The organism is Brevundimonas sp. Soil_N_31, from assembly GCF_057655995.1.
This window is the reverse complement of record NZ_JBDGLE010000001.1, coordinates 487440-544755: the sequence shown is the minus strand read 5'-3', so window position 1 is coordinate 544755 and position 57316 is coordinate 487440. Positions and strand designations below refer to the sequence as shown.

The 57316-nt window shown below is 67.1% G+C and carries 48 protein-coding genes (2 of these 48 only partly in view); 24 read left to right on the top strand and 24 right to left on the bottom strand.

The window, feature by feature from the left end; genetic code table 11:
• On the bottom strand, positions 1-572 hold the 5' portion of the coding sequence (locus AC3A3G_RS02620) for a response regulator transcription factor (protein WP_368924080.1). Its footprint begins 139 nt before the window's first position; the window shows 572 of its 711 coding nt (coding positions 1-572); the start codon lies at positions 570-572; its stop codon lies off the left edge, out of view.
• A gap of 83 nt (positions 573-655) precedes the next feature.
• Complete coding sequence (locus AC3A3G_RS02615; protein WP_487487492.1) at positions 656-1564, bottom strand: LysR family transcriptional regulator; 909 nt, start codon at positions 1562-1564, stop codon at positions 656-658.
• 104 nt (positions 1565-1668) lie between these two features.
• Between AC3A3G_RS02615 and AC3A3G_RS02610 the strand changes: the two genes are divergently transcribed.
• Entirely contained in the window at positions 1669-3171 is a 1503-nt protein-coding gene (locus tag AC3A3G_RS02610) for a CoA-acylating methylmalonate-semialdehyde dehydrogenase (RefSeq protein WP_128116484.1), read from the top strand.
• A 175-nt stretch (positions 3172-3346) separates the two neighbouring features.
• Here the strand turns inward: AC3A3G_RS02610 and AC3A3G_RS02605 are convergent, their stop codons facing one another.
• Positions 3347-4759 (bottom strand): short-chain fatty acyl-CoA regulator family protein, encoded by a 1413-nt coding sequence (locus AC3A3G_RS02605; RefSeq protein WP_487487467.1) that lies wholly within the window; start codon positions 4757-4759, stop codon positions 3347-3349.
• 145 nt (positions 4760-4904) lie between these two features.
• Between AC3A3G_RS02605 and AC3A3G_RS02600 the strand changes: the two genes are divergently transcribed.
• Genes AC3A3G_RS02600 through mce form a run of 5 tightly spaced genes read left to right on the top strand, consistent with a single transcriptional unit; the run spans position 4905 to position 12381 of the window.
• Positions 4905-6440 carry an acyl-CoA carboxylase subunit beta gene (locus AC3A3G_RS02600; RefSeq protein ID WP_487487466.1) on the top strand — a complete coding sequence of 512 codons (1536 nt, stop codon included), beginning with the start codon at positions 4905-4907 and terminating at the stop codon, positions 6438-6440.
• A 9-nt stretch (positions 6441-6449) separates the two neighbouring features.
• Positions 6450-8426 (top strand): acetyl-CoA carboxylase biotin carboxylase subunit, encoded by a 1977-nt coding sequence (locus tag AC3A3G_RS02595; protein ID WP_487487465.1) that lies wholly within the window; start codon positions 6450-6452, stop codon positions 8424-8426.
• The gene (locus tag AC3A3G_RS02590) at positions 8427-9806 is read left to right on the top strand and encodes a methylmalonyl-CoA mutase family protein (RefSeq protein ID WP_487487464.1); all 1380 of its coding nucleotides are present in this window, start codon (positions 8427-8429) and stop codon (positions 9804-9806) included.
• Positions 9803-11962, top strand: coding sequence for a methylmalonyl-CoA mutase (gene scpA / locus AC3A3G_RS02585; RefSeq protein ID WP_487487463.1), 2160 nt, complete (start codon positions 9803-9805; stop codon positions 11960-11962). The genes AC3A3G_RS02590 and scpA overlap by 4 nt, the downstream gene beginning before the upstream one ends.
• Positions 11959-12381 carry a methylmalonyl-CoA epimerase gene (gene mce / locus AC3A3G_RS02580; RefSeq protein ID WP_487487462.1) on the top strand — a complete coding sequence of 141 codons (423 nt, stop codon included), beginning with the start codon at positions 11959-11961 and terminating at the stop codon, positions 12379-12381. Before scpA ends, mce begins: the two co-directional genes overlap by 4 nt.
• A 174-nt stretch (positions 12382-12555) precedes the next feature.
• On the opposite strand, the gene AC3A3G_RS02575 is transcribed toward mce, so the two are convergent.
• Together AC3A3G_RS02575 and AC3A3G_RS02570 are read right to left on the bottom strand one after the other, a co-directional pair.
• Positions 12556-15306, bottom strand: a complete 2751-nt coding sequence (locus tag AC3A3G_RS02575) for a TonB-dependent receptor (RefSeq protein WP_487487461.1) — start codon at positions 15304-15306, stop codon at positions 12556-12558.
• Positions 15307-15542: 236 nt separating this feature from the next.
• A complete protein-coding gene (locus tag AC3A3G_RS02570; RefSeq protein WP_487487460.1) occupies positions 15543-17669 on the bottom strand; it encodes a TonB-dependent receptor domain-containing protein in 2127 nt (708 codons plus the stop codon).
• A 142-nt stretch (positions 17670-17811) separates the two neighbouring features.
• On the opposite strand from AC3A3G_RS02570, the gene AC3A3G_RS02565 reads away from it, so the two are divergent.
• From AC3A3G_RS02565 to tdh, 3 genes are all read left to right on the top strand, one after another.
• A complete protein-coding gene (locus AC3A3G_RS02565; RefSeq protein WP_487487459.1) occupies positions 17812-18690 on the top strand; it encodes a DUF4232 domain-containing protein in 879 nt (292 codons plus the stop codon).
• A gap of 39 nt (positions 18691-18729) precedes the next feature.
• Complete coding sequence (locus tag AC3A3G_RS02560) at positions 18730-19935, top strand: glycine C-acetyltransferase (RefSeq protein ID WP_487487458.1); 1206 nt, start codon at positions 18730-18732, stop codon at positions 19933-19935.
• Between the two features lie 70 nt (positions 19936-20005).
• Positions 20006-21052: an L-threonine 3-dehydrogenase gene (gene tdh / locus AC3A3G_RS02555; RefSeq protein WP_125899681.1), complete on the top strand. Its 1047-nt coding sequence runs from the start codon at positions 20006-20008 to the stop codon at positions 21050-21052.
• A 7-nt stretch (positions 21053-21059) separates the two neighbouring features.
• Here tdh and AC3A3G_RS02550 read toward each other — a convergent pair whose 3' ends face one another.
• Entirely contained in the window at positions 21060-21407 is a 348-nt protein-coding gene (locus tag AC3A3G_RS02550; protein WP_487487457.1) for a hypothetical protein, read from the bottom strand.
• A 75-nt stretch (positions 21408-21482) separates the two neighbouring features.
• On the opposite strand from AC3A3G_RS02550, the gene rlmJ reads away from it, so the two are divergent.
• Positions 21483-22304: a 23S rRNA (adenine(2030)-N(6))-methyltransferase RlmJ gene (gene rlmJ, locus AC3A3G_RS02545; RefSeq protein ID WP_368924056.1), complete on the top strand. Its 822-nt coding sequence runs from the start codon at positions 21483-21485 to the stop codon at positions 22302-22304.
• Here rlmJ and AC3A3G_RS02540 read toward each other — a convergent pair.
• Entirely contained in the window at positions 22301-22609 is a 309-nt protein-coding gene (locus AC3A3G_RS02540) for an antibiotic biosynthesis monooxygenase family protein (protein WP_368924054.1), read from the bottom strand. The two genes, rlmJ and AC3A3G_RS02540, sit on opposite strands and share 4 nt — an antisense overlap.
• Before the next feature lie 91 nt (positions 22610-22700).
• On the opposite strand from AC3A3G_RS02540, the gene AC3A3G_RS02535 reads away from it, so the two are divergent.
• A complete protein-coding gene (locus tag AC3A3G_RS02535) occupies positions 22701-23420 on the top strand; it encodes a type 1 glutamine amidotransferase (protein WP_412877880.1) in 720 nt (239 codons plus the stop codon).
• A gap of 76 nt (positions 23421-23496) precedes the next feature.
• Complete coding sequence (locus AC3A3G_RS02530) at positions 23497-26010, top strand: hybrid sensor histidine kinase/response regulator (protein WP_487487456.1); 2514 nt, start codon at positions 23497-23499, stop codon at positions 26008-26010.
• A gap of 13 nt (positions 26011-26023) precedes the next feature.
• On the opposite strand, the gene hemF is transcribed toward AC3A3G_RS02530, so the two are convergent.
• On the bottom strand, positions 26024-26878 hold the full coding sequence (hemF, locus tag AC3A3G_RS02525; protein WP_200165806.1) for an oxygen-dependent coproporphyrinogen oxidase: 855 nt from the start codon (positions 26876-26878) through the stop codon (positions 26024-26026).
• Positions 26879-27126: 248 nt separating this feature from the next.
• On the opposite strand from hemF, the gene AC3A3G_RS02520 reads away from it, so the two are divergent.
• A complete protein-coding gene (locus AC3A3G_RS02520) occupies positions 27127-28404 on the top strand; it encodes a dipeptidase (RefSeq protein ID WP_125899687.1) in 1278 nt (425 codons plus the stop codon).
• A 22-nt stretch (positions 28405-28426) separates the two neighbouring features.
• Here AC3A3G_RS02520 and AC3A3G_RS02515 read toward each other — a convergent pair whose 3' ends face one another.
• Entirely contained in the window at positions 28427-29044 is a 618-nt protein-coding gene (locus AC3A3G_RS02515) for a DUF2726 domain-containing protein (RefSeq protein WP_487487455.1), read from the bottom strand.
• Positions 29045-29115: 71 nt separating this feature from the next.
• Positions 29116-29571 carry a tRNA (cytidine(34)-2'-O)-methyltransferase gene (locus AC3A3G_RS02510; RefSeq protein ID WP_368924046.1) on the bottom strand — a complete coding sequence of 152 codons (456 nt, stop codon included), beginning with the start codon at positions 29569-29571 and terminating at the stop codon, positions 29116-29118.
• A gap of 196 nt (positions 29572-29767) precedes the next feature.
• Between AC3A3G_RS02510 and petA the strand changes: the two genes are divergently transcribed.
• The 6 genes from petA (at position 29768) to AC3A3G_RS02480 (ending at position 36532) form a co-directional block, all read left to right on the top strand.
• Complete coding sequence (petA, locus tag AC3A3G_RS02505) at positions 29768-30322, top strand: ubiquinol-cytochrome c reductase iron-sulfur subunit (protein ID WP_125899690.1); 555 nt, start codon at positions 29768-29770, stop codon at positions 30320-30322.
• A 17-nt stretch (positions 30323-30339) separates the two neighbouring features.
• A complete protein-coding gene (locus AC3A3G_RS02500) occupies positions 30340-31638 on the top strand; it encodes a cytochrome b (RefSeq protein WP_087140205.1) in 1299 nt (432 codons plus the stop codon).
• Positions 31639-31643: 5 nt separating this feature from the next.
• Positions 31644-32519 carry a cytochrome c1 gene (locus AC3A3G_RS02495; RefSeq protein WP_125899691.1) on the top strand — a complete coding sequence of 292 codons (876 nt, stop codon included), beginning with the start codon at positions 31644-31646 and terminating at the stop codon, positions 32517-32519.
• A gap of 142 nt (positions 32520-32661) precedes the next feature.
• Positions 32662-34323, top strand: a complete 1662-nt coding sequence (locus tag AC3A3G_RS02490; protein ID WP_200165554.1) for a M28 family metallopeptidase — start codon at positions 32662-32664, stop codon at positions 34321-34323.
• A gap of 105 nt (positions 34324-34428) precedes the next feature.
• A complete protein-coding gene (locus AC3A3G_RS02485; protein WP_200165552.1) occupies positions 34429-36027 on the top strand; it encodes a M28 family peptidase in 1599 nt (532 codons plus the stop codon).
• Between the two features lie 37 nt (positions 36028-36064).
• A complete protein-coding gene (locus AC3A3G_RS02480) occupies positions 36065-36532 on the top strand; it encodes a hypothetical protein (RefSeq protein WP_200165550.1) in 468 nt (155 codons plus the stop codon).
• A 4-nt stretch (positions 36533-36536) separates the two neighbouring features.
• Here AC3A3G_RS02480 and AC3A3G_RS02475 read toward each other — a convergent pair whose 3' ends face one another.
• The 6 genes from AC3A3G_RS02475 to AC3A3G_RS02450 form a co-directional block, all read right to left on the bottom strand.
• Positions 36537-37823 (bottom strand): O-acetylhomoserine aminocarboxypropyltransferase/cysteine synthase family protein, encoded by a 1287-nt coding sequence (locus AC3A3G_RS02475; protein ID WP_368924035.1) that lies wholly within the window; start codon positions 37821-37823, stop codon positions 36537-36539.
• A gap of 130 nt (positions 37824-37953) precedes the next feature.
• Positions 37954-39051, bottom strand: a complete 1098-nt coding sequence (gene ychF / locus AC3A3G_RS02470; protein ID WP_200165546.1) for a redox-regulated ATPase YchF — start codon at positions 39049-39051, stop codon at positions 37954-37956.
• A gap of 314 nt (positions 39052-39365) precedes the next feature.
• The gene (locus tag AC3A3G_RS02465; protein WP_368924032.1) at positions 39366-39860 is read right to left on the bottom strand and encodes a copper chaperone PCu(A)C; all 495 of its coding nucleotides are present in this window, start codon (positions 39858-39860) and stop codon (positions 39366-39368) included.
• A 14-nt stretch (positions 39861-39874) separates the two neighbouring features.
• Positions 39875-41257 carry a PepSY-associated TM helix domain-containing protein gene (locus tag AC3A3G_RS02460; protein ID WP_487487454.1) on the bottom strand — a complete coding sequence of 461 codons (1383 nt, stop codon included), beginning with the start codon at positions 41255-41257 and terminating at the stop codon, positions 39875-39877.
• Positions 41257-43326, bottom strand: coding sequence for a TonB-dependent receptor family protein (locus AC3A3G_RS02455; RefSeq protein WP_487487453.1), 2070 nt, complete (start codon positions 43324-43326; stop codon positions 41257-41259). The genes AC3A3G_RS02460 and AC3A3G_RS02455 overlap by 1 nt, the downstream gene beginning before the upstream one ends.
• 75 nt (positions 43327-43401) lie before the next feature.
• Complete coding sequence (locus AC3A3G_RS02450) at positions 43402-43788, bottom strand: DUF2946 family protein (RefSeq protein WP_138141105.1); 387 nt, start codon at positions 43786-43788, stop codon at positions 43402-43404.
• Positions 43789-43916: 128 nt separating this feature from the next.
• On the opposite strand from AC3A3G_RS02450, the gene AC3A3G_RS02445 reads away from it, so the two are divergent.
• Together AC3A3G_RS02445 and AC3A3G_RS02440 are read left to right on the top strand one after the other, a co-directional pair.
• Positions 43917-45329 carry a DUF4139 domain-containing protein gene (locus tag AC3A3G_RS02445; protein WP_487487452.1) on the top strand — a complete coding sequence of 471 codons (1413 nt, stop codon included), beginning with the start codon at positions 43917-43919 and terminating at the stop codon, positions 45327-45329.
• A 4-nt stretch (positions 45330-45333) separates the two neighbouring features.
• On the top strand, positions 45334-46941 hold the full coding sequence (locus tag AC3A3G_RS02440; RefSeq protein ID WP_487487451.1) for a DUF4139 domain-containing protein: 1608 nt from the start codon (positions 45334-45336) through the stop codon (positions 46939-46941).
• Between the two features lie 45 nt (positions 46942-46986).
• Here the strand turns inward: AC3A3G_RS02440 and pth are convergent, their stop codons facing one another.
• The 4 genes from pth to AC3A3G_RS02420 form a co-directional block, all read right to left on the bottom strand.
• Entirely contained in the window at positions 46987-47592 is a 606-nt protein-coding gene (pth, locus tag AC3A3G_RS02435) for an aminoacyl-tRNA hydrolase (RefSeq protein WP_412877866.1), read from the bottom strand.
• A gap of 127 nt (positions 47593-47719) precedes the next feature.
• The gene (locus AC3A3G_RS02430; protein WP_412877865.1) at positions 47720-48337 is read right to left on the bottom strand and encodes a 50S ribosomal protein L25/general stress protein Ctc; all 618 of its coding nucleotides are present in this window, start codon (positions 48335-48337) and stop codon (positions 47720-47722) included.
• Between the two features lie 150 nt (positions 48338-48487).
• Positions 48488-49552: a hypothetical protein gene (locus tag AC3A3G_RS02425; protein WP_487487450.1), complete on the bottom strand. Its 1065-nt coding sequence runs from the start codon at positions 49550-49552 to the stop codon at positions 48488-48490.
• Positions 49553-49662: 110 nt separating this feature from the next.
• Entirely contained in the window at positions 49663-50598 is a 936-nt protein-coding gene (locus AC3A3G_RS02420; protein ID WP_487487449.1) for a ribose-phosphate pyrophosphokinase, read from the bottom strand.
• A gap of 211 nt (positions 50599-50809) precedes the next feature.
• Here AC3A3G_RS02420 and AC3A3G_RS02415 point away from each other — a divergent pair, with 211 nt between their 5' ends.
• Together AC3A3G_RS02415 and recN are read left to right on the top strand one after the other, a co-directional pair.
• Complete coding sequence (locus AC3A3G_RS02415; protein ID WP_125899706.1) at positions 50810-51673, top strand: outer membrane protein assembly factor BamD; 864 nt, start codon at positions 50810-50812, stop codon at positions 51671-51673.
• Between the two features lie 94 nt (positions 51674-51767).
• Positions 51768-53465 carry a DNA repair protein RecN gene (gene recN, locus AC3A3G_RS02410; RefSeq protein WP_487487448.1) on the top strand — a complete coding sequence of 566 codons (1698 nt, stop codon included), beginning with the start codon at positions 51768-51770 and terminating at the stop codon, positions 53463-53465.
• A 182-nt stretch (positions 53466-53647) separates the two neighbouring features.
• On the opposite strand, the gene AC3A3G_RS02405 is transcribed toward recN, so the two are convergent.
• The 4 genes from AC3A3G_RS02405 to AC3A3G_RS02390 all read right to left on the bottom strand — a co-directional run bounded on the left by AC3A3G_RS02405 (position 53648) and on the right by AC3A3G_RS02390 (position 57010).
• Positions 53648-54568, bottom strand: coding sequence for a cobalamin biosynthesis protein CbiG (locus AC3A3G_RS02405; RefSeq protein WP_487487447.1), 921 nt, complete (start codon positions 54566-54568; stop codon positions 53648-53650).
• A gap of 75 nt (positions 54569-54643) precedes the next feature.
• Positions 54644-55186, bottom strand: a complete 543-nt coding sequence (locus AC3A3G_RS02400; RefSeq protein ID WP_200168834.1) for a hypothetical protein — start codon at positions 55184-55186, stop codon at positions 54644-54646.
• Between the two features lie 3 nt (positions 55187-55189).
• The gene (gene xth / locus AC3A3G_RS02395) at positions 55190-55975 is read right to left on the bottom strand and encodes an exodeoxyribonuclease III (protein ID WP_200168833.1); all 786 of its coding nucleotides are present in this window, start codon (positions 55973-55975) and stop codon (positions 55190-55192) included.
• 108 nt (positions 55976-56083) lie between these two features.
• Positions 56084-57010, bottom strand: a complete 927-nt coding sequence (locus AC3A3G_RS02390) for a hypothetical protein (RefSeq protein WP_487487446.1) — start codon at positions 57008-57010, stop codon at positions 56084-56086.
• A gap of 114 nt (positions 57011-57124) precedes the next feature.
• Here AC3A3G_RS02390 and AC3A3G_RS02385 point away from each other — a divergent pair, with 114 nt between their 5' ends.
• Positions 57125-57316, top strand: the beginning of a protein-coding gene (locus tag AC3A3G_RS02385; protein WP_487487445.1) for an MBL fold metallo-hydrolase. 882 nt of this gene lie beyond the right edge of the window; the window shows 192 of its 1074 coding nt (coding positions 1-192); its start codon is at positions 57125-57127; the stop codon falls past the right edge of the window.

Here is a 57316-nt window from a genome sequence, read left to right as displayed (position 1 = left end):
CGGCTGTTCAGGTCCGGCTCATTGCCCCACACCGTTTCGAGGATGTAGGTCCGCGACAGCGCCCGGTGCAGGTTGCGGAACAGCAGCAGGGCCAGGGCGTATTCCTTGGCCGTCAGGGCCACCGACTGGCCGTCACGGGTCACGGCCCCGGCCGACTCGTGGAAGGACACTCCGTCATAGATCTCGACGCCCGGCGTCGTCGGCTGGGCGTAGGCGCGACGGATCAGGGCGTTGATCCGCGCCGCCAGCACCGGCTTGGACAGGGGCTTGGGCAGGTAGTCGTCGGCCCCGGCGTCCAGGCCTGCGACCACGTCTTCATCCTCGGCGCGGCTGGTGACCAGCAGCATGGGCGGGGCGGGCTTCAGATTGGTGCGCGCCCAGGCCAGCACTTCCAGACCCGAACGGTCCGGCAGGTTCCAGTCGACGATCAGCATGTCGAAGGTGTCTTTGCGCAGGGCGGAGATCAGCGCCTGGCCGCGCGAAAACAGCGTGGCGCGATACCCAGCGTCCTGGACGACCTCGGAGACGAACTCCAACTGGACGGGATCGTCATCTAATATCGCGATCTTCATACGGGTTACGCAGCTCCGGGGAGAACGCTGGAGTCATAGCCCCGGATGCTTGGCTTTAGAGCAATGTAAAATGTAAAATATGGTCACCCCTCGGCGCGTCCTGGCGAGGATGCGGGCAGGGGGGCGAGGCGGCGGGCCTGATCCTGGCACAGGGTTTTGATCCAGCGCCGGACCGTCTTCAGCCGCGCCGTGCCGTGGACCTCGCGGTGGGTGCTGAGCCAGAAACGGCGTTCTATCAGCACTTCGTTCGCTAGAACCCGCGTCAGCCCTTCGGCCAGAAAGCAGGGCAGGACGCCGATGCCGCCGCCCGCCGCCACCATGTCCCGTTGGGCGCGGATGGAAGACGAGGCCAGCCGCGGGCGCAGGTGCGGGCGGATTTCGTCCAGATAATGTAACTCGGACGCATAGATCAGGTCGTCGACGTATCCGACCATATCGACGCGGTTCAGGTCGTCGATGGTGTCGGGCGCGCCGTGACGTTTCAGGTATTCTGGCGCGGCGTAGAGCGCCAGCTGATAGGTGGTCAGCGGCTCGACGATCAGACGCGGCCCAGCGGCGGGGCTGAGGGTGATGGCCATGTCCACCTCGCGGCGGCTGGGCGATAGGAAGCCGGAACTGGCCGCCAGTTCGACGTTCAGTCCCGGGTGCGCCGCCAGCAGGCCGGGCAGGGCGGGGGCCAGCACCGCGCCGCCGAAGCCTTCCGAGGCGCTGATCCGCACGGCGCCCGCGATCAGGTCGGGCTGGGTGACGCGTCCGGCGGCCTCCATCGCGCTTTCGGCGTCCAGCGCCCGCTCCAGCAGCTGGGCGCCGGTGGCCGTCAGGTGCAGTCCGGCGGCCGAGCGCACCAGCAGGGTGGACTTCAGCGCCGTCTCCAGCCGCGCCACGCGCCGCCCGACGGTGGCCGCGTCCACGCCCAGCCGTTGCGCCGCCGTGGCCAGCGACCCGGCGCGGGCGGCGGCCAGAAACACCCTCAGATCATCCCAGTCGAACATATGCAAATATGCACATCATCACCTGCAAGATTGCAATGGGCCTGACCGGCCCGCTCTGCTAGGGCAGGCTCACGAAGAACCATAATCATCGGGAGAGACGTTCAATGCGCGATATTCGCCACTTCATCGACGGTGCGGCTTTTGATGGGGCGTCGGGCCGCTTCGGCGACGTCTTCAACCCCAACACCGGTGAGGTTCAGGCCCGCGTCCAGCTGGCGACGCCGTCGGAACTGGATCGCGCGGTCCAGTCGGCGCAGGCCGCCTTCGAAGGCTGGTCCTCGACCAACCCGCAGCGCCGCGCCCGCGTCATGTTCGAGTTCAAGCGCCTGGTCGAGGCGAACATGAACGAACTGGCCGAACTGCTGTCCAGCGAGCACGGCAAGGTCATCGCCGACTCCAAGGGCGACATCCAGCGCGGTCTGGAAGTGATCGAGTTCGCCTGCGGCATCCCGCACGCCTCGAAGGGCGAATACACCTATGGCGCCGGTCCGGGCATCGACGTCTATTCCATGCGCCAGCCGCTGGGCGTGGTCGCGGGCATCACCCCGTTCAACTTCCCCGGCATGATCCCGATGTGGATGTTCGGCGTGGCCATCGCCGCGGGCAACACCTTCATCCTGAAGCCGTCCGAGCGTGATCCGTCCCTGCCGGTGCGTCTGGGTGAGCTGATGATGGAGGCGGGCGCGCCCAAGGGCGTGCTGAACGTCGTCCACGGCGACAAGGTCGCGGTCGACTCCATCCTTGAACACCCGCTGGTCCACGCCGTCAGCTTCGTCGGCTCGTCGGACATCGCCCACTATGTGTTCCAGAAGGGCGCCGCCCACGGCAAGCGCGTCCAGGCCATGGGCGGCGCCAAGAACCACGGCATCGTCCTGCCCGACGCCGACATGGATCAGGTCATCAAGGATCTGACCGGCGCGGCCTACGGCTCGGCCGGCGAGCGCTGCATGGCCCTGCCGGTCGTGGTGCCGGTCGGTCAGCGCACCGCCGATGAACTGCGCGAGCGTCTGGTCTCGGAAATCCCGAACCTGCGCGTCGGCGTCTCGACCGACGCCGAGGCCCACTACGGCCCGGTCGTCACCCAGACCCACAAGGACAAGGTTCTGGGCTGGATCAACAAGGGCGTGGAAGAAGGCGCCGAACTGGTCGTCGACGGCCGCGAGTTCAGCCTGCAGGGCCACGAGAAGGGCTTCTTCATCGGCCCGTCGCTGTTCGACCACGTCAAGCCCGAGATGGAATCCTACAAGGAAGAGATCTTCGGCCCGGTGCTGCAGATCATGCGCGCCGCCAGCTTCGAGGAGGCGCTGAGCCTGCCGAGCAAGCACCAGTACGGCAACGGCGTCGCCATCTTCACCCAGAACGGCCGCGCGGCCCGCGACTTCGCCGCCCGCGTCAACGTCGGCATGGTCGGCATCAACGTGCCGATCCCGGTGCCGGTAGCCTATCACTCGTTCGGCGGCTGGAAGCGCTCGGCCTTCGGCGACATCAACCAGCACGGCATGGAAGGCGTCCGCTTCTGGACCAAGACGAAGACCGTGACGGCGCGTTGGCCGGACAGCGACCTGGAGCATGCGGACTCGAGCTTCGTCATCCCGACGATGGGCTAACCTTGACCCTCTCCCGATGGGAGAGGGCTTGAACCTCCAAGAGCCGAAGGCGATTGGAACAGGCGAAAGGGTGAGGGTTCCGCAGTCAGCCGTTTTGCGACGGCTTACGCCGACTGAGGCCGGGAACCCTCATCCGCCCCTTCGGGGCGCCTTCTTCCATCGGGAGAAGGAATAATTATGAGAGCGTATAGGGGATCACGCCCCGCTCGTTCTCCGGCACGGCCAGCGTGCGGTCGATCGGCGGAAACGCCCGTTGCGTGCAGTCCGTCCGCTCGCAGATGCGGCAGTTGACGCCCATCCGCGTCGGCGGGCCGTTCAGGTCCAGCCCGTCGGCATAGACCAACTGCTCCGCGTGCTCGATCTCGCACCCCAGCCCCAGCGCATAGCGCCGATCCGGCTCCAGGAATGACCCGCCCGGCTTGGACACGCTCTTGGCGATGCAGACGTAGCGGGCGCCGTCGGGCATTTCCGACAGATTGACCAGGATGCGGTCCGGGGCGCTGAACGCCTCATGCACGTTCCACAGCGGGCAGGCGCCGCCGAAGCGGGCGAACTGGAAGCGCGTCGCGCTGTGCCGTTTGGTGATGTTGCCCGCCATGTCCACCCGCGCGAAGTAGAAGGGCACGCCGCGCCAGCCGGGGCGCTGTAGCGTGCTCAACCGGTGGCAGGCCTGCTCGAAGCTGACGTGAAAGCGGTTGCGCAGGCGGTCCACGTCATGCCGCAACTCCCGAGCCGCCTCCAGAAAGGCGCGATAGGGCAGCAGCAGCGCCCCCGCCGCATAGTTGGCCAGACCGATCCGGCACACGTCGCGCGCGGCGGGAATGTCGAAGGCGGCGCGGTCCAGTTCGTGCTCGATCAGGTCCTCGAACCGTAAGCGAACCAGCTGATGCGCCATCTGGAAGGCGCGGGTGGCGCCCGGCAGGCTGGCGTTGACATAGAGGATGCGCGCGCCCGGATCGAAGCGCCGCATCGCGCCGCGCCCCTGACCGGTGGCGACGCGCACGCCGCACAGGTCGTTGAGGGCGGCTTCAAGCTCGCGCTCAGGATGGACGCCGTCGCCCAGGTTCAGCCGCGCGGCCAGATCCTCCGCCGCCCGGTCGAGGGCGTCGATGTAATTGTCGCGATAGTGGAAGAAGTCGCGCACGGCCTCATAGGGCAGGGCGGGGGCGGCGTCGGCGGCGTGTTCGTCGCGGCCCAGGGTCTCGTTCAGCGTCTTCAGCCGCTCGTCCAGACGGCGATAGTCCTGATGCAGGGCCAGGAACTGCCGCGCCAGCCGGGGCGCGTTCATGGCCGCCTGTTTGAGCTCGCCCGCCGTCGGCGCCTCGGCGTGGCCCGCGACATCGGTGGTCGCCTCGCGCAGGTCGGCGATCAGGCGGGCGTCGCCGTCCAGATCGAACAGGCTGGCGTCCACGTCGAAGGCGCGCGTCAGGGCGATCAGCACCCGCGCCGTGGCCGGGCGCTGGTTCGTCTCGATCTGCGACAGATAGGACGGCGACAGCGCCAGCCGCCCGGCGCACTGCTCCAGCGTCCAGCCGCGCGCCTCGCGCAGCTTACGCACCTTGGTCCCGAGGTAGAGTTTTTCAGCCATGGTTGTTGGGCATTGCAACTTTGCAAAAACGCCTGTCCGCCTTGGCAGGCTTACGCACTTGGACGACTTTTGCAAAGTTGCGATTGCCTTTCTGTGGTGAAGCGGCTTGTTGGACCCTGAACGAAGTCAGGGAGTCGCTCCAACCATGAGCCAGGCCATCCTCGAGGAACTCGAGCGCCGTCGCGCCGCCGCCAAGCTGGGCGGGGGCGAGAAGCGTATCGCCAGCCAGCACGCCAAGGGGAAGCTGACCGCCCGCGAACGCATCGGCGTCCTGCTGGACGAAGGCTCCTTCGAAGAGACCGACATGTTCGTGGAGCATCGCAGCCACGACTTCGGCATGGCCGAGCAGCGCATCCCCGGCGACGGCGTCGTCACCGGGCGCGGTACGATCAACGGCCGTCTGGTCTATGTCTTCTCGAAGGACTTCACGGTGTTCGGCGGCTCGCTGTCGGGCGCCCACGCGGCCAAGATCGTCAAGATCCAGAAGATGGCCCTGACGGCGGGCGCGCCGATCATCGGCCTGTTCGACGCGGGCGGCGCGCGTATCCAGGAAGGGGTGGAGAGCCTGGCCGGCTACGCCGACATCTTCCTGCAGAACACCCTGGCCTCGGGCGTCATCCCGCAGGTCAGCGTCATCATGGGGCCGTGCGCGGGCGGCGACGTCTATTCGCCCGCCATCACCGACTTCATCTTCATGGTGAAGGACACGTCCTACATGTACGTGACCGGCCCGGACGTGGTGAAGACCGTCACCAACGAGGTCGTCAGCCACGAGGATCTGGGCGGCGCCCGCGTCCATGCGGGCAAGTCGGGCGTCGCCGACGGCGCCTTTGAGAACGATCTGGAGGCCCTGTCGGAGGTTCGCCGCCTGATCGGCTTCCTGCCGCTGTCGAACCGCGAGACGCCGCCGGTCCGCGAAACCTATGATGAACCGGATCGCGATGAGGCGTCGCTGGACACTCTGGTCCCGGCCAATCCGAACCAGCCCTATGACATGAAGGAGCTGATCCTGAAGACGGTCGACGAGGCTGACTTCTTCGAGATCGGCGCCGACTTCGCCAAGAACATCATCTGCGGCTTCGGCCGTCTGGACGGCCAGCCGGTCGGCATCGTCGGCAATCAGCCTCAGACTCTGGCGGGCGTGCTGGACATCGACAGCAGCCGCAAGGCCGCGCGCTTCGTGCGCTTCTGCGACGCCTTCCACATCCCGCTGGTGACGTTCGTGGACGTGCCGGGCTTCATGCCAGGCACGAAGCAGGAGTACGGCGCCTTGATCAAGCACGGCGCCAAGCTGCTGTTCGCCTATGCCGAGGCCACCGTGCCCAAGCTGACGGTCATCACGCGCAAGGCCTATGGCGGCGCCTATGACGTCATGAGCTCCAAGCACCTGCGCGGCGACGTCAACTATGCCTGGCCCACCGCCGAGATCGCAGTCATGGGCGCAAAGGGCGCGGTCGAGATCATCTTCCGCAAGGAGGCTGGCGACCCCGAGGCCCTGGCCGCGCGCGAGGCCGAGTACAAGGAGCGCTTCGCTAACCCGTTCGTGGCGGCGGGCCTCGGCTACATCGACGACGTCATCATGCCCCACGGCACCCGCCGTCGCCTGACCAAGGCGCTGAAGACGCTGAAGAACAAGACCCAGGAAAATCCCTGGAAGAAGCACGACAATATCCCGCTGTAAGGCCCAGAAATGTTCGATAAAATTCTGATCGCCAACCGCGGCGAAATTGCTGTTCGCGTCATCAAGACCTGCCGCCGCATGGGCATCAAGACGGTGGTCGTCTACTCCGACGCCGACGCCGGTTCGCTGGCGTGCGAGATGGCGGATGAGACGGTGCACATCGGCCCGTCGCCCGCCGCCCAGTCCTATCTGATCCAGGACAAGATCGTGGACGCCGTGAAGCAGACGGGGGCGCAGGCCGTGCACCCCGGCTTCGGCTTCCTGTCGGAAAACGCCGGGTTTGCGCGGCGTCTGAAGGCCGAGGGCATCGCCTTCATCGGGCCGAACCCCGAGGCGATCGACGCCATGGGCGACAAGATCACGTCCAAGAAGTTCGCGGCCGAGGCGGGCGTCTCGACCGTGCCGGGCCACATGGGTCTGATCGAAACGCCGGACGAGGCGGTGACGATCGCGCGCGAGATCGGCTATCCGGTGATGATCAAGGCCAGCGCCGGGGGTGGCGGCAAGGGCATCCGCGTCGCCCATTCGGACGACGACATGGCCGAGGGCTTCGCCGCCGTGAAGGCCGAGGCGCTGAACGCCTTCGGCGACGACCGCGTCTTCCTCGAGAAGTTCATCGTCGACCCGCGCCACATCGAGATTCAGGTGCTGGGCGACAAGCATGGCAACGTCATCCACCTGTTCGAGCGCGAATGCTCGATCCAGCGCCGCAACCAGAAGGTCATCGAAGAGGCGCCGTCGCCCCTGCTGGACGAGGCCACCCGCGCCGCCATGGGGGCGCAGGCCGTCGCCCTGGCCAAGGCGGTGAACTATGACTCGGCAGGCACGGTCGAGTTCGTCGCCGGTCAGGACAAGAGCTTTTTCTTCCTGGAGATGAACACCCGTCTGCAGGTCGAGCATCCGGTGACGGAGCTGATCACCGGCGTCGATCTGGTCGAGCAGATGATCCGCTCGGCCTGGGGCGAGCAGCTGGCGATCAAGCAGGACGACCTGTCGATCAACGGCTGGGCCATCGAGAGCCGCATCTACGCCGAAGACCCCTATCGCGGCTTCCTGCCGTCGATCGGCCGTCTGGTGCGCTATGAGCAGCCGGAGGAAGGCGATCAGGGGGACTACACCGTCCGCAACGATTCCGGCGTCCGCGAGGGCGACGAGATCAGCATGTTCTACGACCCCATGATCGCCAAACTGTGCGCCTGGGGCGAGACGCGCGAGGACGCCGTGCGAGGCATGGCCCGCGCGCTGGAGGACACGCATCTGGCGGGGCTGGGCCACAATGTGCCCTTCCTGGCGGCGGTCATGGATCAGGAACGCTTCCAGTCCGGCCAGCTTTCGACCAGCTACATCAAGGATGAATTCCCCGACGGCTTCCACGGCCTGACGCCGTCGGCCGAGCAGGTGAAGATCCTGGTCGCCTCGGCCGTTGCCATGAACGAGGTTATCGCCGAACAGGACGGCGACCCCAGCGAGCGCACCGACTGGACCGTGCTGGTCGACAAGACGGCCTATGAGGTCGAGGTCGGCTATGACGAGGCCGAAGACCTGATCGTCGCCATCGATGGAGAGGAAGTTTCCCTGTCCGAGATCGAATGGCGTCCGGGCCTGTCGCTGTTCAAGGCGGTGCTGGACGATGACGCCTTCACCGCCGAGGTGAGGCGCGCCGCCGACGGCTTCGACATTCGCCACCGCGCGGCGCGGGCGCGGGTGCGCGTGCTGCGTCCCGACGTGGCGCATCTCTACGCCCTGCTGCCCGAGAAGCAGGCGGCGGACACCTCCAAGCTGGTGCTGTCGCCGATGCCGGGTCTGGTGGTCGACATCCCTGTGGTCGAGGGGCAGGAGGTCAAGTCCGGCGAGACTGTCGCCATCATCGAGGCCATGAAGATGCAGAACATCCTCAAGGCCGAGCGCGACGGCAAGGTGAAGGCCGTCAAGGCCATGGCCGGCGACCCGGTCGCCGCCGACGATGTGCTGGTGGAGTTCGAGTAAATGACCGAGTTCGCCGTCCCGACCCCGCTGGAGTGGCGCGAAGCCGCCGTAAAGGCGCTAAAGGAGCGTCCGCTGGAGAGCCTCATCCATCTGGATGCGGACCAACTGGCGACGAAGCCGCTGTATGGGACGGCGAATGGGGGCGAGCCTGTATTCGCGCCCCGGCCCTCGGATTCCGAAGGCCGGGCGTGGGACGTGCGGGCGCTGAACGAGGGCGAGGACGCGGACGCCCTGAATCGCGCTGTCCTGACCGATCTGGAGAACGGGGCGGCGTCCGTCCTGATCGCCGGGCCGGTCGCGGCGGACGCTGTGAAGCTGGCGCGCGCGCTGGACGGGGTGGCGCTGGAGCTGGCGCCGGTGGCGCTTGACGCCGGGTTCGACGGCGTGAAGGCGGCGGAGGCCCTGTCGGCGGTCGCCAAGGGTTCGCCCCGCGCCAAGCTGGCCTTCCATCTCGACCCGATCTCGGCCTATGCCGAAGCGGGCGGGGCGCCGGGCGATTTCGCAGGCCTGATGAGCGAGACGGCCAAGGCGGCGGCGACCCACGCCGCCACCTATCCCGAGGCGACGCTGTTCATGGCCTCGGGCCGCGTAGCGCATGAGGCGGGCGGCTCCATCGCGCAGGAGCTGGCCTTCGCTGCGTCGTCAGCTGTGGCCTATGTGAAGGCGGCCGTTGAAGCGGGCCTGTCGGCCGAGGCGGCGCTGAAGGGCGTCGTGCTGGGCGTCGCCGTGGACCAGACCTATTTCGACTCCCTAGCCAAGATCCGCGCCCTGCGTCTGATCTGGGCCAGCGTTTCCAAGGCGTTCGGCGCCGAGGTTCCGGCGATCATCGAGGCGCGCTCGTCGCGGCGGATGCTGTCGGCGCGCGATCCGTGGCCGAACATGCTGCGCCTGACCGCCGCCGGGTTCGCCGGGGCCGTGGGCGGGGCTGACGCGGTGGTGCTGGACGGCTTCACCCGCGCGGCGGGCCTGCCGGACGACTTCGCCAAACGTCAGGCGCGCAACACCCAGCTGATCCTGATGGAGGAGTCCAATCTGGGCCGCGTGGACGATCCGGCCAGCGGCTCCTGGTATCTGGACGCCCGCACCCGCGAACTGGCCGAGGCCGCCTGGGCCGAGTTCCAGATCTATGAGGCCGAAGGCGGCGTCATCGCCTGTCTGGAAGGCGGGGTGATCCAGCCCCGCATCGCCCGCGCCCGTGAGATGGCTGAGAAAGCCTTCAAGGACGGCGCCGCCCAGATTGTCGGCGTCACCAAATTCGTCGACCCGGACGTGCGTTCCGCGCCGGTGACGCCCGCGCCCGCCGCGCCTGCCGCTGTCGGGGCGTTCGAGGCCCTGGCGCCTGTCCGCTTCGCCGCCGCCTTCGAGGAGGCCGCCCAATGAGTTTTCCTGACTTCTCCAAAGTCGCTCTCGACCTCGACGCCACCGGCGCCGGGCCGGACCGCGCGGCCTGGACCACGCCTGAGGGACTGACGGTCGAGACCGCCTATGGGCCGGATGCGCTGGACGGGCTGGACTTCATCCACGGCCTGCCGGGCTTCGCCCCCTTTGTGCGTGGGCCGTATCCGACCATGTATGCGGGCGCGCCGTGGACGATCCGCCAGTATGCGGGCTTCTCGACCGCCGAGGAGTCCAACGCCTTCTATCGCCGCAACCTGGCCGCCGGTCAGAAGGGCCTGTCGGTCGCCTTCGATCTGGCCACCCACCGGGGCTATGACAGCGACCACCCGCGGGTGAAGGGCGACGTCGGCATGGCGGGCGTGGCCATCGACTCCATCCTGGACATGCGGACCCTGTTCGACGGCATTCCGCTGGACCAGATGTCGGTGTCCATGACCATGAACGGGGCGGTGCTGCCGATCCTGGCCCTCTACGTCGTGGCGGGCGAGGAGCAGGGCGTCGACCACGCCAAGCTGACCGGGACCATTCAGAACGACATTCTGAAGGAGTTCATGGTCCGCAACACCTACATCTATCCGCCCGCGCCCTCGATGCGGATCATCGCCGACATCTTCGAGTGGACGGCGAAGGAAACGCCCAAGTTCAACTCCATCTCCATCTCCGGCTATCACATGCAGGAGGCGGGGGCGTCGGCGGACATCGAGCTGGCCTACACCCTGTCGGACGGGATCGAATACCTGCGCGCCGGCAAGGCGGCGGGCATGGAGATCGACCGCTTCGCGCCGCGCCTCAGCTTCTTCTGGGCCATCGGCATGAACTACTTCATGGAGGTGGCCAAGATGCGCGCCGGTCGCCTGTTGTGGGCCGAGGCGGTCAAGCGTGAAGGCGGCGTCAATCCGAAATCGCTCAGCTTGCGGACCCACTGCCAGACCTCGGGCTGGTCGCTGGCGGCGCAGGACGTGTTCAACAATGTGCCCCGCACCATGGTCGAGTGCATGGCGGCTGCCGGCGGTCAGACGCAAAGCCTGCACACCAATGCGCTGGACGAAGCCCTGGCCCTGCCGACCGACTTCTCGGCCCGGATCGCGCGCAATACGCAAATCCTGGCGCAGGCCGAGACCGGGCTGACGCGCGTCATCGACCCGTGGGGCGGCAGCTTCTACGTCGAGCGCCTGACGCAGGAACTGGCGACCAAGGCCCGCGCCCTGATGGAAGAGGTCGAGGCCTACGGGGGCATGGCCAAGGCCATCGAGGCGGGCATTCCCAAGCTGCGGATCGAGGAATCCGCCGCCAAGACGCAGGCCCGCATCGACACCGGCCAGCAGACGGTCGTGGGCGTGAACAAGTATCTGAACCCCGTCGTCGACGACATTCCGATGCTGAAGGTCGACAACGCCGAGGTGCGCACCCGCCAGATCGAAAAGCTGCAACGCCTGAAGGCTGAGCGGGACGAGGCGGCCACGCAAGCCGCGCTCGACGCCCTGACCGAGGGCGCGCGCGGCAGTGAAAACCTGATGGAACTGGCGGTGCGGGCGGCCCGCGCCAAGGCCACCGTCGGTGAAATCTCCGACGCGCTGGAGGCCGCCTTCGGCCGCCACATCGCCACGGTGAAGACGGTCTCGGGCGTCTATGCGAAAGAGGCCGGGAACGATCCCAAGGTCGCTCGCGCTCGCGAAATGGTCGCTGCCTTTGTCGAGAACGACGGCGGCCTGCCGCGCATCCTGATCGCCAAACTGGGGCAGGACGGGCACGACAGGGGCCAGAAGGTGGTCGCCACCGGATACGGCGACATCGGCTTCGACGTGACAGCCGGGGCTCTGTTCCAGACGCCTGCCGAGGCGGCCAAGGATGCGGTCGAGAAGAACGTTCATGCGGTCGGCGCCTCCTCGCTGGCGGCGGGGCACCTGACGCTTGTGCCAGAGCTGAAGGCTGAACTGGCCAAGCTGGGGCGCGAGGACATCATGATCGTGGTCGGCGGCGTCATTCCGCCGTCGGACGTGCAGCCCCTGCTGGATATGGGCGCGGCGGCCGTCTATCCGCCCGGCTCGGTGATCGCCGAGACGGCGGCGGACCTGATCGAAAAGCTGAACCAGCGCCTGGGTTACGCCCAGCCGACGCCTGTGGAGACGAAGAAGTGATCGGCAATCTGAACCACGTCGGCGTCGCCACGCCCTCCATCGCCGAGTCGATCAAGCTGTATCGCGACGTGCTGGGCGCGACGAAGATCGGCGAGCCGTTCGATCTGCCCGCGCAGGGGGTGAAGGTCTGCTTCATCGACACGCCGACGGCCCAGATCGAACTGATCGAGCCGTTCGACGAGACCAGCCCGATCACCGGCTTTCTAGCCAAGAACCCCAAGGGCGGACTGCACCACGTCTGTTTTGAAGTGGCGGACATTCATGCGGCCATCGCTGAAATGCGCGCCAAGGGCGTGACCATCCTGGGCACGGGCGAGCCTCGCATCGGGGCGCACGGGACGCCGGTGGTGTTCCTGCATCCCAAGGAGATGGGCGGGGTCCTGATCGAGCTGATGGAGACGCCGAAAGGCGATCACTAAAAGAAAAAGGCCCGGTCTCGCGACCGGGCCTTTTTCATGATCATGGCTCTTCGTCATCCTCGGACTTGATCCGAGGATCGGGCTATCCGTCTGCGTGACGGCGGACAGGACGAGCGCGCCGGTCCCCTCGATCCTCGGATCAAGTCCGAGGATGACGGCGGGTGAGCACAAGCCTCAGTACAGGATCTTCCGCAGGCTGATCCTGAACGTCCGGCCCAGCGGGTCGAGGTAGTCGGGCTGATAGGACAGGGGCGTCTCGCCCAGGCCGTCGCGGACCTTCAGACGCTGGTCGAAGATGTTCTCGACGCCGACGCTGACGCGGGCGCCCTTCAGCCACGGGTAGCGCGACACCAGGTTCTCGCGCGATGACAGGTCGGCGAACAGGTTCAGGTTCACCGTCGTCAGGTCCGAGAAGCTCAGGTCGTCGTCGGGCGACGAGCCGCCGTTGATGCGGGTGGATTCCTTCCAGTTGGCGTTCAGGAAGCCGCCCATGCCGCTCTTGAAGGCGCCCATCTGCAGCTGGACTTCATTGCGGGACTGGCCGCCGCGCGCGCCGATGGCGGCGCCGTCCAGCAGGTCGAGCACCGGCAGGCCGTCGCGGATCGTGATCTCATCCTGGATGCGATAGGTGTGGTACAGCGAGACGTTGAACCGCCCCTGGCCCGGCATCATGCCGCCGCCACGGTTGCGCCCGCCGCCAGACTGCATCCGCATTCCGCCGCCAGGGGGCGGGCCGCCCGCGCTGTGACCTCCCGGAGGCGGGCCGCCCTCGACGCGCATGACCGTCGGCGCGCCGCCGCCCGGCCCGCGCTGGCCGCCGCCGCTGCGCGCGTTCATGCGCGCCATGGCGGCGGGGTCCGGCTTACCGAAGGCGGTGGAGAAGTTGAGGCCCCAGCGGATTTCCTGCTGCTCGGCCTTCTGGAAGTTCAGCGGCCGGGCGTCGATCGACAGCAGATTGCCGTCCGGGTCGCGCGTGAACCGCTCGGGCAGGGCGGCTTCCAGTTCGGGCGTGATGGTCGGGAAGGAGGCGATGGAGCCTTCCGTCTCGGTCCGGGTGTAGTTGGCCGTGAAACGCAGATCCTTGTCCTTCAGCGGGGTCAGGTTGACGCCGAACTTCAGGACGCGCTTGGTCTCTTCGGACAGGTTGGGGTTGCCGCCCTCGATGCGGACGATGTTGACCGACTGGCCGGTGGCGAAGTCATAGACGGGCACGTTCGGGGTCGAGATCGTCGGGTCGTTCAGTTGCGACATCGACGGGGCCTTTTGCTCGTCGGCCCAGCTGGCGGTGAAGTTGACCGGCTCCCACGGCGACCAGTTCAGCCCGACCGTATAGGCCGACAGGCCGCCGAAGTCGGACAGGTCTTCGTAGGCCAGGTTTAGATTGGCCGACAGGTCGCCGAGCGCGCCCAGCACCTCGCGGTCGCGGCTGGCGATGGGCAGGTTGAAGTTGCCCGAGGCGCTGGTGCGATCGCGCGACAAGGAGCGTTCGGAGAAGACGCTGGCCTGCTGTTCCTCGGAGAAGCGCAGGTTCTCGGAGTCCAGCGACTGGCTGTCGAAGCCGACCTTGAAGGTCGAGGTCAGCGATCCAGCCGGGCCTTCCCAGGCCGTGCCGTTGATGACGCCCTCGACGCTGGTCTTGCTGGAGATGGAGCGCGCCGTGTCGAACGGATTGGTCGGCAACTGGCCCAGGTCGCCGAACGGGTCGATCGTTCCCGCCGTTACGCCCGCCTGAAGGGCGTCGTCGTTGAGGCCGCGGCCGGTGCGGGTCTTGGTCTCGGTGCGGTCGTAGCCGCCGTTCACCGTCCAGCGCCAGTCGCCGAGATAGCCGTCGACCAGGAAGCCCAGCTGGCCTGACATGGTGTCGGTCTGCCGCCCCAGCGCGCCGGGCGCATCGACATAGCGGTGCAGCAGCACGTCGCTGGCGAAGGGCGAATAGGGGCTGGCCGAGGGCAGGGCCAGGCTGAGGCCCGGCAGGCCCAGGTAGGAGAAGCTGGACGTATCCTCCAGTTCGCCGCTGAGCGTCAGGGACATGGTCTGGTTCAGGTCGCGCACCAAGGAGCCGGAGATGGAGCTGTTCTCACGCTTGGGCGACAAGGTGCGATAGGCGGTCAGGTCGTCGGTGCGCGGTCCGACGCCGAAGTCGGACAGGGCGGCGCCGCCCGCCGCGCTCGCGCCGACCGAGGCGGTCGTCACGCCCTGGCCCAGCAGGGCCGACAGGGCGGGGTCGATCTCGCCGCCGCCCGGTGCGGTGACATTGCCCATCAGATCATAGGGCGTCCCGTCGCGGGTGATGTTGCGCTCGGTCTCGAACAGGGGCGTGTCGCGTTCGTATTCCAGGTCCAGCGTCCAGCGTTGCTTGCCCGAGATGCGCAGGATGTTGCTTTCCAGGTCGGTCATGGTGCGGCCGCCCTGGTCGGGACGGCGCGCAGTGGCCTGCATGGTCACGGAGCGGAAGTCGGCCTTCAGCACGAAGTTCACGACCCGCTGGTCGGCGCTGTAGCCGTAGGAGAGGGCGGTTTCTTCGGGCAGGATCTCGGTGCGCTCGATGGCCTCGGGCGGGATGCCGCGAATCTCGCGGAAGCCAGAGATGCGCCGCCCGTTGACCAGGAAGACCGGCGAGCCGCCGCGCGAGCTGCGCGTCACCGGCTCCAGCAGGGTCATCAGCTCTTCGATGCTGCTGGCGCCGTAGGCCTTGATCTGCTCCTCGTCGAGGGTCAGCTCGGGCTCATAGTCGCCCAGGGCCGCGCCGCGCCGGGCGGTGGTGACGGCCGCGAGCGTGCCCAGGTCATAGGCGCCGTCGTCCAGCTCCTCCTGCGGGACGGGTGTGGCGGTCTGGGCGGGCGCGGTCTGCGGCGGGGCGGCGGGCGCCGCCGTGTCGGCAGGGGACAGGGAGGCGAGGGCGAACAGCAAGGCGACTGGCGACATGTCGAGTCCTAAAGGCAACCGGGAAACAGGCACGCTCGCGACCGACACCCTGTCTCGTCGGTCGCATCGAATCGAATAAAGAACGATGTGCGCCGAAAGGGGGCGCGATCGCTCTCCTGGATTAAACTCCTGTAATGCGGGGCTTAGTCCTGTCCGAACCGACAAGACTCCAACGGACGAAGGGGCGGAATCCGTCGGATCCCGCCCCTCGTTTTTTTTGCAATGGCGAAGAAACCTTAGAAGCGGGCGCGCACGCCCACCGTCAGGTTGCGCCCGCGCAGGGGCGCCGTCTCGGCCAGGAAGGAGGCGTGGTTGAACGCCGTCTCGTCCAGCAGATTGGTCCCGCGCAGGAAGATCTGCGAGCGCACCGGCCCCAGATCGACGTCATAGGCGACGGTGGCGTTGACCATGTCGTAGCCCGGCGTCTCGTGCTCGAAGGCGGCGATGTCGGTCTGCTTGAAGGTGCGGCTGTATTCGACGTCGCCGGACCACGGCCCCTGGAAGGCGGCCAGGCGCACGCCCGCCCGCGCCGCCGGGATGCGCGGCAGGTTCCCGCCGTCGCCCTTCAACTCGCCCTGGACGTAGTCGCCGAACACCGTGCCCGACAGCCACGGGGTGAACTGTTGCGTCAGCTCGCCCTCGATGCCGGTGAAGGTGGCGTCGGCCTGGCTGTAGCGGATCAGGCGGAAGTCTTCGTACTGATCCAGCGTCCGGGCGAAGATGTAGTCGTCATAGATGTAGTGATAGGCGCTGACCGAGCCGGTCAGGGCGCCTTCGGTCTTGCGAAGGGTCAGCTCGATCGAGTTGGCCGTCTCGACGTCCAGGCTGGAGTCGCCGATCTCATAGGTGTTGGTCGCCAGGTGGACGCCGTCGGCGTAGAGCTCCTGGGCCGAGGGCGCGCGTTGCGAACGGGACAGCGACACGGCGCCGGACCAGCCGGGGGTGAAGTGCCACACCGCCGCGCCCGAGATGGAGAAGGGCTTGTGCTCGACATCGGGTAGGCCGATGGCGGAGGCCTCCTGCCATTCCTGACGCAGGGCGCCTTCCAGGTGCCACAGGCCGATCTCGTATTCCTCCATCACGAACAGGCCGGTGTTCTTGGTCGTGCTGGGGGCCAGGAAGCTCTCCTCGCCGACGGCGGCGAAGTCGCTCTTGCTCAGTTGCAGGCCGACCACGCCCTTGAAGCCGGCGATCTCGCGGTGCTGGGCCTCGATGCGGCCGTCATAGCCCTTGTTGGTGAAGGTGGTCGAGACGACGCCTTCTTCCAGCTCGCTGTGCTCATAGTCGGTGTAGCCGGCGCGCAGGCGCACGTTCTCGATGCCCGGCAGCGGGTCGCGCAGTTCGCCGCGCAGATCGACACGGCGGCTCTTCAGGCGGACCTCGGGGGCGGCGTGGTCGTGCTCGCCTTCATGCTCATGCCCGTGATCGTCGTCGCCGTGGCCATGATCGTCGTCGTGACCGTGGTCGTGGCCGCCGCCGCAGTGCAGGTGGTCGCCGTGCGGGTGGCAACCCTCATATTCATGGCTGTGACCGGCCAGGCCATAGCGACTGGTCTGTTCCGTATAGGCCGCACCCAGATAGCCGCGCGACCCGATCCATGAGGCGCCGAGCGTCGCCGTCGAGGTCTCGTTGTAGGAGCCGTCCAGGCGCGGCTCGTCCCAGCCGGGAACCTTGTAGTCGTCCGACTTTCGCGCGGCCGCCTCGACGCGGAAGGCGAAGTTGCCGGCGCCGACCGTCAGGCCGACCACGCCCGCTTCCTCGTCATCGACCGAGCCGCGACGGTATTCGGCCACGCCCTCGCCGCCGTTCGCCGGGATGCGGGTCGGGATCTTCTTGTCCAGCAGGTTGACCGCGCCGCCGATGGCGCCGCCGCCGTAGAGCAGGGCCGCCGGGCCGCGCAGGATCTCGACGCCTTCCAGCAGCAGGGGCTCGCCGCTGACCGCGTGGTCGGGCGAGACCTCGGAGGCGTCCATCAGGCCCGCGCCTTCGCTCAGCACCTTGACGCGCGGCGAGGTCTGGCCGCGCACCACCGGGCGGCTGGCCCCCCCGCCGAAGGTGTCGGAGTTGACGCCGGGGATGCTGCTGAGAGTGTCGCCCAGCGTCGACTGGCGCCGGTGAACCAGCTCGTCGCCGCTCAGCAGGGCGACGTGCGAGCCGACGTCGTCGCCTGCGCGGCCCAGGGGCAGGGCGCGCACCACGACCTCGTCCACCTCATAGGCCTCGGCGGCGCGGGGCGTGTGATCGTGCGGGTCGCTCTGGGACTGACGCTGCACGACGTCTTCGGCGAAAGCAGGCGCAGCGACGCCCAGGCTGGTCAGCGCCGCCGCCCCCGCGGCGGTCAGCAGGAAGGTCCGAAATCGCATGTCACGCATCCCCGTTACAATGATGGAAGGCTTGATATGTTATAGTATATCATTACGCAACCGTTCCCTGACGATTTCGTCCAAGCGGAGCCTTCACAAGCCCTCGACGTTGCAGCAGGGTCGCAGCAGCAAGGGGGCCGCCATGACCAGATCCGCCACGTTCCAGACCATCGCCGTGACCGCTGCGTTCGGGTTGCTGGCCGCCGGGTGTTCTCGGGAAAAGCCGGCGGAGCCGACCTCGCCGATCGAGGCGCCGGCGGCTCAGAGCGTCGCCGCCGTCGGCTATGCCTGCGAAAGCGGCAAGACGATCGCCGTCGCCTATCCCGACGCCCAGACCGCCCGCGTGTCCTATGAAGGCAAGGATTACGTCCTGACCAACGTCGTCTCGGCCAGCGGCGCTCGATATGCGGGGCAGGGGCTGGAATGGCATACGGCCAGCCGGGGCGAACTGGAGAGCGGCATGCTCAGCCGCGCGGGTCAGGGCGATCAGGCCGGCAGCGTCGTCATCGAGCGTTGTAGCCGTCCGGTCGCCGCCGTGGCCCCGCCGCCGTCGGGCGCGCCGTGCGCCGCCGAGAATCTCCGCCTGACGGTCGAGGGCGGCGACGCGGGCATGGGGCATCGCCTCACCACCCTGGCGTTGCGGAACGCCGGACCCAACGCCTGCACCGTGACCGGCTATCCGTCCGTCAGCCTGCTGGACGGCGACGGCAAGCTGATGACCGGCGTGCGCGCGGTTCAGGCGCCGAGAAGCTATCTCGCCGAGGGGCGCGCGCCGGCGCCGGTGGAAATCCGCCCGCAACAGGCCGCTTGGTTCGATCTGGCCTGGACCGTCATTCCGCATGAAGACAAGGGCGAGACGACCTGCCCCTCGGCCAAGACGGTGCGCGTGACGGCGCCGGGCGCGGCGACGGCGATCGCCCTGCCGCTGGCCTTTACGCCTTGCGGCGGGCAGGTTGAGGTCAGTCCCCTGCGGCCTGTCGCCGAGGCCTCGGCTCAGCCGGCTTCGACGCCCGCAAACTAGGGGTTCAAACCCGCCCGAATTCAGCGTAGCGGAGCACGCATGACCCAAGATACGAACCTGGCTTTCTACGACCGCGTCTCCGCCGAACTGGCTGACATCCACGCCCAGGGGCTGACCAAGCCCGAGCGCGTCATCGCCTCGCGTCAGGGGCCGGTGATCTCGGTCAACGGCCGTGACGTGCTGAACTTCTGCGCCAACAACTATCTGGGGCTGGCGGGCGACGAGCGCGTCGCGCAGGCCGGGATCAAGGCGCAGCAGAAGTGGGGCGCGGGCACGGCCTCGGTCCGCTTCATCTGCGGCACGCTGGAGATCCACAAGGAGCTGGAACGCGCGATCGCCGACTACCTCGGCTTTGAGGACGCCATCCTGTTCGCCGCCGCCTTCGACGCCAACGGCGGCATCTTCGAGCCGCTGTTCGGGGCCGAGGACGCCATCGTCTCGGACAGCCTGAACCACGCCTCCATCATCGACGGCGTGCGTCTGTCGAAGGCCCAGCGTTACCGCTTCGCCAACTCGGACATGGCCGATCTGGAGGCTAAGCTGAAGGAGGCGCGCGCCGCCGGCGCCCGCAACATCATCATCGCCACCGACGGCGCCTTCTCGATGGACGGCTACATCGGCAAGATCGACCAGATCCGCGCCCTGGCTGACCAGTATCAGGCCCTGATCATGGTCGACGACTGCCATGCGACCGGCTTCCTGGGCGACAAGGGCAAGGGCTCGTTTTCGCATTGCGGCGTCGAAGTCGACTTCGTCACCGGCACCTTCGGCAAGGCGCTGGGCGGGGCCATGGGCGGCTTCATCTGCGCCCGGTCGAGCGTGGTGGAGCTGCTGAAGCAGCGGGCGCGGCCCTATCTGTTCTCCAACGCCCTGGCGCCCGCCGTCTGCGGCTCGTCGCTGGAGGCCATCCGCATCGCCGCGGGGGATGAGGGCGACAAGCTGCGCACCCAGCTGTTCGCCAACGCGGCGCGGTTCCGCTCGGCCATGGCGGAGGCGGGCTTCGACCTGCTGCCGGGCGAGCACCCGATCATCCCGGTCATGCTGGGCGACGCCAAGCTGGCGCAGGACATGGCGGCGCGCCTGCTGGAGCTGGGCGTCTACGTCATCGGGTTCAGCTTCCCGGTGGTGCCGCGCGGCCAGGCCCGCATCCGCACCCAGATGTCGGCGGCCCACACCTTCGAGCAGATCGACGCCGCCGTGGCCGCCTTCACCCAGGCGGGCAAGGAACTGGGCGTCATCAAATAGGCGTTCGCCTGTATCGTCATGGCCGGGCGACCGGCCGTGCCGGAATTAAATAAGCGTTTGAGGAAACGACATGGCTGACATGATGAAGGCCCTGGCCAAGACGAAACCGGCCGAAGGGCTGGAACTGATCGACGCCCCCATTCCCGTCGCGGGCGATGAGGACGTGCTGATCAAGGTGCACCGCACCGCCGTCTGCGGCACCGACATCCACATCTGGAACTGGGACGAGTGGTCCCAGAAGAACGTGCCCGTGCCGATGATCACCGGCCACGAGTTCGCCGGCGAGATCGTCGCCATCGGCAAGGACGTGGACCGTCGCCTGAAGGTCGGCCAGCGCGTCTCGGCCGAAGGGCACGTCATCGACCTGAACTCCGAAGCGGCACGCGCCGGTCACTTCCACCTGGACCCCGACACCCGCGGCATCGGCGTGAACCGCCAGGGCGCCTTCGCCGAATACGTCGTGGCCCCGGCCTTCAACGTCATCGAGCTGCCGGACGACGTGCCCTATGAGATCGGCTCGATCCTGGACCCGTTCGGCAACGCCGTGCACACGGCGCAGCAGTTCGATCTGCTGGGCGAAGACGTGCTGGTCACCGGCGCCGGTCCCATCGGCATGATGGCCGCCGCCGTGGCGCGCCACGCGGGCGCTCGCACCGTAGTTCTGACCGATATCAACGACTTCCGCCTGGAACTTGCGCAGAAGGTTGCGCCGGGCGTGCGCACGGTGAACACCACCAAGGAAGACCTGCGCGACGTCATGCATGAGCTGGGTCTGAAGGTCGGCTTCGACGTGGCGCTGGAGATGTCGGGGTCGCCCGTCGCCTTCAAGCAGTGCGTTGACACCCTGATCATGGGCGGCGGCATGGCCCTGCTGGGCATTCCCTCCAAGCCGATGGAGACGGACTGGGGCGCGATCATCCTGAAGGCTCTGACCATCAAGGGCGTCTATGGCCGCGAGATGTTCACCACCTGGCGCAAGATGCTGGGCCTGCTGAAGGCCGGTCTGGACCTGACGCCGCTGATCACCCACCAGATGTCCTATCAGGACTTCGAGGCGGGCTTCGAGGCCATGAAGTCCGGCAAGTCGGGCAAGGTCGTCCTGAACTGGGCCGACTGAGCGGGCTTTAAATTCCGACTTCGCGAAGGCGGGCGCGCAGGCTGTTGACCCAGTCGCGCGCCTCGTCCCCGCCCCACAGGCGCCAGGCGATGTAGCCCGCCGAGGGCTTGACGGGGTCGGCCCAATAGCGGCCGTGCTTGTCCACCGCGTGACGGGCGAAATAGCTGTACATCGACTTGATGTCCCGATCGCTGAGCGGCGCGCGCGCCATCAGCTGTTCGGCGCGGCGCGCCCCGATCTCGGTGCCGCCGCGCCCGTGCTGTTCGCGCAGGGTCAGACCGTCCTCAGCCGTCTCGGCGATGGCGGCGGACGGAGTTCTGTCCTCGTCGGAGAGGATGGGGTGGTCGATCAGCATGGCGTATCCTGAAGCCGGGGCGTCGGCCCCTCTTATACGACTTGACCTGATGACGTAGGCGGGAGACGAGCGACCATGAATTATCGCCACAGCTTTCACGCCGGAAACTTCGCCGACCTGGTCAAGCACGCCCTGGTGCTGTGGCTGCTGAAGGAGCGTCAGGCCAGAGGGCCGGTGACGGTGCTGGACACCCACGCGGGCGCGGGGCTTTACGATCTGTCAGGCGACGGCGCGCGTTCTAAGGAAGCAGAAGCCGGGGTGGCGCGGCTGATGTCGTCCGCTGACCGTCCGCCGCTGATCGAAGCCCTGGCGGCCGAGGTCGCGGCCCTCAATCCGAACGGCGGCACGCGATTCTATCCCGGTTCGCCGATTCTGATCGCCCGCGCATTGAGATCTGGCGACGTCTATCGTGGTTTCGAGCTGAACCCGCCGGTCGAACTCATGCTGGCCGAAGCCCTGACCGGCTGGCCCAATGCGACAGGGCAGGGGGGCGACGGCTATGACGGCGCAGTCGCGGCGGCCAGAACTGAAACGGCTCCGTTGATCCTGATTGATCCGCCGTTCGAACGGCCCGATGACTACGTTCGTTCGGCCGAAACGGCCGCCGCCGTGGTCCGTCACGATCCGTCGGCCGTGGTGGCGATCTGGACGCCGCTGAAGGATATGGAGACGTTCGACGGCTTTATCCGGCGTCTGGAGCAGGCGAAGGCGGGGCGGATTCTGGTGGCGGAAGCGCGGTTGAGGCCTCTGAGCAACCCCATGAAGATGAACGGCTGCACCATGACGCTGGTCAATGCGCCTTCGGGCGCCGAGGCTGCCGCCGCCGAGATATGCGGGTGGGTCGCTGCGACATTGGGCGACGCGGGCGCTCGCGCGGAAGTCTGGCGCGCGGGCTAGGCGCTCGTCACCTCGCCGGGCTCATACAGGTGAGGTTCGAATGTGGCGATGGCCAGGATGGATCCCATGATCGCCACGACCTGAGGGTGTCGCGTCATGGCCTTCCAGTCCGTGGCGCTGGCCCAGACCGCATGATTGGCGGCCACCCGACCGTTCAAGCCGCGATGCAAGGTGGCCGAGATGAAGCCGGGCAGGGCGGCCTGCACGCGCGCCAGGGCGGTCAGGCGTTCGATCAACTGATCAAGGTGGCGCGGGTCGCACTTGAAGATGTTGATCAGCACGACCGGATCGTCGGTTGGGGCCATGACGGTTCGTCCCATTGCGTTCCCTTGGCTTCTACCCCAATCCAAGGGGCGACGCCTCCTCCCCATGTGTCTTCAGAAGTGAAAATCGAGCATGACCGTCATAGCCATTCTTGAGACCGGACGTCCGCCTGCGGATCTCGTCGCGGAACACGGCGATTATGTCGACCAGTTTCGCGCCCTGCTGGGCGAAGGCGTCGTCACGCGTCGCTTCGACGTCCAGGCGGGCGAGTTGCCGGATGATCCGGCCGCCTTCGCCGGGGCCATCGTCACGGGCTCTGCGGCGGGCGTCTATGAAGACCTGCCTTGGATTGAGCCTTTGGCCGAGTGGTTGCGCGACGCGCGCGGCAAGACGCGATTGGTCGGCATCTGCTTCGGCCATCAGATACTGGCTCAGGCCTTCGGCGGGCGCGTCGAACAATCGGATCGCGGCTGGGGCGTAGGCCTGCACGCTTATGAAGTGACCGGCGACGAGGTCTGGATGCAACCGCCCGCCGTCGCCCTGTCCATTCCCGCCTCGCATCAGGATCAGGTAGTTGCTCTGGCCGATGACGCGCGCGTGATCGCGGCAAGCCCTTTTACGCCTCATGCGGGTCTGGCCTGGGGTGACGACGCCATCAGCTTCCAGTGCCATCCTGAGTTCGAGCCCGACTTCGCGGCGGCTTTGACTGAGGGGCGGCGCGGTCGCATCGCTGAACATGTCGTCGATGAGGCGCAGGCCAGCCTGCAACAGCCCAATGATCGGGCGATCCTCAGCGCCTGGATCCGAAACTATCTGGGCGTGTCGGGCACGGAAGAAAAAAATATGGCGTGACTGCGGCGCGGCGATAAGGCTTGCTCAATCTCTCGTCCTCACTGTCGCGCTGATGTCAGGCGGGAGTAGGGATTTGGTGCGCCGTGGTCTGTTGAGCGGCTTCGCGCTGGTGATCGCCGCGGCGGCGTCGGTCGCCATCGCCCAGGCGCCGGCGTCTCAGGAAACGGCGCCTCCTGCGGCTGCGGTCGAACTGGCCCGGGCCGTCGAGAACCGTGCGATGCGCACGGATTTCAACACGCTGGAAGACTTCGGCCGCCAGGCCTTGTCCCGCCACGATCGCGAGGGGCTGAACCGCCTCTACCACGTCGCCTGGACCTTCCTGAATCAGGGCGATTTCGACCGGGCGGCCCTGTGGAACAGCCGTCTCGAAGCACGGGCGCGTGAGGAGCAAGATCCGCGCTACCTGGCGATCGCCCGCCTGAACGCCCTCACCATCCGTTACGACCGGGGGGATCTGTCGGTTACTGACGATATGGGGCGCACTGCGGAAACGGCGAAGGATTGGTTCGTCAGAGCGCACGCCGCCCGTCTGTACGCGCTGGCCTTGATGGATCAGGACCGCGTGGGAGAGGGGCTTCGCCTGCTCACCGCCGTCGAGGCCGACATTCCCGTAGATGATCCCTTCGCCGACACCGCCCGCGCAGGCGTGTGGGAGATGACCGGCATGGGGCTGATGAAGCTCAATGACGTGGCGGGGGCCGCCGCCGCTTTTCGCCGGTTCGAAATCGACTACTCAAATCCGGCCTATCCGCGGCCTGACTTCGACAGCCTCTACAATCTGACGCGCATGTCGGTACAGGTCGGCGACCTAGTCCGGGCCCAGTACTACTATGCCGCTCATCATCGTCTGGCTGAGCGGTCCGGAATCCCGACCATCCTCGCCTATGACGCCGCACTGTGCGCCTTCGTGGCTGACCTGCGCCAGTCGCCGCAGAGCGTGCTGCACTGCCTGGAGCCGCATGAGGCCGTCATTGACCAAAAGGCTTTCCTGGCGCTGGACATCCTGCCGATCCGAGGCATGGCGCGTGCTCAACTGGGCGACCTGAGAGGCGCGCGGCAGGATCTGGAGCGTTTGCGCGAGTTGGCGCTAGACGGCGCTGCCGATCCACGCGAGCGTTTGGTCGAGGCTGAATTGCTGCAGGCCTCCGGTCGGTCGGCTGAAGCCTACGCTGTCCTTCGTGAGTACGAGCGTCAGCGCGGCATGCAGGTGACCCAGCGTTTCAGCGCGGGCATACATCAGGTGACCGGCGACATGCAGGAACAGCTGGCCGAGCGCCGTCGCCAGTTGCAGACCGCCAGCGCCAACACTCAGCTTCAACGCGCTGTGATCCGTGGTCAGAACTGGATCATGGGCATCGGCCTTCTGTTCGTTCTATCGGCCTTGTTCGTGGTGATCTGGCAGCGACGCCAGTCCAGACGCCTGCGGGCCGCTCAACTGCGGGCCGAAGAAGCCAATCAGGCCAAGAGCGAGTTCTTGGCCAATATGAGCCATGAAATTCGCACGCCGTTGAATGGAGTCGTGGCCATGGCCGACGTTCTTTCGCGCCGTGACCTGGCGCCGAAGGATCGGGAACTGGTGGACATCATCCGCTCATCCGGCGTCACGCTGGAACGGCTGCTGTCCGATATTCTGGACACGGTGCGGATCGAGACCGGAGAGGTTCGTCTGGATGCGGCGCCGTTCCAACTGGGTCGAATGCTGCGCGAGATCGTGGCCTTGTGGACGCCCATGGCGATGCAGAAGGATGTCGAGCTTTCGCTGGATCTGCACCCGGTTCTGGACGCCGTCTTCATCGGCGACGTGGTGCGTCTGCGCCAGGTGCTGACGAATCTGGTGAGCAACGCTGTTAAATTCACCGAGGCGGGACGCGTGCGGATTGAGGTGACGCGCACTGTGGACGGCCGGGCGTCATTCGCCGTATGCGACAGCGGCATTGGCTTTGACGAGGACTTCAAGCAGCGCATGTTCCACCGCTTTCAGCAGGCGGACGGTTCCATCACGCGTCGTTTCGGCGGCAGCGGCCTGGGGTTGGCGATTTCGGCAGACCTGGTTCGGTTGATGGGCGGGCGGCTCGATTGCGAATCTCCTTCGGATGAAGGCGCGCGGTTCTGGTTTGAACTGTCCTTGCCCCCTGCGCCTGAAGAAGAGGCTGAACCCGCCGTCACCTCTTCGCGGTCGGCGGCGGCTCCCGAACGTCTGCGTATCCTTCTGGCCGATGATCATCCGGCCAACCGCCTGGTTGTTCAGGTCATGCTGGAAGCCATGCCGGTTGATCTTGTCAGTGTCGAGAACGGCGTTGAAGCGCTGGAAGCCTTCAAGCAGGGCGGGTTCGATCTGGTGCTGATGGACATGCAGATGCCGGTGATGGACGGCCTGACGGCCACCTCCGGCATTCGCGAGCATGAGCGCCTCACCGGCGCTGCGCGTACGCCGGTTCTGATGCTCACCGCCAACGCCATGAGCGAGCATGTAGAGGCGGGGCGGGCGGCGGGATCGGACGGGCACTTGACCAAGCCCCTGACAGTCGCCGCCCTGACCCAAGCGATCCAGGCGGCGGTGATTGTCGAGACGGATCAGGTTTCAGCCTGAGCGGCGTGCGTGGTCAGGGCCACTTCACCACGGGCGGCATGGAGCTGAGGATCGACTCGACGTTGCCGCCCGTCTTCAGCCCGAACATTGTGCCGCGGTCGTAGAGCAGGTTGAACTCGACGTAGCGGCCGCGACGGATCAACTGTTCCTCGCGCTCGTCGTCGGTCCAGGGCTCGTGCATCCGGCGGGCGACGATGTCCGAGTAGACCTTCAGGAAGGCCTCGCCGACCGCCTGGGTGAAGGCGAAGTCCCGCTCCCAGTCGCCGCTGTCGTGGTGATCGTAGAAGATGCCGCCGGTGCCGCGCGGTTCATTGCGGTGGGGCAGGAAGAAATACTCGTCGCACCACTGCTTGTATTTGGCGTGCCAGGTCGGGTCGAAGGCGTCGCAGGCGCCCTTCATGGCGGCGTGGAAGTCCACGGTGTCGGGGTGGTCGTCACGCCGGTCCGCGTCCAGCACGGGCGTCAGGTCGCCGCCGCCGCCGAACCAGGTCTTGGTCGTCGAGATCAGGCGGGTGTTCATGTGGACGGCAGGCACGCGCGGGCTGACCGGATGGCAGATCAGGCTGATGCCGGTGGCGTAGAAGCGCGGGTCTTCCTCGGCGCCCGGCACGTTCTTGGCGTAGTCGGCGGGGAAGGTTCCGTGGACGGTCGAGCAGTGGACGCCGACCTTTTCGAACAGGCGGCCGTGCATCATGCCCATGACGCCGCCGCCGCCTTCCTTGCGGTCCCAGGGCGTGCGGACGAAGCGGCCGGGTTCGCCGGCGAACAGTTCGGCGGGGGCGGCGTCTTCCAGCGCCTCGAAACCGGCGTGGATCTTGTCGCGCAGGGTCTCGAACCAGACGCGGGCGCGCTCGCGGCGCTCAATCATCAGGGCGGGGTCAGCTTGGATCATGAGGGCTTCAACCATGACGCGGCCTTTCTGAATAGTCCGGCGGGGTGCGCGGATGCGAGCCTGATGCCGCAGCGCGGGCGAGGGGGCCTTGATCCAGATCACAAGGCGCGGTGCAAACGATGCCTACGGACGGTTCCCACAGCGTCGCGCTTGTGCCAGCGTGCGGCGCCCGTAAAGCGGCGCCGTGGGGCGACCGGGCGGGTCTGTAGTTCAGAGGGGAAATCATGATCCGCATCGCCTTGCGCGCCAGCCTGCTGGCCGCCGCTTCCGTCGCCGTTCTGGCCGGACCGGTTCTGGCTCAAACGTCTCAGCCTCAAGAGGCGCGCGTGATGCAGATTCTGAAGCGCACGCCCCTGATCGACGGGCACAACGACCTGCCGTGGGCCTTGCGTCAAGGCTTTGGGAATGATCCGCACGGCGTTGATCTGAATGCGAATCTGTCGACCTCGACGCGCCTGCATACGGATATTCCGCGTCTGCGCGCCGGGGGCGTGGGCGGTCAGTTCTGGTCGGTCTATGTCCCCGCCAGCATGGCGCCGGTCGACGCCGCCAAGGCCACCTTCGAGCAGATCGACACGGTCAAGCGCATCGTCGCCGCCCACCCCGAGACCTTCGAGATCGCCACCACGGCCGACGACCTGGTCCGCATCCATCGCGCGGGCAAGATCGCCAGCCTGATCGGCATGGAGGGCGGCTATTCGATCGACGACTCCCTGGGCCTGCTGCGCGAGTTCTACGATTCGGGCGCGCGCTACATGACGCTGACCCATTCCAAGAGCACGACCTGGGCCGACAGCGGCACGGACGCTCCCAAGTGGAATGGGCTGAACGCCTTCGGCGAAGACGTGGTCCGCGAGATGAACCGTCTGGGCATGATGGTCGATCTGAGCCACGTGTCCGAGGACACCATGGTCGACGCCATTCGCGTGTCCGAGGCGCCGGTGATCTTCTCCCACTCCTCGGCGCGGGCGGTGACGGCCCATCCGCGCAACGTGCCTGACGCGGTGCTGCGCCAGATGGCGGGCAACGGCGGCATCGTGATGGTGACCTTCGTGCCGGGCTTCGTCAGCGAGGCCGTGCGGGCTTCGGGCGCGGCGCGCGGCGCGGAGATGACGCGGCTGACGGCCCTCAACCCCGGCGATCCCGCTGCGGTCAAGGCGGGCATGGACGCCTGGAACGCCGCCAACCCGGCGCCCAAGGCGACGATGGACGACGTCATCGCCCACATCCAGCACGTCCGCGACGTGGCGGGCATCGACCACGTGGGCCTGGGCGGCGACTATGACGGCGTGGACAGCCTGCCGGTCGGCCTGGAGGGCGTGGACGGCTATCCGCGCCTGCTGGCCGAACTGATGCGCCGCGGCTGGAGCGAGGCCGACATCCGCAAGATCTCGGGCGAGAACCTGCTGCGCGTCATGCGCGCGGTCGAGCGCGTGGCGGCGTCCAAGAGCGCCGAGCGGCCGAGCCTGGCCAAACTGCCGAACGACGGCGCGCCAGAGTAAGAGGCAGGCTAAGACAAGACGATCAGGCCGGCTCGTCGGCAGGCGTTCTACGCCGGACGAGCCGGTCGATTTCGAAGGTCAGCTCTTCAGGGGCGTGCCCAAAGCGAATTTCCAGGAACTCGATACCGGCACGTCTGAGAGCTTCTCGTTTCACGGCGTCGCGGGCGGCGGCTGTGCCTTGGTAGTGGCCTGAGCCTTGGTATTCGACCGCGGCGATCGGCAGACCGTCCTTGGCGATGATCAGCATGTCGACCCGCTTGCTATTCACCGCCTGGAAAGCGCCCGTATCAGCGGAGCCTAGAACTTCGCCGAGAGAGACCTGGGCCATGACGCGCCAACCGAGCGCGTGCTTGGCCAGGCCGCGCTCCAAGGCATAGAAAATGCGTGCTTCTTCGCGCGACATCAGCCGCTTGGCGTGAAACTCAGCCTTCATCACCGTCGCCAACTGATCCGTGGCGGGATTTCGAGACGCGGAAACGATCTTGATCGCAGGTGTCGATGGTTTGGTGCGACGACGCCCATGGCGTTTCATCGCCTGCGCGGCGTTCCACCCGATCAGAAAACCTGCGAGAAGGGCGAACGCCAACAATAAAGGCAGTTGGTCTGGCGTGGTAAGCTTAAGCCACAGGGATTGCATCATGGTCTCCGCTATTGCGGATCGATGTTATGCGTGTGTGGGTTGGCGTGAACTGAACGGCTTTAGTTAATCGCTTATCGCGTCGGCAGTTCGTTCATCTGCCGCAACGCTTCATGCAGGCCGATGCCGGCGCTGACGGACAGGTTCAGCGACCGGGTTTCCGGTCGTATCGGAATGTAGATTCGCGCATCGGCCGCCGCATGGACGTAGTCGGGCGAACCGGCGCTCTCCTTGCCGAACAGCAGGACGTCGTCGGGCTGGAAGACGAAATCCGCCAGGGGCTCGGCCGCGCGCGTGGTGAACAGCACCAACCGGCCCGGCGCGCGGTCGCGCTGGAAGGCCTCCCAGTTGGAATGGCGCGTCATATGGGACAAAGGCCCGTAATCGAGGGCGGCCCGCTTCATCGCGCGATCGTCGAATTTGAAGCTCGTAGGCTCGATGACGTGCAATTCCACGCCGAAACAGGCGCTCAGTCGGATGCAGGCGCCGACATTATGGGGGATGTCAGGTTGAAAAAGGGCGAGACGCATTCTAAGGCCCTCATACGCGCGGGGCGGGGCCTTGTCGCGGCTTTTGTTGCGACTGTTTCGCAAATCGCTTCCGCGACTTGTCTGGAACCGTTGAAACCAAGGCCGGGCGGTCAGGGATTTGCCATCGCATGATAGGGTTCCATTCGGTTGACGTCCCATCTCGGGGCGGGCGACCGGCGATGCAGAGGTGAAACGCGTGGCCGAATCGGTCGTGAATGCTGACGGGCCTGACGGCCAACACGGGGGTGGCGAGGCCACTCGCCGCGACTTCATCCACATTGCTGCGGGCGCGGCTGCTGCCGGCGCCGGCGTGATGGTGGCCTGGCCGCTCATCAATCAGATGAACCCGGCGGCCGACACCCTGGCTCTGGCGTCGATCGAATTCGATCTGACCAAGGTCCAGGAAGGCCAGCAGGTCGTCATCAAGTGGCAGGGCAAGCCGGTCTTCGTGCGTTATCGCACCCCGGCCGAGCTGACCAAGGTCATCGACGAGGGCGCCGTGGGCAGCCCGCCGCAGACCGACGCCGAGCGCACCAAGGAAGGCCACGAGAAGTATCTCGTCGTCATCGGCTCGTGCACCCACCTGGGCTGCGTGCCGACCTTCAACGCCGGCGAGTACGGCGGTTGGTTCTGCCCGTGCCACGGTTCGCACTACGACGCCTCGGGTCGTATTCGTAAGGGCCCGGCGCCGCTGAACCTGATCGTGCCGAACTACGAATACATGTCCGACACCCGCGTGAAGATCGGCTGAGGACGGACAGAGGAACCATGAGCGATCACGAATCCACTTACGTCCCGAAAACCGCCGTTGAGCGGTGGATGGACACGCGCCTGCCGATCATCCGTTTCGGCATGGACTATGCGAACCTGCCGACCCCGAAGAACCTGAACTACTGGTGGACCTTCGGCGGCATCCTGGCGATCTGCCTGATGACTCAGATCATCACCGGCATCGTCCTGGCCATGCACTATACCCCGCACGTCGACATGGCCTTCGCCTCGGTCGAGCGCATCATGCGCGACGTGAACGGCGGCTGGCTGATCCGCTACGTGCACGCCAACGGCGCGTCGATGTTCTTCATCGCCGTCTATCTGCACATGCTGCGGGGTCTCTACTACGGCTCCTACAAGGCGCCGCGCGAGATGATCTGGATCGTCGGCTGCGTCATCTTCTTCCTGATGATCGCCACGGCATTCCTGGGCTACGTCCTGCCGTGGGGCCAGATGTCCTTCTGGGGCGCTGAGGTCATCACCAACCTGATCGGCGCCATTCCGGTCGTCGGCGAACCGATCCTGGTCTGGCTGCGCGGCGGCCCGGCGATCGACAACGCGACGCTGAACCGCTTCTTCTCGCTGCACTACCTGCTGCCGTTCGTCATCGCCGGCTGCGTGGTGCTGCACCTGTGGGCCCTGCACGCCGCCGGTCAGAACAACCCGGTCGGCATCCTGATCCCGAAGGACCGCGCCAAGAAGGACATGCTGCCCTTCCACCCGTACTTCACGGTCAAGGACGGCTTCGCGATCATCCTGTTCCTGATCCTGTTCGCGGTGTTCGTCTTCTACAACCCGGGCGCCCTGGGCCACGCCGACAACTACATCCCGGCCAACCCGCTGCAGACCCCGGCGCACATCGTGCCTGAGTGGTACATGCTGCCCTTCTACGCGATCCTGCGCGCCATCCCCGACAAGTTCGGCGGCGTGGTGGCCATGTTCGCGGCGATCGGCGTGCTGTTCGTCCTGCCGTGGCTGGATACGTCCAAGGTGCGCTCCATGCGCTACCGCCCGACGATGAAGACCTTCTTCATCATCTTCCTGTTCGTCTGCTTCGGCCTCGGCTGGTGCGGCGCTCAGCTGCCGGACGCGCCGGTTGTTCCGGGCATGCCCAGCTTCAACCTGATCGACGGCCAGTTGAACTCCTACCTGTGGCTGACGCGACTGCTGACGGCGTACTACTTCGTCTTCTTCCTGGTGCTGATGCCGGTCATCGGCCTGCGTGAGAAGCCGCTGCCGATCCCGGCGACGATCTCGGAGCCCGTGCTCCCGTCGACCGCAGCCGAGAAGGCCTGAGCGCGATGATGAGCAACGAGAAAAAGACCGTGTCCTTCCGCAAGATCCTTGTCTCCGTGACGGCCGCTGTCGGCTTGGTCGCCATCGCCGCTCCGGCGATGGCCGCCGGGGGCGCCAAGCATCCGCGCGACGGCGGATTCAGCTTCGCCGGGCCGTTCGGCACCTTCGATCAGGGCCAGCTGCAGCGCGGCTACAAGGTCTATCGTGAGGTCTGCGCCTCCTGCCACGGCATGGATCTGGTGCACTTCCGCAACCTGGGCGACAAGCACGGGCCGTTCTGGAATCCGAAGTACCCGAACCCGAACGACAACCCGGTCGTGAAGGCTCTGGCCAAGGAGATCCAGGTCGCCGACATCGACTCGGAAACGGGTGAAGACCTGCGTCGCGACGCCACCACGGCGGACCGCTTCCCCAACCCCTATCCGAACCCGACGGCGGCCGCTGCGGCCAACGGCGGCGCCATGCCGCCGGACCTGTCGGTCATGGCCAAGGCCCGTCACGACGGCGCCAACTACATCTATTCGCTGCTGTCGGGCTATTCGACCCCGCCGGCGGGCCTGAAGATGGCGCCGGGCCAGCACTACAACCCCTATATGGCGGGCGACATGACCCCGTTCTGGGAAGGCAAGGGCCATGTGCCCGAGGGCGGCTTCATCGCCATGCCCGCGCCGCTGACCGCCGGTCAGGTCACCTATGACGACGGCACCGAGGCGACCGTGGATCAGATGTCCAAGGACGTCGCCGCCTTCATCGCCTGGACGTCCGAGCCTAAGATGGTCGAGCGCAAGCAGATGGGCTTCGGCGTGCTGATCTTCCTAGTGTTGTTCGCGGGCGTGACCTACGCCAGCTACCGCCGCATCTGGAAGGGCGTCGCCCACTAAGGCGCCTTCCAGTCGGAAAGAGATGACCCGCCGGAGCGATCCGGCGGGTTTTTTCATGCCCGCTTCGACGACCGTGGCCGTCGACATGGGCGGTTTCGCTCACTACGGTCCCGCCATCGAATTCTCCGAGGGGTGAGACTGTATGCGTATTTCATCTTCTGTCGCCGTTCTGGCGTTCGCTGCGGCCCTGGCCGGCGGCGCGGCTGCTCAGGCCCAGACACAGGCCCAGACTGCGCCCGCCTTCGACGCTGCGCGCATTTCCCAGGACATCCGCGTCCTGTCGGACGACAGCTTCGAGGGGCGCGGCATCGCCACCCCGGCCGAGCAGAAGGTGATCGACTACCTGAGCCGTCAGTACGCGGCCGCAGGCTTCGCCCCGGGCGGCGAGAACGGCGGCTGGACGCAGGCCGTGGGGCTGAACCGCTTCACCGTCTCCAACATCTCGGGTCGGCTCAAGCTGGGCGATTGGAGCCAGCCGCTGACGCAGGGCCAGGAAGTCACCATGACCACGCGCCTGCCCGGCGCGGCGGTGGACCTGAAGGACAAGCCTCTGGTCTTCGTCGGCTATGGCGTCAATGCGCCTGAGCGTCAGTGGAACGACTTCAAGACCGACGTGCGCGGCAAGGTGATCGTCGTCCTGGTCAATGACGCCGACTTTGAAGACCCCTCGCTGAACACCTTCGGCGGCGAGGCCATGACCTACTACGGCCGTTGGACCTACAAGTACGAAGAGGCTGCGCGTCAGGGCGCGGCAGGCGTGCTGATCGTCCATGAGACCAAGCCCGCCTCCTATGGCTGGACGACGGTCGCCAACTCCTGGGGCGTGCCCCAGTTCGACATCGTGCGCGCCAACCCCACGGCCGAGCGTGTTCCGATGGAAGCCTGGATCCAGCGCGATCTGGCCGTCGATCTGTTCCGCCGCGCGGGCCTCGACTTCGAGCAGGAGAAGATCAAGGCGCGCCGCCGTGATTTCCAGCCCGTGGAACTGACCGGCGCCACCATCGACGCCAGCTTCGACGTGAACACCGACCGCATCGTCACCCACAACATCGTCGCCAAGCTTGAAGGCGCGAGCCATCCGGACGAGACCATTCTCTACACCGGCCACTGGGATCACATCGGCATGGGCGAGCCGGACGCCAACGGCGACCGTATCTTCAACGGCGCCATCGACAACGCGTCGGGTACGGCGGGCCTGCTGGAGCTGGCGCGCGCCTACGCCGCCGGTCCGCGCCCCGAGCGCACCATCGTCATGATCGGGTTCACGGCCGAGGAAAGCGGCCTGTTGGGGTCGGAGTTCTACGCCGCCAATCCGCTGTATCCGCTGGAGAAGACCGTCGGCGGCTTTAATCTGGACTCGGCCGCCGTCTTTGGCCGGATGAACAAGCTGGGCGTGACCGGTTACGGCCATTCGGAACTGGACGAGCCGGTGATCGCGGCGGCGGCGGCGCAAGGGCGCGGCTTCGTCGGCGACGCCGGCGCAGCGGCGGGAATCTACTTCCGCTCGGACCACTTCCCGCTGGCGAAGAAGGGCGTGCCGATGGCCTATCTGTCCTCGACGGGGGATTTCATCGACGCTCCGATCGAACCGCGCCAGGCCAAGGCCGCCGACTATCGCGCCAATCGCTACCATCAGGCGGCGGACGAGTGGGAGGCCGACTGGGATTACGGCGGCATGCTTCAGGACCTGGAAGTGATCTTCAGGGTCGGTCAGGATCTGGCCAACAGCCGCGACTGGCCGGAATGGAAGCCGGGTTCCGAGTTCGGCGGCGAGCGGGCCAAGAGCGCCGATCAGCGCCGCTGATCCCAACTTTCGGCAATCATGACGAAAATGTAAGGGGCGGCCTCGCAAGAGGCCGCCCTATGACTATGCGGAACGGCCTCGTGGGGGAGGCTGAAGGGAATCGCCATGCATCATCGTTTCATTCGCGGCGTCGCTGCTGCGGCCCTGCTGCTCGTCGCAGGCGCCGCCTCGGCCCAGGATTTTTCGGCTCAGCGCCTGTCGGATGAAATCCGCACCATCAGCGCCGACGACTTCCAGGGGCGCTATCCGGGAACGGACGGCGAGAAGAAAACGCTGGACTGGCTTCAGGCCCAGTATGAGGCCATGGGGCTGGAACCGGGCGGGCGGAACGGCGAGTGGCTGCAGGTCATCGATCTGAAGCGCCTGACGCCCCAGGGCGCGCCGACCGTCGTCTGGACCGGGCCCGACGGCGCCCGGCACGATCTGACGCCGGGAACGGACGTGACCTTGCGGGCCATGAACGTGCGGGCCAAGGGATCGGTGGCGGATGCGGCCGTGGTCTTCGCCGGATATGGCGTCTATGCGCCCGAGCGGGGCTGGGACGATTACGGCGACCTGGACGTCCGGGGCAAGGTGGTGCTGGTCGTGGCGGGCGAGCCGGACGGCGACCTGTTCAACGGACCTTATTCGACGACCTATCAGTCGGGCGCCTACAAGGCCGACGAGGCCAAGCGTCGCGGCGCCCTGGCGGTGCTGACCGTCGTTGACGCCGATCGCGCCTGGCAGCGTGAAACCGCTGGCGCGAGCCGTATTCGCACCCTGACGCCCGGCGCGGCGGACCTGGAGTTGACGGGGGCGGTCAACGGCGCGACGGCGCAGGCCCTGGGTCTGGACATGGGAGCGCTGAAGCCGCGTCTGGGGACGGGCGATTTCCGCGCCTTCGAATTGCCGGGCGTGCGCCTTAGCGCGGCGGCCGAGGAAAAGGTCGAGATACTGCGCACCCATAACCTGCTGGCGCGGATCACGGGGACCGAGCGGCCCAATGAGGTGATCGTCTATTCCGCTCACTGGGACCATGTCGGCGTCAACGAGCACGCGGCGGGCGACGACAAGATTTTCAACGGCGCCTGGGACAACGCCTCGGGCACCGTAGGCGTGGTCGAGATGGCCCGTCAGCTGAAGGCCGCGCCGGCGCCGAAGCGCACCATTGTCTTCGCCCATATGGCGGCCGAGGAAATGGGCCTGCTGGGCGCATACGCCTATGTGGCTGATCCGATCTATCCGCTGGAGACGACGGTGGCCGACATCAACATCGACATGCTGCCTCTCAGCGGGCCGACCCGCGACGTGCCGATCTTCGGCAAGGGGCAGAACAGTCTCGAGGACGACCTGCATGCCTTGGCGCAGAAGGAAGGCCGCTACGTCTCCGACGACGGTCAGCCGGAACAGAATTTCTACTACCGCTCCGACCACTTCCCCTTCGCCCGCGCTGGCGTGCCTGCCCTGATGCCATGGCACGGGGTGGATTGGGTCGAGGGCGGCCGTGAGGCGGGCCTGGCGGCCTGGAAGGCCAAGTTCGGCGCCGATTACCATCGCCCCAGTGACGAGTGGTCGGCCGACTGGGATCTGCGTTCGGCGGTCGAGAACTTGACCTTGCTGTACCGGCTGGGTCTGGATCTGGCCAATGGCGACCAGTGGCCGAGCTGGAAGCCGACTTCCGAGTTCGGCCAGGTCCGCGAGCGTAGCGCGGCGGCGCGGCGCTAGGCGGCAACGGGGATGATGTCAGGGCGTTGAAGACTTCATGAAGCCGCTTCTCGCCCTGTCTGTCCTGTGCCTGGCGGCCTGCGACCGGCCGGGCGCGGTCAATCCGCCGACCGAGCCGGCCCAGCCGGTGCAGGGGCCGATAGCCGCAGCGCCGCCGGCCCAGCGGCCGCCGGGCGCCGCGAGCATGTTGCCCGGCGCCGGTCCGGTCAGCTTCGTCGGCCGCTGGGCGGCCAAGGCCGAATGGTGCGCCCAGACCACCGGCGAGGGGCGCGCCATCGAGATCACCACCACGGAATTCAGCGGCTACGAAAACCGTTGCGCCATTGTCGGCATTGATGAGCAGCCGGACGGCTATCAGGCGACGCTGAGCTGCGACAGCGAAGGCGTGCGGACGCGCGAACGGGTCCGCTTCGTCGCCACCTCCGAGACGCTGAACCTGACCTGGCTGGATCGGGGAACGGATCAGCCGGTTCTGCTGATCCGCTGCACGAGTCTGGCGGGCTGAAGGTTCAGACGGCGGCCAGGGCCTGATCCAGATCGGCGATGAGGTCGTCAATGTGTTCAATGCCGACCGACAGGCGCACGGTGTCCTCGGTCACGCCCGCCTTCTTCAGTTCGTCAGGCGAAAGCTGGCGGTGGGTGGTCGAGGCCGGGTGGCAGACCAGAGACTTGGCGTCGCCGATGTTGACCAGACGGGTGAAGATCTTCACCGCGTCCTGGAAGCGGGCGCCCGCCTCGCGGCCGCCCCCCTCTTCAACGGATCTGACGCCGAAGGTCAGCAGGCCGGACGCCTTGCCGCCGAAATACTTCCTGATCAGCGGGTTGGACGGATGGTCTTCCAGTCCGGCGTAGTTGACCCATTCCACCTTGGGGTGGGCCTTCAGCCACTGGGCGACGGCGGTCGCGTTCTCGACGTGGCGGTCCATGCGCAGAGCCAGCGTCTCAAGCCCTTGCAGGATCAGGAAGCTGTTGAACGGCGAGATGGCCGCGCCGGTGTTGCGCAGCAGGACGGTGCGCACCCGGCCGATGAAGGCCGCCGGGCCAAGCGCCTCGGTGTAGACGACGCCATGGTAGCTGACTTCCGGCTCATTCAGGCGGCGGAAACGCGCCTTGTGCTCGGCCCACGGAAACTTGCCGCTGTCCACGATGGCGCCGCCGATCGAGGTGCCGTGGCCGCCGATGTATTTGGTCAGGGAGTGGATGACGATGTCCGCCCCATGCTCGATCGGGCGGGTCAGGTAAGGGGTCGGCACGGTGTTGTCGACGATCAGCGGCAGGCCTTGGGCGTGCGCCGCGTCGGCCAGGGCGCCGAAGTCGACGACATTGCCTAGCGGGTTGCCGATGGACTCGCAGAAGACCGCCTTTGTGCGTTCATCCGTATGGGCGGCGATGGCGGCCGGGTCGGCAGCGTCGATGAAGCGCACCGTGATGCCGTACTGGGGCAGGGTGTGGGCGAACAGGTTGTAGGTGCCGCCATACAGGGTCGAGGTGGCGATGATGTTGTCGCCCGCCTCGGCAATGGTCAGGATCGCATAGGTGATCGCCGCCTGACCCGAGGCCACCGTCAGCGCCGCGATGCCGCCCTCCAGCGCCGCGATGCGCTGTTCCAGCACGTCCGACGTCGGGTTCATGATGCGGGTGTAGATGTTGCCCGCCACCTTCAGGTCGAACAGATCCGCCCCGTGCTTGGTGTCGTCAAAGGCGTAGCTGGTGGTCTGATAGATGGGCACGGCGACCGATTTGGTGGTCGGATCGGGCGAATAGCCCGCATGCACGGCGAGGGTATCGAACTTCATGGCGTCCCTGGAGAATTTTCAGCGTCAGTCGGGCTGACTCATCCAGGGCTTTGGCGATACCTGCAAGGGTATGGAATTTCAGTAATTCTATCAGGGCGGTCAGATTTTCTAACCGCCCTGAAGAAACGTCTTAGTTGTTGAACAGGAAGTGCATCACATCCCCGTCCTTGACGACATAGGCCTTGCCTTCGGCGCGCATCTTGCCCGCTTCCTTGGCGCCCGCTTCGCCCTTCAGCGCGACATAGTCGTCGAAGGCGATGGTTTCGCCGCGGATGAAGCCCTTTTCGAAGTCGGTGTGGATCACGCCGGCGGCCTGCGGGGCCGTGGCGCCGACCGGGATGGTCCAGGCGCGCGCTTCCTTCGGGCCGACGGTGAAGTAGGTCTGCAGGCCGAGCAACTTGTAGGCTTCGCGGATCAGGCGGTTCAGGCCAGGCTCTTCCAGACCCAGGGTCTCGAGGAACTCCTTCTGCTCCTCGTCGTCCAGGACAGCGATTTCCGACTCGATCTGGGCCGAGATGACCACCGAGTTGGCGTTGTCTTCGGCGGCGCGTTTGGCGACCAGGTCGGACAGCTCATTGCCCTTGTCGGCCGAGCTTTCTTCGACGTTGGCGACGTAGAGGGCGGGCAGGGCGGTCAGCAGCTGCAGCATGTCCCAGGCCTTCTTGTCCTCCTTGGACACCTCGGCCAGACGCGCGGGCTTGCCGTCGCGCAGCTTTTCGAGCGCGGCGTCGATCAGCTTCAGGTTCAGCTGGGATTCCTTGTCGCCGCCCTTGGCGCGCTTCTCGATCTGGACGCGGCGGCGCTCCAGGCTTTCGAGGTCGGCCAGCATCAGCTCGGTCTCGATGATCTCGAGGTCTGAGATGGGGTCGATGCGGTTCTCGACGTGGGTGATGTCGTCGTCGACGAAGCAGCGGGCGACGAAGGCGATGGCGTCGCAGTCGCGGATGTTGGCCAGGAACTGGTTGCCCAGGCCCTCGCCCTTGGACGCGCCGCGCACCAGACCGGCGATGTCCACGAAGGTGATCCGCGAGGGGATGATCTCCTTGGAGCCGGCGATGCTCGCCAGCGTGTTCAGGCGCGGTTCCGGCACGGCCACGTCGCCGGTGTTCGGCTCGATGGTGCAGAACGGATAGTTGGCCGCTTGGGCCGCCGCCGTCTTGGTCAGGGCGTTGAACAGGGTGGACTTGCCGACGTTGGGCAGGCCGACGATCGCGACTTTAAGAGCCATGGTATTCCTCGTGAGCGCGAGCCTTTAGCCGGTTCGGGCCGGTTTGTCAGGTGTGGGCGACAGACAGGGGAACCCTCGCCTGTTGGGAGATGGCTTGAGCCTCCAAGAGCCGGAGGCGATTGGCGAAGGTGAAAGGGTGAGGGTTTCGCGGCTGAAGTCGGCCGAAGGCCGTTGCTGGCGGTCTATGCGACGGCTGACGCCGACTGAAAGGACAAGCCCCTCACCCTTTGGCTGCTTCGCGCCGCCCTTCGGGTCGCGCAAGAACGACGGCTGCGCCGCCGTGCGTTCAAGCCCTCTCCCGCCGGGAGAGGGTTCTATTCCTCCGAATCCACCACCGGCGGCTGCTTGATCGCCGCGTGGACGCCGATGGGGCCGGCCTTCTCGAAGGTCAGGGTGAAGGAGGCGACGCCGCCGTCGACCAGCGGATCGCGCAGACCCATCAGCATGATGTGATTGCCGCCGGGCTTCAGCTCGACCGGGGTTCCGGCAGGCAGGGGCAGACCGTCGGCCAGGTGGCCCATGCTCATGACCCCGTTGTCCATCTTCATCTCATGCACCTCGGCCGACTGGGCCAGGGCGGTCGAGACGCTGAGCAGACGGTCGTCGGAGCCTGCCGTCAGGGTCAGGTAGCAGCCGCCGACCTTGGCGCCGTTGGGCGTGGGGCGGCACCAGGCGTCGGCGACCTGAACCACGCCGGGGGCGACGGCTGCGTCCTTGGCGGCTTCCGCCGACTTTTCGGCCGGCTGGCCGCAGGCGGCGAGAGTGAGGGCGGCGGCCGACAGGGCGGTCAGGGCGAACAGAGGTTTCATGTTGAAGCTCCTTCTCAAGAGGCTGCGACGGGCTTGGGCCCGGTGAACGCACGCACCGCCCGGTCGAGCAGCAGGGCGGTCACGAGGCTCAGTCCCGTCAAGGGATAGAGGATGGACAGGGGGATGACGATGCACAGCACGGCAATTCTCGCGCGCGGGCCGGGCGGCGCCGCCGGAGCGCCGGAGCGGCGGCGCGACAGGCTGGGCGGGCGGCGCTTCCACCACATGATCAGTCCGCTGATCGGCAGCAGCCAGACGGCGATGCAGCCGATCAGCATGACGATGCGGTTGATCCAGCCGTACTGCGTTCCCTGATGTACGGCGATGCCCCATTCGAAGCCCCTGGCCATGACGCCGAACTGATGCCAGCGCAGGTCGGCCTTCACCGCCCCGCTGGCGCCGTTGACATAGAGGCTGCGGGCGTCCTCGGCTTTGCGGGTCTGGCGGGAGACGGTCCAGGCCAGGTCCGAGGATCGGGGGATGCTGACGGTGAAGGGGCGCGGCAGGCCCTGTTCGCGCGCTGTCTGAAGCACGCGGTTCAGGCTGAGGGCCGCGTGATGCTGCCCGTGGTCATGGACGGGCAGGACGGCGTTCTCCAGCGTCCAGCCCACGCCCGCCGGGGCGTCGTGGGGTTGGGCGTGGCTCCAGGGGCTGGCGGCGGCGGGCGCGGGCGGGCGGCCCAGTCCCGTGTCGCGCATGACGCCCATGAACCGATCGCCCCAGACGGCCGACCACGGCATTCCCGTGACTGCAAGGAAGATGATCACCCCGCCGACATAGAAGCCGGTCAGGGCGTGAACGTCGCGCCAGAAGGGGCGGCGTCCGGCATCCGTCTCACGCGGCCGCAACACGGCGCCGCTGCGGCGACGCGGCCACCACAGATAAAGGCCTGTGGCGCACAGGATGACGGCCCAGCCCGCGACGATCTCGACCAGAATGTTCAGCGCCGTTCCGATCGGTCCGCCGAACAGGCTGAGGGAGTGCAGATTCTTGATCGTCTCGGTCACGCCGCCATAGGCGGTGACGCCGGTGACGGCGGCCGTGTGCGGATCGACGAAGACGGTGCGCTGGGCGCCGTCAGGCCGGTCGACGCGGACGCGCACGGCCTGATCCGCGCGGGCGGGAACCAGCACGTTCGCCGCCCGGCCTTTGCCCGCGCGAGCGGCGGCGTCCAGCCACTGATCAGGATCAGCCTGCCGGGCGCTGGCCGGAACCTCGATCATGGAGCGATAGACGGCGTGGTCGATCTCGTCCTTGAACAGATAGAGGCCGCCCGTCAGCGTGAGCAGCATCAGGAACGGCATCACCAGCACCCCGGCGTAGAAGTGCCAGCGCCAGACGGCCCGATAGGCGCTGGACATCACGTCCGGCGTCTTGGTCTTGAGAGAGGCGGTCATCAGTAGGCCAGCCGCAGGCCGACGAAGACCGAGCGGCCCTCGCCGGGGAAGAAGACGGCCGTCTGGGTCTTGCGGGCGGCGGTCACAGCCGAGAACTCGCCGACGTAGCGTTTGTCGGTCAGGTTGCGCGCGTCGATGTAGACCGAGGTGTTGGCGTTGATGTTGAAGCCGCCCGTCAGCCCCAGCACGGCGTAGTCCGGCGCCTTCGTGGTGTTGGCGTAGTCGACGTAGGGACTGGACATCCGCCACTCGACCGACGGTGTGACGAAGACGCCCGTCGGGTGGCGCCAGGTCAGTTCGGCCCGGTACTGGTGCTGTGGCACGACCGGCAGGCGGTTATCGCCCCAGCGCGCGTCGCCGTCGAAGCGGAAGTCGCTCCAGTTATAGACCTGACGAAGCATCAGCGACCCGTCCGCCAGTTCGAGCGGCAGGGTCCAGTCCAGCCCGGCCTCGATGCCCTGGTGGATGGTCTTCTTGGCGTTGAAGGTGGCGACGGGAATGTCGGGGCTGGTGATGAAGTTCAGCATCTCGCCCTCGATCCGGCTGCGATAGGCGACCAGATCCCAGGCCAGAGAGCCGTGACGCCCGCGTGTCCCGATCTCGCCGGTCCAGGCGTCCTGAACCTCGACCGGGGTGAAGCCGGTCAGCGGCGCCTGCACCAGAGCGCCGAAGGTCGGCGGCTCGACCGAGCGGGTGACGTTGGCGAAGACCTGGGCGCCGTCCTCGGCTTCCCACAACAGGCCCAGACGCGGCGAGAACCACTCATAGTCCCGGCTGGCGTCGTTGGCCGGGGTCATGCGGTCCAGATAATCGCGCGTGGCGCGTCCCCAGGAGCCGCCCGCGACCAGAGCCAGTTGGTCGGTGACGAACAGCCTCCCCTCGGCGAAGACGTCCAGGCCGGAGGCGTTCTGACGCGCATCAGCCGTCTTGGCGCCGCGCTCGCCCCCCAGGTTCACATAGCGCAGGGCCTCGACCTCTCCGTCCCGCAACGAGAAGCCGTAGAAGGCGTCGGCGCGCAGGCCGCCGATGTCGCCCGTCCAGTCGATGCGGGCGAAGGCGCCGCGCGTGGCGCTGTCCTGATCCAGCACCTGGAAGATCGGGTGATAGAGGGATTTCTCCCAGCCCCAGACGGCGCCCTCGAACAGGGTCGATTCGTTGAAGCGCCAGCGGGTCTGCAGCGTCAGCCGCTTGACGGTCAGGTCGCGGGCCTGATCGCCGGACAGGGCGCTGGCGGCGGCCTTGCGCGGGGTGTTCAGCGCCTCTTCCAATGTCAGAGAGCCGGGCATGTCCTGCTTGATGTCGGCGGCCTGGGCGATCAGGCGCACCTCGCGATCCTCGCCGAAGGAGCGGCCCGCATTGACGGTCAGACGGCCTTGCGACTGCCGGCTGTGGTCGCGCCAGCCGTCGCCTTGCATGGCCGTGGCGGCGGCGTAGATATCCCAGTCGCCATAGGTTTCCGCGACGGCGCTGTGAGCGCGCACGAAGCCGTAGCTGCCGCCCTCGACCTGCATCAGGGCGCGCTGGCGGGCCGTGCGGCCGGTCGGGGTGACGAGGTTGATGGCCCCGCCCAACTGGGCCCCGCCGAAGCGCAGGGTGTTGGCGCCCTTCCACACCTCGACATAGCGGGCGCTGAGAGAGTCCACGCTCTGGAAGTCGGAGAAGCCGTCGGCGTCGGCGAAGGGTACGCCGTCCTGGGCGAACAGAACGCCGCGCTGGTGGAAGCCCTGGGCGATGCCCGAGCCGCGAATGGACAGGCGGCTCTCCTCGCCGAACCGCTTCTGCGCCAGCACGCCGGGGACATTGCGCAGGGTGTCGGCGAAGCCCTGGACGAAGCGGTCGGAATAGCTTTCGGCCGACACCACGGCGACGGCGCCGGGGGTGCGGCTGAGACGGTCGCGCGCCTCGGCCACGACGGTCGGGTCTTCGGCGTTGCGGCGGCCGGTGACGATGATGCTGTCGACGATGGTGGGGCTGTCAGCCTCCGACAGGTCGTAGGCATGGGCGAGGGACGGCGCCAGGCAGGCGCCGATCAGCAGGGCGCACGGCGCCGCAGCGGTCTTGAGAGACATGGAATTTGTATCCTGAAAACAGATGTGCGGCCGGGCAGGCCTTCAGCAGGCGCGCGGCGTCGATGAGTCTGGTTTTCAGGCGTGAGGCGGGGCGCGTGACGGCGGACGCGGCGGAGCGCGGGCCGGGGGCGGGGGGCTGGCGATGAAGGGGGCGTAGACGACGGCCTGAGTCAGGCGCACAACCGGCGCCGGTTCTGGCGCGGCGGGCGCGGGCAGGGCCGCCAGCAGGGGCATGACGCAGGCGGCGCATTTGGCGCCCATCTCGGCCTTGATTGGGCCGTCGACGCCGCCGGACTGGATGGTCTGGGGACCATCGGCCGAGCAGATGACGATGGGCTGGCCGGGCGTGGAGGCCGCCAGCGCCGCGAAGGGCATCAGGCTGCCGATCACGATGGCGAACGTCGCGGCCAGGAAGGCCAGCGAGCGCCAGGTCGACCAGTTTTCTGCCTGGGAGCGGGTCACGAGGCAGGGCTTAAACCTTCCCAGACGGGGAAGCCAGACCGGCGAGGGGCGACGCGGCGTCGCGCGCGCCCTCGACAAGATCGCCTTCGCAGTGCAGCGTGACGCTTGGACAGTCATCGAGGACACGCATGATCCGCGCCATCGGACCCTTCGCTCTCGCCCTGCTTCTTGCCGCGCCTGCGGCCGCGCAACAGGTGGAGGAGGGGCCGGGCGGTCCCGATCGCGTCTCCCTGACGGTCTACAACCAGAACATCGCCCTGGTGGAGGACGTGCGGAACCTGAACGTGCCCGCCGGGCGCTCGCGTCAGGAGTTTCCGGGCGTGTCCGCCAGCATCAGGCCCGAGACGGTGGGCCTGTCGGGGCGCGGCCTGTCGGTGGTCGAGCAGAACTTCGACTATGACCTGCTGACGCCGGGCAAGCTGATGGAAAGCGCCGTCGGCAATGAGATCGGCATCGTCCGCACCAATCCCGGTTCGGGCGCGCAATCGACCGAGCGCGCCCGCGTGCTGGCGGCGAATCAGGGCGTGGTGCTGCAGATCGGCGACCGCATCGAGGTGCTGCGCGACGACGGCGTGCCGACGCGCGTCATCTTCGACCGCGTGCCGCAGAACCTGCGCCCGCGCCCGACGCTCAGCGTCACCCTGGACGCCGAAGGGGCTGGTCGCCGCGAGACGACCCTGTCCTATCTGACCAGCGGTCTGACGTGGAAGGCCGACTATGTCGCCCGTTTCGACGAGAAGGCGGGCAAGCTGGACCTGACCGGCTGGGTGACGCTGACCAACAACTCGGGCGCGACCTTCAGCAACGCCCAGACGCGCGTGGTGGCGGGCGACGTCAATCTGATCAATCAGGGCGGCTATAATCCGCGCCCGCCGGTCCGTGTGTCCAATACGCGCGGCAATGGAACCCAGTCGGGCGGTGAAGGCGCGCTGGCCGACGTCTATGTCTATCCGCTGCCCGAGGCCGTGACGGTCGCCAATAACCAGACCAAGCAGGTCGGCCTGATCGACGCGGCGGGCGTTCCCGCGACCAAGCGCTATCTGCGGGTGGTCGACGGCTTCTATAGCGCCGAGGAGCCGATCGCGGCCGAAGTCGGGGTTATCTTCGCCAATGGATCGGGGAACGCGGCGCGCGCCCTGCCGGCGGGGGTGATCCGCGTCTATGTGAAGGATGAGGCGGGCGAGCCGCGTTTCATCGGCGAAAGCCAGGTCGACCACTCGCCTGCGGGATCCGAGATCGTTGTGACGACCGGCGACGCCTTTGATGTGACGGTGCAGCCGCGTCTGGTGTCGTCCGAGCGGGTGTCGAAGCGCCTGGTCGACTATTTCCGCGCCCGTTATGCGATGGAATACACCGTCCGCAACGCTCGGCCCGAACCGGTGACGGTCGAGGTGCGCCAGCGCGGTCTGGGGCGCGACACCGAGCTGTCGGATCAGAGCATCACGGGCGAGATGCGCGACGCGCGCACCGTCGTCTGGCGCGTGCCCGTGCCCGCCAACGGCGAGACCAAGCTGACCGCGACCATCACCACGGGCGGTTGATCTCATGCGCCGCCTTCTGGCGATCACCACTGCGCTGAGCCTTCTGGCGCCTGCGGTCTGGGCGCAGACGGAGAGCGTTTCCGCGCGTCCTGACGGCGCGACGGTGGTGATCTATCGCGACCGCCCGGTCGATACGGTCGCCCTGATGGAACAGTCCCGCCAGCCGTGGAGCCGGCTGGATCGTCAGGGGCTGGCCCTGATCGTCGAGACGCGCACGGTCGATCTTCCGGCGGGCGAGGGGATCATTCGTTTTCGGGGGCTGGCCACCGGCGTCGTGCCGCAGAGCGCGGTGCTGGAGGGCCTGCCCGCCCATGTGGTCGAGCGCAACGCCGACTTCGACCTGCTGTCGCCCGCCAGCCTGATGGAGAAGTCCGTCGGCGAGGTGGTGCGCGTCGTCCGCACCAATCCCGCGACCGGCGAACAGGTCGAGAAGGCCGCCGTGATCCGCGCGGGCGCGCAAGGGACGGTGCTGGAGATCGACGGCCGGTTCGAGGCGCTGGACTGCTCGGGCCAGACCGAGCGGGTGGTGTTCGACCGCGTGCCCGAGGGGCTGGGCGATCAGCCGACGCTGTCGGTCCGCACGCGCGCGGAGCGGGCGGGGCGGCACACGGTGACGTTGGCCTATCTGACCACGGGGCTGCAGTGGTCGGCCGACTATGTGGCGCGGCTTAACCCGACGGACGGGACGCTGGATCTGACCGGCTGGGTGACGCTGGCCAATTTCGGCGGCACGGGATTCCCTGACGCCCCGGTGCAGGTGGTGGCGGGCACGCTGAGGAAGGACGCAGGCACCGTGCCGGTCGAGCCGTTGGTCCGCTATCAGCAGAACCAGTGCTGGCCGCAGGGAACGACGACGTTCGGTTCAGGGCAATTCGCGGGCTATGGCGGCGCGCCGCCTCCGCCGCCGCCGCCGGCTCCGCCGAGGCCAATGGCGATGGAGGCGGCGGATGTCGTCATCACCGGCAGCCGCATGGCGCGCGCTCCGAAGCTGGCTGAACAGGGCGAACTGGGCGACTACAAGATCTACACCCTGCCCGAGCCGACCACGGTGGCGGCGCGGCAGACCAAGCAGGTGCGCTTTCTGGAGCGCGAGGCCGTGGCCTATGAACGGGTCTATCGCGCCGGGGTGCTGAACCCGGACGAGGAATCGCAGCCCACGGCCATCGTCATGAAGCTGCGCAACGAGGAGGGCGCTGGGTTGGGCGTGGCCCTGCCGGGCGGCTCAGTGGCGGTGATGCAGCCGGACGGGGCGGGCGGCGTGCTGCTGGCGGGTCAGGACCGGTTCGAGGACAAGGGCGTAGGCCTGCCGGTACGGCTGACCTTCGGCCAATCGCCGGACGTGCGGGTTCAGACGCGGCTGGTGAAGTCCGGCAGCTCGACGCGCGGCGCCGTCACGACCGAGCGCACCGAGGTCGAGACCACCGTCACCAATGCGCGCTCAGAGCCGGTGACGGTTGAACTGGTCGCCGATGCGGCCGGACAGCGCGGCTTTCGTATCCGCAGCCAGTCGGTGCGCAGCCGGGTGGACGACACCGGCTATCCTGTCTGGACGATGAGCGTGCCGGCGAACGGTGCGGCGACCTTGCGGGCGGCCTGGACGACAACGGATTGAGGCTGTGATTCTCCCTCCCCATGAAGGGGAGGGAGAGGCGTTGCGTTACTCCCCCTTCGCCGCCTGCCTGGGGCTGAATTTCGGCGCAGGAGCCAGGCGCATGACTTCGCCCTGATAGCGTTCGTCGTCGCCGTTCACCGCGAAGGGCAGGGCGTCGGCGCAGGCCTGCAGCATGGCGTCCAGCCACGGCTTGTCGGCCTTGTGGAAGTCGCCCAGGACGTGGTGCATGACCAGTTGCGGCTCGCCAGGGTGGCCGATGCCCATGCGGGCGCGGCGGAAGTCGGCGCCCAGGTGGCTGATCAGGCTGCGAATCCCGTTCTGGCCTGCTGCGCCGCCGCCCTTCTTCATGCGGAAGCGGCCGGGGGCCAGGTCGATCTCGTCGTGGAAGACGATGACGTGTTCGGGCTTCACCTTGTAGAAGCGCGCCGCCTCGCCGACGGCGCGGCCGCTCTCGTTCATATAGGTCTGGGGCTTCATCAGCAGGATCTTGGTCCCCTCGACCTCGCCGTCGGCGACGATCGACTGGAACTTGGCGCGCGACGGACCGAAGCGCCAGCGGTCGGCGATTTCGTCCACGGCCATGAAGCCGATGTTGTGGCGGTTCTTTTCGTATTTGGGGCCGGGATTGCCCAGGCCGGCGATGATGATCATGCGATCCTCATGCCCCGTGCTTCAGACAAAGAAAAGCCCCGCCAGGCGAACCGGGCGGGGCTGTGTCTCGCTGTTTAATCCCCTCAAGCAGCCCTGCGCCGCGCGCAGGGCGATAGGGGAGGAAACATCAGGCTTCTTCGGCTTCAGCTTCCGCCGTGGTGTCGCCGGCGTCCGACTGAGCGGCTGCCGAGTTCTTGATCGCGGCGATCATGAAGTCGCGGTCGGTGATGGTCGCCGAGGCGCCTTCCGGCAGCTGGATGTCCGAGATGCGGATGTTCTCGCCGATCTCGCGGCCCTTCAGGTCGACGACCAGTTCAGCCGGGATACGGTCGGCGCGGACCATGATCTCGACGGTGTGGCGAACCACTTCCAGCATGCCGCCCTGACGGGTGTAGGGAGCTTCGTCAGCGTTGACGAAGGCGACCGGGATTTCGATCTTGATCTCTTCCTTGGCGCCGACGCGCATCAGGTCGAAGTGCAGCGGACGGTCGGAAACCGGATCGAACTGGATGTCCTTGGCGATGACCGGCTGGGTTTCCTTGCCGTACTTCAGGGTCACCAGGTGACCGATCAGCTTGCCGGTGTACAGCGACTTGCGGAACTCGCGCTCGTTCACGGAGATGGCCACCGGGGCCTTGTCGCCGCCGTACAGCACGCCGGGGACGGCGCCTTCGCGGCGCGCGGCGCGGGCGCCGCCGGTGCCCACGTTCTCGCGGACATCAACGTTCAGAATGATCTCAGCCATCGGGCTCGCCTTCAATACAAGTAAACGCCTGCGCAGAACCGTGTCCCGCGCGGCGGGGTCATGAACCCTTCGAATTCAAGAGCGCGGGCTATTACACGGAACACGGGGCGGACGCAACCGCCCCGGCTTCGCCCGCAGTGATATTCAGCCCTAGCCGTTAGGAGTTGCGGTGACCGCGGACTGGTTCTGCGCCTGGGCCATCGGCGTGGGCCCGCCCGCAGGCGGCACAGCCACGGTGATGGTGGGCATCGGTCCCGTATACTGCGAGGTGCACTGGGCCAGGTCGCGGACGACGTGACGACCGGCGCAGAAGATGTCCTCATAGTTCGGCTTGGCCGCCGCCAGGCACTGGAACAGCATCAACTTCGACATGTTGAGGCAGAACTCATTGTTCGATTCGCTCGTCAGGGCGTCGGTGTTCGCCTTGGCGTCCTCGCCCGCCGCGCCGAGCGCCGCCAGGGCGGCGATGGCCAGGGAGTTGACGATGGCGGGCGTGAACGGCGCGCCGCGCTGGGCGGCGGTCAGGTTCAGGCCCGAACCGCTGTTGGCGGCGGCGAACAGGCGGGCGCTGTCCTCGGCCGAGGGCAGGCGCGGCACGGCCGACAGGGACTTGGCGCCTTCCAGACGGCCCACGCGGTCCGCGACGGGCTGGGTGGCCCAGCGACGGCGGGGATCACGGCGTTCCTGGATGGTGTAGGCGTCCGTTTCCACCGCCTCGGCGATGGCGGTCATGGTCGCCGCGTCCTGACCCATGGTGCTTGCGATCAGGCCGGCGGCGGCTTCAGCGCCTGGCAGGGTGGCGGCGTAGGCCGGGTCGGCGACGATTCGCGACACCATCTGCTGGCGTTGGGCCGGGTCGGAGGCGTACTGGCGCACGCTGGCGACATATTCCGGGGATTGCAGGGCCAGGATGGCGCCATAGGCGATCATGCCGCGCGACAACTGGCCGGCCTCGACGGCGGCGCCCTTGCGGACGGCGGCCTGAATGGATTCGGCGTCGGGGAAGCCGGCCTGGATCGACCCGACTTCGCGCACGAAGGCGACATAGACCGAGGCGGCCTCGGCCACGCTCTGGTTCAGCGCCAGGGCGGGCGGGGGCGGCGGGGGCGGCGCAGGGGGCGGCGCTTCCGGTTCAGGCGTCGAACAGCTGGCCAGGACGGCGGCGGCGGCGACAGCGGCGACGGAGAGGCCGCGGCGCAAGAAGGCCTGGGGCATCGGCGGTCTTCCCTTGTTTTAAGCGATACGCACTTGGACGGGCGTCGGAGGCGGACAGCGCCTGCCGAACTACAAGCCCTTATATCGCGGAGGGAATGGTTAGCCGAACCTTAATCGAACAGCTTTGAGACCGACTCTTCGTTGGCGATGCGCCGAATCGCCTCGCCCATCAGCGGAGCCACGGGCACGCGGCGGATCTTCGAGCAGTTCAAAACTTCGTCAGGCTGTTCGATGGAGTCGGTGATCACCAGCTCCTTCAGCGGGCCGTTGGCGACGCGGTCGACCGCCGGACCCGACAGGACGCCGTGGCTGATGTAGGCTGAAACCTCGGTCGCGCCGCGGTCGATCAGCGCCTTGGCCGCGTTCACCAGGGTGCCGCCCGAATCGACGATGTCGTCGAACAGGATGCAGCGGCGGCCTTCGACGTCGCCGATGATGTTCATGACTTCGCTCTCGCCCGCCTTGGGGCGGCGCTTGTCGACGATGGCGAGGTCCGCATTCAGGCGGCTGGCCAGGAAGCGGGCGCGCACCACGCCGCCGACGTCGGGCGAGACGATCATCAGATCATCGCCCTTGGGGTAGTTGTCCTTGATGTCCTGGGCCAAGACGGGCGTCGCCACCAGATTATCGGTCGGGATGTCGAAGAAGCCCTGAATCTGGCCGGCGTGCAGGTCCATGGTCAGGACGCGGTCGGCACCGGCGCGGGTGATCAGATTGGCGACCAGCTTGGCCGAGATCGGCGTGCGGCCGCCGGTTTTCCGGTCCTGTCGGGCGTAGCCGAAGTAGGGCATGACGGCCGTGATCCGCTTGGCCGAGGCGCGCACCAGCGCGTCGGTCATGATCAGCAGTTCCATCAGATTGTCGTTGGCCGGATACGAGGTCGACTGGATGATGAAGACATCCTCGCCGCGCACGTTCTCTTCGACGACGGCGAACACCTCATTGTCCGCGAAGCGCTTCACCTGAGCCTTGGTCAGCGGCATGTCCAGGTGAGCAGCGATGGCCTGGGCCAAGCTCCGGTTCGAATTGCCAGCAAGCAGCTTCATTGACCGGTCATCCTTTCGCCGTCATCGCTCCGCCAATAGTTGCGGGTGCGTTTCTGGACGCGCTCTCTAGGCGGCGAACGGTGCGGCGTCCAGCCGTGTTCCGGACGTATCTTCGATTTCGGCGGATTGGCTTGGGCGCGAGCGCTGTTATAGAGGGCACAACCTGCTACCGAGGGCGCGTGTCGCGTGTCCGCGTCCCGAAGGCATCTTGATGAGGTCGTCCTTGCTCGCTTCGAAATCTCGTTCCGGCATGATCCTGCTGACGGTCGCCGTGGCGGCACTGTCCGTCGCCGCGTGCTCGGGGACCAAGCCCCGCCAGCGTCTGGCTTATGAGGAGCGTCCGGTCGAGGCCCTGTACAACACGGGCTATCAGCGACTGCAGTCCAAGCGCTGGATGGACGCGGTGGACTACTTCCAGGAAGTCGAGCGTCAGCACCCCTATTCGGAGTGGGCCCGCCGCGCGATCCTGATGCAGATCTACGCCTATTATCAGAACAACAACTATCAGGACGCGATCGCAGCAGCTGACCGCTTCATCGCCCTGTTCCCCGGCAATCCGTCGGCGGGCTACGCCTTCTACATGAAGGCCGTCTGCAATTTCGAGCAGATCGTGGATGTGGGTCGGGATCAGGGCTATGCCGAGGCCGCCCTGGCGGGTCTGCGCGATGTGGCGCGTCGCTATCCGGACACGGCGTACGCCACTGACGCACGGGTCAAGATCGACATGGTCAATGACCAACTGGCGGGCAAGGAAATGGCTGTCGGTCGCTTCTACCAGCGCGCCAACCAACCCCTGGGCGCATTGAATCGCTACAAGGCGGTGATCAACAATGAGGCCTTCCAGCGCACGTCGCACACGCCTGAGGCTCTGTATCGTCTGGTCGAGGTCAATCTGAGCCTGGGCCTGACCGAGGAGGCGACGCGTAACGCCGCCGTCCTGGGCCACAACTATCCGGGCAGCCCCTGGTACGCCGAGGCCTTCGCCCTGCTGCGCGAGCGTGGCGAGAACCCGACAGTCCAGCCTGAGGGCAAGCGCGAATCCTGGCTGCAACGCCTGATCCCCGGCGGCGCCTGATCCGGTCGCAGGGCAGTGACGCGGCGTGATTAAGGCGCTGCGTTCCTGTTCTGTTTCCGGCTAGGATGCGGCGAAACATCGAATCAGATCGCCCATGCTGACCACCCTCTCGATCCGCGACGTCGTCCTCGTCGACGCCCTTGACCTGGAGGTCGAGGACGGTCTGACCGTGCTGACCGGCGAGACGGGGGCGGGCAAGTCCATCATCCTCGACGCGCTGGGCCTGGCGCTGGGTGCGCGCTCAGACGCGGGGCTGGTGCGCAACGGGGCCAAGCAGGCGTCGGCCACGGCCGTTTTCACGGCGCCGGATGATGAGGCTCTGATCGCCTTGCTGTCCGAACGCGGGTTCGAGGTCGCGCCGGGCGAGGAGCTGATCCTGCGCCGGGTGGTGTCGGCCGACGGCCGCAGCCGCGCCTATGTCAACGACCAGCCCGCCGGGGTGACGGCCCTGCGCGAGATCGGCGCCCTGCTGGTCGAGGTGCACGGCCAGCATGAAACCGTCGGCCTGCTGGACTGGAAGACGCACCGGGCGCTGCTGGACAACTACGGCGGACTGCAACCGCAACTGGCGGGCGTGGCCGGGGCGGCCGAGCGTCTGAAAGCGGCGCAGGCCCATCTGGATGATCTGGAGGCGTCGGCCGCCGAGGCGGCAGCCAAGGCTGAGGAAATCGCGCAGAATCTGGCCGACCTTGACGCCCTTGATCCCAAGCCGGACGAAGAGACGGAACTGGCGGGCGAACGCGCCATCCTCGGCGCGGCGGAGAAGGCGGTGGCCGATCTGGCCGATGCGCGCAATCTGCTGGGCGGGGACAAGCTGAGCCAGCGTCTGGCCTCGGCACTGCGCGCGGTCGAACACGCGCGCCAGCGGGCGGTGCAGGCGGGCGCTGAGGGCGACAACCCCATCATCGTCAAACTGGCCTCGGCCGCCGAGGCGGTGGACCGCGCCCTTGTCGAGGCGACCGAAGCCGTGGCCTGTGTCGACGCTGCGGCGGACGCCTTCGATTTCGAGCCGGGCCGTCTGGACAAGGCGGAGGAGCGGCTGTTCGCCCTGCGCGCCGCCGCCCGCAAGCTGAACACCACGGTTGAGGCCCTGCCGGCGCTGCGCGTGCGTCTGCGCGAGCAGCTTCGCCTGATCGAGGACGGCGAGGAAGCCCTGACCAAGGCCCGTCGCGACGTCGCCGTGGCGATGGAGGCCTATGACGTGGCCGCCCTGCTGCTGACCTCGGCGCGCGAGGCGGCAGGGGACCGGCTGGTCGCCGCCGTCATGGACGAGCTTGGCCCGTTGAAGTTGGAGCGCGCCCGCTTCCGCGTGACGCTGGAGCCGATCGAGGGGCGTCGCGGCCCGCTGGGCGTCGAGACGGTGCGGTTCGAGGTGGCGACCAATGCCGGGACCGCCTTCGGTCCGCTGGACACGGTGGCGTCGGGCGGCGAGCTGGCGCGTTTCGCGCTGGCGATGAAGGCGGCGCTGGCCAGCCGCGAGGACCAACGCCAGCCGGTCATGATCTTCGACGAGGTGGACCAGGGCGTCGGCGGCGCCGTGGCCGAGGCCGTCGGCGGGCGCCTGCAACGCCTGTCGCGCGGGGCGCAGGTGCTGGTCGTGACCCACAGCCCGCAGGTCGCCGCGCGCGGGGACGCCCACTGGAAGGTCCGCAAGGCCGATGTCGAGGGCCATACGCGCACCTCCATCGACGTGTTGGAGACAGGGCCGCGTCAGGAAGAGATCGCGCGGATGCTGTCGGGGGCCGAGATCACCGATGAAGCGCGCGCGGCGGCGCGGGTGTTGATCGGCTAGGGTCTTCCTTCTCCCCTTGAGGGAGAAGGTGGCAGGCGGTGCCTGACGGATGAGGGGTGTCGACTCCGTCTTCTTGAAATTCGATCAGCGGGCGTCAGTACGGGTTTCACAACCGATGCGCTGACACACCTCATCCGAGCGCCTCCGGCGCCCACCTTCTCCCTCAAGGGGAGAAGGAAGGCTTAGACCCCCAGGATCCAGCCTTCTTCACCCTCGACCTGAGCGATCAGGGCTTCGTCCGCGCTGGCGGGCGGGGCGAAGGCTTTCTGCAGGTCGCCGGCGTCGTCCATGCGGGCGAAGGCTTCGGCGGCGGCGCGGACCTGGGCCTGGGTCTTGTATTCCTTGACGCCTTCGGCGTTCACGCCGCGCTTGGCCTCGAACATCAGGGGCCAGACTTCGACGACGACGGCCGACAGGGGCTCGATGTCGGCCTCGGTCAGTTCGCGCCAGCCGGTGCCGAAGGGCCAGACGGCCGCGGAGGCGCCCAGCGTGTCCAGCAGGCGGCGCAGCATGGGCACGCCGACCAGCGTCAGGCCGCCGATCGCGCCCGCGCCGTGCATCTGCCAGACGCTCTTGGGCGGCAGCTTGTCCTTGCGCGCGGCCATTTCGGTGGCGCGAAATTCGGGGATGTCGGCGCCGGCGCCTTCGGGCGGCTTGGTCGTGGTCAACCAGCGCTGGGCCTGGCTGGCGGGCGTGCCCCAGAAGGGCCAGGGCTCGTCCGTCATCAGGCGGTTCATCTTGGCCGCGACCTGATAGCGGTTGTTCGAATTGTCGGCCTTGTCGACGATGTTGGCGGCCAGGAACTTGCCCATGGCGTCCCACGGGCGGCCGTCCAGCTTCAGTCGCGCGGCGGTCCCGGCCGGAAAGCCGAAGTCGAAGTCGAAGCCCACCAGGACGCGGTCGCCGCGCTTGCGGTGTTCGGCCAGCAGGTCGGCGATCAGCTTTTCGCCCTCGGCGCGCGTGGCGACGTTGTGCGTCTCGGCATAGAGGCGGAAGCGCACGTCGCGCTTTGCGACGCCGACCCACAGGGTCTGCTCGCCCAGCTTCTTGCCCTCGGCGGCGGTCCAGTTGGCGATGATGTAGGCGTCGAAAAGGCGGGCCACGGGGGCTCCTGAAGAAAGAAGCGAAGAACAGGAACGGGGGCTTCTAGCCGCCCTGACTCAAGCCGTGAAGGGCGATCAGCGTTGCATCAGGGCTTCGACGTGCGACAACCAGCGGCGCCCCAGCCGCAGACCCTCGCCGGGAGAGCGGGTTCCGGTCGCCGTCTCGGCCTCGGAGGCGGGGGCGGTGCGCGATCCGCTCCACAGGGCCAGCTCGAACTCGGCGTTGTGCGGGTCGCTGAAGATCAACCGCATCACGACCAGTTCGGCGTCGGGCGCATCGAGGTCGATTTCCTTGCGATGCTGGCCGCGCAGGACGCGGGCGACCACATGGCCGTCGACGATGATCTCGGCGCCCAGCACTTCCTCGAAGGCGTAGACCAGCCCCATCGCGCCGCGATTCCACAGGACCGCCAGCTGGCCGCCTTCCAGATCCAGCCCGGCCGCGCGGCCTTCATGGGCGGACAGGGCCAGGGTGTCGGCCGGGGCGCCCAGCGCCTTCTTCATCGCCCGTCGCAGTCGCCGCTCGGACTCCATCCACCAGGAAAACAGCAGGACGCCGGTGGTCAGGAAGGCGGCGATCAGGGCGATCAGCAGAATGGCCCTGAACGTCTCGCCCATGGATCAGGCCTCCAGATCCAGATCGACCACGACGGGGACGTGATCGCTGGGCTTTTCCATGTCGCGGGCCTCGCGGTGCGTCTCGATGGCGCGGAAGCGGTCGGCGGCCTGGGGCGACAGCAGGGCGAAGTCGATGCGGATGCCGTGGTTCCTCTGCCAGGCGCCTGCCTGATAGTCCCAGAAGGTGAAGGTTCCTGCGGGCTCGCGGCCCAGTTCGTGGGAATCGGCCAGGCCCAGCCATTTCAGCGCGCGGAAGGCCTCGCGGCTTTCAGGCTGGAACAGGGCGTCTTCGGTCCAGGCGGCGGGGTTCTTGGCGTCCTCGGCTTCGGGGATGACGTTGTAGTCGCCGCACAGGGCCAAAGGCTCTTCCAGCGCCAGCAGCTCGCGCGCGTGGTTCTGAAGCCGCTCGAACCAGGCCAGCTTGTAGGTGAACTTCTCGGTGCCGATGGGATTGCCGTTGGGCAGGTAGATGGAGGCGACGCGGATCGGCCGGGGCGCCTCGATCAGGGCCTCGATGTAGCGGGCCTGTTCGTCCGCATCATCGCCGGGCAAGCCGCGCCGCACGTCCGACAGCGGAAATTTCGACAGCAGGGCGACGCCGTTGTAGCTCTTCTGGCCGTGGGTCTCGACGTTGTAGCCCAGATCTTCGAAGGCCTCGCGCGGGAACTTCTCGTCCACGCACTTGATCTCCTGGAAGCAGGCGACATCGGGATTGGCGGCCTGAATCCACTCCAGCACCGTAGGCAGGCGGGCGTTGACCGAGTTCACGTTCCAGGTGGCGATGCGCATGGGACGCAAGGCTAAGGTGAGCCGCTTCGTTCGGGAAGAGGGGCGGGCAAAACAAAGACGCCGCCGGATCGCTCCGGCGGCGTCTGAACCGTCAGGCTGGGCCGAGGATCAGCTGTTCGGCGCGGCGGCCGGAGGCGTGGTCGTCAGCTTGCAGCCGCCGCCGATCTGCGAGGCCGTGGCGCAGGGATAGATCTGTTGCACAACGTTTTCGGCGTTCAGGCGCGCAATGACGCCCTCGGCGCCGCTGCAGGCGGCTTCATAGAAGGCGCCGTTGGCGTTGCGGCCCATGTAGCGGGCTTGCGACACGTCGCACGAGGCGGCGTCCGAACCAGCGAGCAGGGCCTTTACGGTGGCGGCCTGTTCTTGCTGAGTGGTGAAGCGGCAGGTTGAGCCGGCCGAGGCCAGTTCCAGGCAGTCCGCGACTTCCCAGCCGTTGGCGCCCTTGTTGATCTGGGCGCCGTCCACGCCGGCGCAGCCAATTTCATAGACGACGGCGCCGCCCGGCTTGGCGCCGATGATGCCGCCCTGATCGACGGTGCAGGCGATGCCGGCTTCGGTAGCGAAGGCGGTGAAGACGGCCATGGCGTTGTCGTTGGCCGGCAGGGCGCACTGCGAGCCGACGTCGGCTTCCGGGTTGCGGGCGCGAGCCTGTTCAGCGGAGAACGCCAGCACCAGGCAATCGGTCGCTTGCGGCGGGGTCGAGGTCAGCAGCAGGTAGCCGGGGCCGGTCGCGCAGGATACTTCGTATAGCGACTCCTTGGCGGCTGACTGACCTAACAGCTTGGCTTCGGTGATGCTGCAGCTGGTGTTGGTGGCGGTCAGAACAGCTTGGGCGCCGGCTTGGACTTCTTCAGCACTGGGTGGCTGGGGGGCACGGGGTTGGCGTTCGCGATTCCGGGAGGTGCGGCTCTGCGCTTCAGTGACTTGAGGGCCGTCCGGATTCTGAGCGGAACGCTGGGCAAAGGCGGGCGAGGTCAGGCCCGAAAAGAGAACCGTCGCGGTCATGGCGACGAGGAAACGAGCATTACGAGACACGGGGGCGCTCCAAATGAACCAAGGTGATTATCCCTGACGACCGTACGGCTTCGGGTCAAGAATGGACGCGGCTGGGAATCCATCTTACAACCATAGTTGCAATTGGAGACGGACTTGTCTGACGGCGACACTCTTGCAGGAAGCCGCGTGGAGCGCGGGTTGACCTACCCCTTTGCGGCGGTTCCCGTGACGGGTGAGGCGGTTTCGGTTGCGCCCGGCGTGCTGTGGCTGCGTCTGCCGCTGCCGATGGCCCTTGATCATATCAATCTCTACGCCATTGAGGATCACGGGGGCTGGACGGTTATC

Excerpts from the sequence above, each read along its gene's own strand:
- AC3A3G_RS02430 (WP_412877865.1), bottom strand. The coding sequence starts at position 48,337 with ATGGCTGAGATCATTCTGAACGTTGATGTCCGCGAGAACGTGGGCACC.
- scpA (WP_487487463.1), top strand. The coding sequence starts at position 9,803 with ATGAGTTTTCCTGACTTCTCCAAAGTCGCTCTCGACCTCGACGCCACC.
- AC3A3G_RS02550 (WP_487487457.1), bottom strand. The coding sequence starts at position 21,407 with ATGCTGATCGACCACCCCATCCTCTCCGACGAGGACAGAACTCCGTCC.
- tdh (WP_125899681.1), top strand. The coding sequence starts at position 20,006 with ATGGCTGACATGATGAAGGCCCTGGCCAAGACGAAACCGGCCGAAGGG.
- recN (WP_487487448.1), top strand. The coding sequence starts at position 51,768 with ATGCTGACCACCCTCTCGATCCGCGACGTCGTCCTCGTCGACGCCCTT.
- AC3A3G_RS02475 (WP_368924035.1), bottom strand. The coding sequence starts at position 37,823 with ATGAAGTTCGATACCCTCGCCGTGCATGCGGGCTATTCGCCCGATCCG.
- AC3A3G_RS02415 (WP_125899706.1), top strand. The coding sequence starts at position 50,810 with ATGAGGTCGTCCTTGCTCGCTTCGAAATCTCGTTCCGGCATGATCCTG.
- AC3A3G_RS02595 (WP_487487465.1), top strand. The coding sequence starts at position 6,450 with ATGTTCGATAAAATTCTGATCGCCAACCGCGGCGAAATTGCTGTTCGC.
- AC3A3G_RS02560 (WP_487487458.1), top strand. The coding sequence starts at position 18,730 with ATGACCCAAGATACGAACCTGGCTTTCTACGACCGCGTCTCCGCCGAA.
- AC3A3G_RS02600 (WP_487487466.1), top strand. The coding sequence starts at position 4,905 with ATGAGCCAGGCCATCCTCGAGGAACTCGAGCGCCGTCGCGCCGCCGCC.
- AC3A3G_RS02460 (WP_487487454.1), bottom strand. The coding sequence starts at position 41,257 with ATGACCGCCTCTCTCAAGACCAAGACGCCGGACGTGATGTCCAGCGCC.
- AC3A3G_RS02565 (WP_487487459.1), top strand. The coding sequence starts at position 17,812 with ATGACCAGATCCGCCACGTTCCAGACCATCGCCGTGACCGCTGCGTTC.
- AC3A3G_RS02590 (WP_487487464.1), top strand. The coding sequence starts at position 8,427 with ATGACCGAGTTCGCCGTCCCGACCCCGCTGGAGTGGCGCGAAGCCGCC.
- AC3A3G_RS02490 (WP_200165554.1), top strand. The coding sequence starts at position 32,662 with ATGCGTATTTCATCTTCTGTCGCCGTTCTGGCGTTCGCTGCGGCCCTG.
- hemF (WP_200165806.1), bottom strand. The coding sequence starts at position 26,878 with ATGATTGAGCGCCGCGAGCGCGCCCGCGTCTGGTTCGAGACCCTGCGC.
- AC3A3G_RS02445 (WP_487487452.1), top strand. The coding sequence starts at position 43,917 with ATGATCCGCGCCATCGGACCCTTCGCTCTCGCCCTGCTTCTTGCCGCG.
- AC3A3G_RS02495 (WP_125899691.1), top strand. The coding sequence starts at position 31,644 with ATGATGAGCAACGAGAAAAAGACCGTGTCCTTCCGCAAGATCCTTGTC.
- AC3A3G_RS02570 (WP_487487460.1), bottom strand. The coding sequence starts at position 17,669 with ATGCGATTTCGGACCTTCCTGCTGACCGCCGCGGGGGCGGCGGCGCTG.
- AC3A3G_RS02520 (WP_125899687.1), top strand. The coding sequence starts at position 27,127 with ATGATCCGCATCGCCTTGCGCGCCAGCCTGCTGGCCGCCGCTTCCGTC.
- AC3A3G_RS02610 (WP_128116484.1), top strand. The coding sequence starts at position 1,669 with ATGCGCGATATTCGCCACTTCATCGACGGTGCGGCTTTTGATGGGGCG.
- AC3A3G_RS02540 (WP_368924054.1), bottom strand. The coding sequence starts at position 22,609 with ATGGCCCCAACCGACGATCCGGTCGTGCTGATCAACATCTTCAAGTGC.
- AC3A3G_RS02535 (WP_412877880.1), top strand. The coding sequence starts at position 22,701 with ATGACCGTCATAGCCATTCTTGAGACCGGACGTCCGCCTGCGGATCTC.
- ychF (WP_200165546.1), bottom strand. The coding sequence starts at position 39,051 with ATGGCTCTTAAAGTCGCGATCGTCGGCCTGCCCAACGTCGGCAAGTCC.
- AC3A3G_RS02500 (WP_087140205.1), top strand. The coding sequence starts at position 30,340 with ATGAGCGATCACGAATCCACTTACGTCCCGAAAACCGCCGTTGAGCGG.
- AC3A3G_RS02465 (WP_368924032.1), bottom strand. The coding sequence starts at position 39,860 with ATGAAACCTCTGTTCGCCCTGACCGCCCTGTCGGCCGCCGCCCTCACT.
- AC3A3G_RS02440 (WP_487487451.1), top strand. The coding sequence starts at position 45,334 with ATGCGCCGCCTTCTGGCGATCACCACTGCGCTGAGCCTTCTGGCGCCT.
- rlmJ (WP_368924056.1), top strand. The coding sequence starts at position 21,483 with ATGAATTATCGCCACAGCTTTCACGCCGGAAACTTCGCCGACCTGGTC.
- AC3A3G_RS02515 (WP_487487455.1), bottom strand. The coding sequence starts at position 29,044 with ATGATGCAATCCCTGTGGCTTAAGCTTACCACGCCAGACCAACTGCCT.
- xth (WP_200168833.1), bottom strand. The coding sequence starts at position 55,975 with ATGCGCATCGCCACCTGGAACGTGAACTCGGTCAACGCCCGCCTGCCT.
- AC3A3G_RS02615 (WP_487487492.1), bottom strand. The coding sequence starts at position 1,564 with ATGTTCGACTGGGATGATCTGAGGGTGTTTCTGGCCGCCGCCCGCGCC.
- AC3A3G_RS02400 (WP_200168834.1), bottom strand. The coding sequence starts at position 55,186 with ATGGGCGAGACGTTCAGGGCCATTCTGCTGATCGCCCTGATCGCCGCC.
- AC3A3G_RS02575 (WP_487487461.1), bottom strand. The coding sequence starts at position 15,306 with ATGTCGCCAGTCGCCTTGCTGTTCGCCCTCGCCTCCCTGTCCCCTGCC.
- AC3A3G_RS02425 (WP_487487450.1), bottom strand. The coding sequence starts at position 49,552 with ATGCCCCAGGCCTTCTTGCGCCGCGGCCTCTCCGTCGCCGCTGTCGCC.
- AC3A3G_RS02510 (WP_368924046.1), bottom strand. The coding sequence starts at position 29,571 with ATGCGTCTCGCCCTTTTTCAACCTGACATCCCCCATAATGTCGGCGCC.
- AC3A3G_RS02480 (WP_200165550.1), top strand. The coding sequence starts at position 36,065 with ATGAAGCCGCTTCTCGCCCTGTCTGTCCTGTGCCTGGCGGCCTGCGAC.
- AC3A3G_RS02420 (WP_487487449.1), bottom strand. The coding sequence starts at position 50,598 with ATGAAGCTGCTTGCTGGCAATTCGAACCGGAGCTTGGCCCAGGCCATC.
- AC3A3G_RS02605 (WP_487487467.1), bottom strand. The coding sequence starts at position 4,759 with ATGGCTGAAAAACTCTACCTCGGGACCAAGGTGCGTAAGCTGCGCGAG.
- AC3A3G_RS02455 (WP_487487453.1), bottom strand. The coding sequence starts at position 43,326 with ATGTCTCTCAAGACCGCTGCGGCGCCGTGCGCCCTGCTGATCGGCGCC.
- pth (WP_412877866.1), bottom strand. The coding sequence starts at position 47,592 with ATGATCATCATCGCCGGCCTGGGCAATCCCGGCCCCAAATACGAAAAG.
- AC3A3G_RS02485 (WP_200165552.1), top strand. The coding sequence starts at position 34,429 with ATGCATCATCGTTTCATTCGCGGCGTCGCTGCTGCGGCCCTGCTGCTC.